The sequence below is a fragment of the Virgibacillus siamensis genome, assembly GCF_900162695.1.
Classification (GTDB): Bacteria; Bacillota; Bacilli; order Bacillales; family Amphibacillaceae; genus Lentibacillus; species Lentibacillus siamensis_A.
In genome coordinates, this window is sequence record NZ_FUIH01000007.1 from 516,841 (window position 1) to 574,511 (window position 57,671).

Sequence of the window (57,671 nt, forward strand, 5' to 3'; positions counted from 1 at the left end):
CCGCTTTCCGCCGGTTTGGATGTTGCAGCCCATGAGATGACACACGGAGTCACTACGCATACTGCCGGATTGCATTACCGTAATCAATCCGGTGCTTTGAATGAGTCGTTCTCTGATATATTCGGCGCACTGGTGGACAAAGAAGACTGGGAGGTCGGCGAGGAAATTATGGGGGATGAAGCAGTGGCATCAGGAAGAACATCTCTAAGAAGCCTTAGCAATCCAAACAAATATAAAGTTTCGGCAGACTATGTGCCATATGGAGACGGCAGCGGCACATATCCGTCCCATATGGATCAGTTTTATGATTTGCCGCTTGCATTGGATAACGGAGGCGTACACATCAACTCCTCCATTTTCAATCATGCTGCATATCTGATTGGAACGGAAATCGGAAAGGACAAGCTCGGTCAAATCTATTACCGTGCATTGGTACACTATTTAACTCCGACATCCAATTTTAGTGATGCCAGACGTGCAGTCGTGCAATCCGCCACTGACCTTTATGGCGCGAACAGCACCGAGGTACAAGCATGCATTGAAGGATTTGATGAAGTCGGAATTACAAAATAACCTCCTTTATGGGGCTGGGACATAACAAAACGTGTAATTCAAAAGACGAACGATTAGGGATTTAGCGTAGGAAATATACGGAGACTCCTGCGGGAGGAAAAGCCTAGGTGAGACCCCGCAGTGCGCAAGCACGAGGAGGCTCAGCAGCTGCCCGCGGAAAGCGAAGTATATTTCCGGAGCGGCTATACGCTTCATTTCCAATTAGTTGTTCGGAATTTTCTTTGGATAATGCGCTTTTGTCCCAGCCCTCTTTTTTTCCAAACAGAAATTGTAATTTTGGAAAAGGAATTATGAAATATTAGTAGAATATAAAGGTAGACCAATTGATTGCCTCTATTAAAATCCACTGAAAGGCGGTTGCGGTATAAATGTCCGGCAACTATCCTGAAATAGATGAAGTAATCAGCTTTATTCATCAGAATCTGTACGAGCCGATTTCACTTTCGGGGCTGGCTCGCGAGGCTGCTTACAGTCCATATCATTTCACCCGTATTTTTAAGGAGCGAACCGGGCTGACACCGCAGTATTATGTCGCTTCTGTCCGGTTGCAGAAGGCAAAAGACTTGCTGATCAATACTAATCTGAGTGTCCGTGATATTGGAATGGAGATTGGTCAGCAAAGTCTTGGAACTTTCACTACCCGTTTTACTAAGCGTGTCGGATTATCCCCGTCCCAATTCAGACATTCCAGGCAGCAGGCAGGGGAAGATTTTTTTGCATTGAAACAGCTCAATAAAAGCCGTTTGCTCCTTCATGATGTTCAGCGCAAGGTTGAAGTAAAAGGGATTATTCGAGGGGAAGCGCCGTTTGATGGTTTTGTCCTGATTGGTTTATTTCCGAAGCCGATTCCTGAAGGGATGCCGCTTTATGGTACGCTGCTGTTTTCGCTCGGGAATTTTTCCTTTTCCAATGTGAAGCCGGGAACTTACTATCTGATGGCGACCTCCGTCACATGGGATATGCAGCCCATTGACTTTTTGCTTCCACATCGGACATTAAGGTATAAAGCAAACGGTCCTCTGATTGTAAAGCCGAATCTGCCGGTTCCGTTTCTCGATATTACACTGCGGTCTCCACGACTTGATGACCCGCCGATTCTGATATCATTGCCGCGCCTGATGAACAACTTTTTACAACGGACAAATCAATAAAAATACAATAGAACAATGTATTTATCTTTTGATGATTGCGGAAGGACTGGACTCTTCATTCGTGGAGTGCAGTTTTTTTATGCAGTTATAAAAGTACATATTTGCTCCAATAAAACACACACTAATGGAATGACAATTTTTGAATGGGCGGGGGTGGTCTTGGATGAAGCATAAAAAGCCGAAGTCGTTGTTGGATATGGCAAAACGGCGGAAATCATTGAAATCGGATAGTGAATCTGTATCTAATAAAACAGGCCACACCCCGGCAATAGCAGACAAGGCAGGGGCCAGTACAAATTCGAAAAGCACCCCGAAGTCATCACAGAATGTGACTGGCACAGACCAGCTGGCTGAACAGCTTTCATCGAATGAACAAAAACTTCGTGACAGTTACAGTAATTGTTCCGATGCAATCTTTCGGCAGTTTTACATAGGAGGAGTCAGGGAAGCTTTACTTGTTTATATTGATGGTATGTCCAATACAAATGAAATCGATGACAGTGTTCTTTCACCACTTATGCAAACAACCGATAAAACAGATATCCAAGCGACTGAACTTATCCAACAACATGTTGCGGTTTCCAGTGTCAAAGAATTAAAAACAGTTACGGATTGTCTGAAAGAAATTTCTTCCGGTAATCCGGTTATCATCGTGGACAAGAGCAAAAAGGCATTTGCGCCGGCGCTTTCCAAATGGGACAAACGGGCAATTGATGAGCCGGAAGCTGAGCAGGTGATTAGAGGTCCCCGTGAAGGATTTATAGAAACGATTTCTGTTAATACCTCCTTGATCCGACGAAGAATTCGCAGTCCCAAATTGAAAATGAAATCATTGCAATTAGGCGAATATACGAAAACAACGCTGTTAATTTCGTATGTTGAAGGTCTCGTTGACAAAACATTAATCGAGGAAGTGGAAAACAGATTAAAAAGAATCGATATCGATGGGGTACTTGAAAGCGGTATTGTTGAAGAATTTATTGAGGATTACCCGTATTCACCATTCCCGCAGGTCCTTGTAACGGAACGGCCGGATGTGGTTTCCGCGAACCTTTTGGAAGGCCGTGTTGCTATTTTGGTGGATGGGACGCCGTTTGTCATAATTGTTCCGATAACACTTTATTCATTACTGCAGGCAAGTGAGGATTATTACAATCGTTTTATGATTAGTACAGCTATACGCTGGCTGCGCTATTTGTTTCTGGTTATATCGTTGCTGCTGCCATCCTTGTATGTCGCGATTCTGACCTATCACCAGGAGATGGTGCCTACGTCGCTGTTGATAAGTATGGCCGCATCACGGGAACAGGTGCCATTTCCTGCTTTGATTGAAGTGCTGATTATGGAAATTACATTTGAGGCACTTCGGGAGGCGGGCTTGCGGCTCCCGAAACAAGTTGGTTCCGCAGTCAGCATTGTTGGTGCACTTGTTATTGGTGATGCCGCTGTTTCGGCGGGGATTGTTTCGGCGCCAATGGTCATTGTTGTTGCAATTACAGGGATTGCTTCGTTTACGATTCCGAGGTATGCAGCATCCAGTTCCTTTCGTATGCTTCGGTTTCCGATGATATTACTCGCGGGGACATTCGGCCTGCTGGGGATCATGTTAGGCGTCATTCTAATTATCGTTCATCTGTCAACACTTCGTTCGTTTGGGGTGCCATATCTAAGTCCGATGGCTCCAATGAAGAAGCATGGCATGAAGGATGTCCTCGTTCGGGCACCTTGGTGGAAACTGGATAGACGGCCGCATTTTACCGGGGAATATAACGAATTTCGGCAGTCCCCGAATCAAAAGCCGGATCCGTCCCGCGGCGGTGAAAAATAAGCATAAAGCGAGTTGACACAAATGATTGAAAAGGGAAGAATCAGTGGCGTCCAGATGGCCATTCTAATGTATCCGGCAATAATGGCAACAGCAATTTTGCTTGTGCCTGCTATTTCCGGCAAGTTTGCTAGACATGATATGTGGATGTCTCCAATCTGGGCTTCGCTGGCAGGGTTTATGGCTGTTTATATTGCCTGCCAGCTGAATAAACGGTTTCCCGGGGAGACGGTTATCCAATATAGCGGCGAAATTATCGGACGGATTCCGGGAAAATTGATAGGGTTCATTATTTTATTTTTTTATTTACAAACAAATGGGGTCATAATCAGGGAATACAGCGAATTTGTAGTGGGAAATTTCTTGCCTACTACACCACAAATGATTGTAAATGCAAGTATTGTTTTAGTCTGTGGAATGGCTGTTCAGGGCGGAATTGAAGTTATGGCAAGAAGCGCACAAATTTTTGTCCCTGTAGTTGTAATACTATTTCTTTTCATCATTGTATTACTTATTCCAACATTGGAACCACGGAATATATTTCCCATAATGGAAAATGGGATCATGCCTTCTGTAATGGGGAGTATCGTACCGGGTGGCTGGTTTGCGGAATTTTTTCTGCTGGCATTTTTGCTGCCGCTTCTGGGAAAAGGGGAAAAACCGATGAAATGGGGCATGATTACTGTCCTTCTTGTTATGCTTACGCTAACAGTTGTCAATTTTATTTCATTGGCTTTATTCGGTAACCTGACCTCTACCTTTACCTATCCATTTATGAACGCTGTCCGCTACATAAGTATCGCTGAATTTCTGCAGCATCTCGAGTCAATTGTAATGGCAATTTGGGTAGCAGGTACATTTGTTAAAGTTTCCGTTTTCTACTATGCGATTGTGCTTGGGACAGCACAGTGGCTGGGTTTATCGGATTACCGGCCGATTGTTTTTCCAATCGGTTTTCTTCTTGTTATCATGAATATTTGGTCAGCAGAAAATTTACAGGAGCTTACGCATTTTATAAGTACCAGCTGGACGATTTATTCATTTTTCGTTCAGCTGCTGGTTCCTGTATTACTGTTAATAGTTGCCTGTATATGGAAAAAAAGAGCTAAAGGAGATGCAGGAAAATGAAGCAAATCTGTATTGCCTTTTTGTTGATTTTCTTGCTTTCCGGGTGCTGGGACCGGACCGAAGTCAATGATCTGGCTATTGTAGCCGGAACTGGTCTTGATAAAACCGAAGACGGTAATATTCTGCTTTCCGTACAAATTATCAATCCCAAGGCTAGTGGAAGCAGCACCGGCGGGAGCAGCGGCGGACAAACTTCCGGTAATTTGGCGACCGTAAGAGAGGCGGTTGGCAAAACAATTTTCGATGCAAAATCCAAACTGCAGGAACAAGTGCCCAGAAAGCTTTTCTGGGGCCATAATCGGGCTGTTATTATTGGTCCGAAAATGGCTGAGCAAGGTATTCGAAAACACATTGATTTTTTCGCACGGCATCCATTCCCAAGGCTGCGTGCATTTACATTTATGACCACTAATAATGTTACCGATGTTTTAAAGGTTATGCCTGCTCTGGAGCGGAGTTCTTCAGAGGTTATGCGTGAAATATCGAAAATTAAAGTTGGCATGAGTGTGACTACGAAGGACTTGCTCAATATGCTGCAAGGAAAAGCAACTTCCACAGCGTTGCCGATTGTGGAAGTTATCCCTGAACCACTTGGGACAGAGGGACTCCGCATAAGCGGTACTGCTATTTTTAACAATGCTAAAATGGTTGGTCAGATTGATGATAAATTGACCAGAGGGATTCTGTGGCTGCGGGATGCGGTTGATACCGCTTCCGTAACCATCCAGCCAAAAGGCGTAAAAGGCAATATTTCGTTTCATCTGCTCCGGTCCACAACAAAGCTAATTCCAAAGATAGAAAACGGCAAATGGAAAATAATTGCGCAGATTAAATCATTGGATGATGCCGTGGAAAATGAAACGAAGCTTGATTTAATGAATCCTGACATTGTAAATAAGCTGGAAAAGCAACTTGCACAAGCTATTGAAGAACGAATTCGGCTTGTACTTAAAAAAGTGCAAAAAGAGATGAAGGCCGATGTGTTCACTTTTTCTGACGCATTTCATCGTCATTACCCTAAAAAGTGGAAAAAAGTAGAGGGAAATTGGGAGGAGAAATTTCCGGAAGTCCAAGTGGTTATTCAATGCAACGTCGATATTAAGCGGCCAGGGCGATCCACAGCGCCGGAAGGAGTGCCGCCGGATGAGGTGATCGGCAAATGAAACTTGTGATTCTTTTTGGAATCATTGTAGTCACGGTTCTAGTGACACTCTATACGTGGCCCAAGATAGCCAAAGATCAGCACAAAGAAAAACGTTCTTATATTGTATTAATGCTGTGTGGGTTCGTTCTGTCCGTGCTTCTAATGTATTTCCCGAAATTGCCTGGGCCGACTGAACTGATTGACTGGATATTTGAACCGATGGCAAGGGTTTTGGAGTAGCAGGAAAAAAATTCATTTCTCCATCTGTCTCCTTATAGTATGCTATACAGGGGAGGATGAAAGTAATGACGACAAACTTATATTTTGTGCGACATGCACATTCGGTATATACACCTGATGAATACGGCCGGCCACTGTCGGAGCGGGGTTTTTCAGATGTATCGGCTGTAACCGGTTTACTGGAAAAAAAACAGATTGACTGTGTATTCGCCAGCCCGTATAAACGAGCAATCCAAACGGTTGAGGGAATCGCTGCCCGCCTTCAAAAAGAAATACGGATTGAACCTGCCTTCAGGGAACGCCGGGTAGCTGAAGTTCCTGTCAGCGATTTTTCGAGCGCTGTTGAAAAATTGTGGCGGAACCCGGAATTTCACTGGCAGGGCGGAGAATCCAACACACTCGCCCAAAAAAGGGGAGTTCGCGCTACACTTGACCTGTTGAACAAGCACAATGGTGAGAATGTTGTGATCGGTACACACGGTAACATCATGGTGTTAATCATGAACTATTTTAATGATCAATACGATTACGAGTTTTGGCAGAATCTTGCTATGCCGGATATTTATCAACTGACATTTTCCGGGACCAGACTTACAACAGTAAGAAGAATCTGGGAGTGAGCTGCCCTAACATTTAGCATTTATGCGCGGTTTTGCTTTAGATGTGCGCGATTTCCGTATTTTTTGCGCGAATTTGCAAGTATGCGCGGAAATGGGGTAGAAATTTATAAATTCTACCGCTCCCCTTACGACTCCAGCAAAATCCCTTCCACTCGCAACACCTGGCACGCTTTGTCCAGCTGTTCCTCTGTGTCTGCCTCAATCGCGTGCAGGTGCACGCCATCTGTGAGTCTGGATAATAACGACGCCTCCGTTTGTTTCAGTTTATGTAAAAATGCATCGACATCCATGCGGCTTTTGATCATCAGCGAGCCTGTTAAATCTCCATAAATCGGGTGTTCAACCATTACATTTTTAACCTTCACACCATGATCCACAAGTGTATTCAACTCAAGTGCGGTATCTTCCAGCCGGTGATTGACCACAATTGTGCGCGTGAATTTTGCTGTTTGTCCATTTTCGGTGAAATACACATAACCGCGTGCTGTTGCCACGATTGGCTCACCTTTTGCCTTCAAAAGGGAAACATCCTGTACAATCACTTGTCTGCTTACATTTGTTTTTTCTGCCAAAATTTTGCCGGATAATGGTTTTTCAGCATCCTTAAGCCATGTCAAAATCATATTTCTCCGCTCTTCACCAAGTATCTTATTCTCATCCGCCATTGGACGCACCTTCTTTCCACTTTATTCATTGTCTCTATTATAGCAAAACGCTGTGTTGATTCATAAAAAAGTTCTTGAATTGCTGTTACGAATATGTAACTATATATATGTGTGTAAAGACATATGTAAAAATATGTGCAGAAGAGGAGCATTTATATGATAAAAAAGAAATCGACCTTTGGCTGGGGTGTGCTGATTGCGGTGTTGATTTTATTGGCGTACCTCCTTCCATATACAATTCTTTCCGGTACAAAAGCTTGGTATGGCAGCTTTCTACTCTGGGGGATGATTGGGATTTTAATTATTTTGGCTAACATCATGGTCACGAAAAATTGGGGGGAGTAAGTTGACTACTAATCTGGTAATCTGGGGAATTATACTTTATATAGTATTGGCAGTATCCGTTGCACTGTTGTCAAGACGGGGCAATCGATCGGATATGTCCGGCTTTTTCCTTGGCGGACGTAATATGAATGGCATATTGTCAGCGCTCAGTTACAGCGCGACAACGTACAGCGCATTTATGATGGTTGGTCTGGCAGGACTCACGTATACCGGCGGTGTCGGTGCCCTCGGGTTTGAGATTGTTTACTTTACAGGTGTGTCACTTGTTGCGCTTTTCGGGCCGCGTTTTTGGATGGCCGGAAAAAAATATGGCTATGTGTCACCATCAGAAATGGTAGGCGGACGCTATGGAAGCAAAAAGGCAGCTGCTGCTATTTCACTTGTCAGTTGTCTGTTCCTGATTCCATACTGTGCTGTCCAGCTTGCCGGGGTGGGATATCTGTTACAGGGGATTACTGGTAATACGATCCCGTTTACGGTCGGGGTCGTCATTGCAACGGTGCTGGCGATCCTGTTTTCCTTTGCGGCGGGAATTCGCTCGGTCGTCTGGACGGATTCGCTGCAGGCCATCATTATGATTATTACATCAACAGTCGTCGTGCTGCTCGTCATTCAGGGACTCGGCGGTTTCGGGCAGTTCTTTGATAATCTGCAGGCAAACCATCCGGAATCACTCGCAGTGCCGGGAAACGGCTATTTCAGCTTTACCACGTTTCTCGGGCTGACACTTCCATGGTTCTTTTTCAGTCTGTCCAATCCACAGGTGAGTCAGCGGTTATTTATGCCTGCCTCATTGAAAGGGTTGCGGCAGATGCTGATTGGCTTCCTCGTTTTTGGATTTATTTATACGTTTGTGTCTGTATTGTGGGGATTTTCCGCATTGCAAATGTTTCCGGATTTGTCGACAGCAGATTTGGCAACACCAAAACTGCTTTCATCTGATCTTGTGCCGCCGGTGCTGGGTGTTATTGTGATGGTCGGGATTTTGGCTGCGGCAGTTTCCACAATTGATTCGATCATGCTGACATTGGCTTCGATGTTTGGGCGTGATGTATACGGCAATACGAAAAAACAGCCGGATGATGCACAGCAGCTAAAAGTGGCCAAGTTTGTAATTCCGGTCATCGCTGTGCTGGCGTTTGCCTTTGCGGAACTGCAGTTAAATCTGATAGCAGTGTTGTCTGTTGCTGCTTCATCGGGATTGATTGTTGTTGTCCCATCAATTGTTGGAACATTTTTCTGGCGGCGCGGGACTGCTGCAGGGGTAATTTCAAGTGTCACGATCGGTGCATTGCTCGTTCTTGCCATTGAATTTACCGGTATTAAACCATTGGGACTCGCTGCAGGTATTTGGGGACTGCTCGTATCAACAGCAATATTTATCGGCATCAGTCTTGTCACAAAAGCACCAACAGAACGAGCCGAAGCATTTATTCATATATTAAAAAAAGAAACAAACCAATCCAAAAAAGTATCCTAGATAAACAACAGCAAACTATTTTTTGACAAAATTCGGGTAGTGTCTGGCACAGCCCGAATTTTCTTTTTCGTAAAAATGATTGTTAACTATCATTTTAATTTTTATATTGACAGTAAAATGTCAGGGTGTTATAGTCTTTGTTGAAAGCGCTTTTCATTATGAATTAATAAATGTATTAACATCAGCAAGGAGATTACCTATGAATGTATTGGATAAGATTAGCAATAAGTTAATAGTTTCCTGTCAAGCATTGGAAGATGAACCGCTTCATAGCTCATTCATCATGGGGAAAATGGCTTTGGCGGCATACGAGGGTGGCGCTGCAGGTATTCGTGCAAATACTGTAAGGGACATCCAGGCTATCAAAAAAGAAGTTGATCTTCCCATTATCGGAATTGTTAAAAAGGATTTTCCGGGAAGCAATGTTTATATCACGCCGACATTACAGGAAGTGGATGCACTGTATCACGAAGGTGTTGATATTATTGCATTGGACGCGACGAAACAGGAACGCCCCAATGGACAAAGTTTTCAGGAATTCTTTTCCGAATTGAAGGAAAGGTATCCCAATCAACTGTTTATGGCCGATGTATCAACATTGGAAGAAGGGAAAATTGCGGAACAGGCGGGGGTGGACATTGTTGCTCCAACATTGGCGGGTTATACACCATACTCCAAAGGTACAGTTCCATTGCAAATCGCTGAAGAACTGGTTCGGAATCTAACAATCCCCGTGATTGCTGAAGGGAATTTTGATACACCGGAAAAAGCAAAAAGTGCCCTCCAGTCAGGAGTTCATGCAGTAGTTGTGGGGAGTGCCATAACGCGTCCTCAAATTATAACGAGAAAATTTGCAGCAGCTTTGGAAGAAACCAACTTATACGGAAAGGTGAGATAAACATGAAAGGTATTTATTCAGCATTGATGTGCTCATTTGATGAAAACGGACAGGTGAACGAAAAGGGTCTGCGTGAAATTGTACGATATAACATCGATGTGTCCGAAGTCGATGGGTTATATGTAAATGGAAGTACAGGGGAAAACTTTCTGATTTCCGCGGATCAGAAGAAACGGATTTTTGAAATTGTAAAAGATGAAGCAGGAGACAGTGTGAAGCTTATCGGGCAAATTGGTGCACTGAATATTGATGAAGCAGTCGATCTTGCGAAATTTGCAACCGATCTCAACTATGATGCCATTTCTGCGGTTACCCCGTTTTATTATAAATTTGACTTTGACGAAATAAAGGATTACTACAATACAATTTTAGAGAACGTGGATAATAATCTGATTATTTATTCCATTCCTGCGTTAACAGGGGTAAATATGAATCTGGAGCAATTCGGGGAGCTGTTTGAAAACGAAAAAGTGATTGGCGTTAAATTTACAGCACCTGACTTTTTCTTACTGGAAAGATTAAGACATGCATTTCCTGATAAATTAATTTATTCCGGTTTTGATGAAATGCTTCTTTCTGCATCTGTATTAAATATTGATGGAGCGATTGGAAGTACGTTTAATGTAAATGGTCAACGTGCGAAACAGATCTTTAATCTTGCCAAAACAGGACAAATTGAAGAGGCTAGGAAAATTCAAAAAGAAACAAACGACATGATTGCTGCAATTCTTAACAATGGCCTTTACCAGACAATTAAAGAGATGCTGAAAGTAAAAGGCGTTGAAGCAGGAATTTGCAGAAAGCCTATGAAATCCCTGGGGGAAAAAGGCATTGCAAAAGCGCAGCAAATTGCGGAACAATATATGAACTAAGCGAGAGGGGGATATAAAAATGGGAAGCTTTCAACTAATTGATTATATTATTTTATTTGCCTATCTGTTATTCATTCTGTATATCGGTATCGCAGTAGCAAAAAAAGAAATGAAAGGAAAGGAATTTTTTAAAGGTGACGGATCCATACCTTGGTGGGTCACTTCTGTAAGCCTTTTCGCAACGCTTTTAAGTCCGATTTCCTTTCTGTCACTTGCCGGAAACTCCTATTCGGATTCCTGGCAGCTGTGGGTGGCACAATTGGGATTGTTCATTGCAGTGCCAACCGCGATTTATTTTTTCCTGCCGGTATATCGGGACTTAAATCTTGATACAGCATACGAATACCTGGAAAAAAGATTTGGCAAAAGCCTCCGGGTTATTGCCAGTGTATTGTTTATTATTTATCAAATCGGCCGGATGTCGATTATTATGTATTTGCCATCCATCGCTTTATCTGCGGTAACTGGTATTCATTCGGTTTATATCATTCTGTTTATGGGTATTATCGCCACTGTTTATTCTGCTTTCGGCGGCATAAAATCCGTACTGTGGACAGACTTTATACAAGGCGTTGTATTAATTGGCGGTGGAGTTTTTGCATTAATTGTCTTAATATTCTCCATCCAGGGCGGCCTTCCTGAAGTTTTGGAAACCGGAATAGCAGACAATAAATTCTTTAGTGAAGAAGTTATTTTTGATCCAAATATCCTGAACGACAGTTTGTTTATTATTTTCCTGGGTGCGGGTCTGTCAACTGCCTTTTCTTATATTTCAAGTCAGGATATGGTACAGCGTTATTTAACAACTACTGATATTAAACAAATGAACAAAATGACAATTGGAAATGGTGTATTATCCCTTGGTACTGCCACATTGTTCTTCTTCATCGGAACATCGTTGTATGTGTTTTATAAACAGCAAATGGGCAGTGACATGCCAACCGGAAATTCTGATTTGATTTTTGCAAACTTCATCGTGGGTGAATTGCCTGCAGGTGTTTCCGGATTATTGATTGCAGCACTATTTGCGGCTGGCCAGTCAACATTGTCTACTGGATTAAACAGTGTAGCTACAAGCTGGACACTTGATATTCAAAAAATAATCACTCCTGGTCTGAGTGACAATGCAAGCACTCGTATTGCCAGAGTTGTTTCCTGGATTGTTGGTATCTTCTCGATTATTTTTGCAATTGTTCTTGTGTATACCGACATCAGCTCCGCATACGAATGGTTTAATGGATTGATGGGATTAATCCTGGGTATCATCGGCGGTACATTTACACTCGGAATAATGACACGAAGAGCGAATGCGAAAGGTGCACTGCTTGGATTTATTGCCACTACCATCGTTGCAATCTATGTTTCTTACTTTACAGATACAACACTATGGGCATATTCTGTTATAAACTTGATTGCATCGCTTGTATTCGGATATGTGTTCAGTCTCATCTTTTCAGGAAAAAGCAATGCTGAAGATGAAGATGAAGGATTAACTTTCTATGATATAGGATAAGGAATTACAGGTGGGGTTATAATTGGAAATCAGCAGGAAAATAAAATCAGAAGTATTGGTTGTCGGAAGCGGGCTTTCCGGTATTAAAGCAAGCAAGGAACTGGCAGCCATGAATCGTGAAATATTAATGGTAACGAAAACAAAATTGGCATCAGGTTCAAGTTTTTATCCACTAAAAGCATCATTGGGAACACAGGTTACAAAGGATAATGCAGATAAACAAGTATTTTTAAAGGATATAGAAGATCTTAGCTGTGGGATGCATCGAGAAGATTTGGCTGAAGTATATGTGGACAAAATACCTGATGGCGTGAAGGAATATGAAGATATCGGTGTTTTTCCCAAGAAATTGGAAGGTGAACGGAAGGCATGTTTTGCAAATAATGCAAGAGATATCTACTTGCTTAGTGACTGGGATCAAATCCGTGAAAATGTCAGAACAATTTTCAGTGCCTATGACAACTTGACACTGATGCAGAAAACCGTCGTTGTCTCCTTAATAAAACGTGATGAAAGAATTGTCGGGGCAATCCTGCTTGATGACGGAAATGAATTTGTCCTTGTAGAATGCAGCGCAGTCATTTTGGCTTCGGGCGGTTTTGGAAATATATATAAGCATAACCTCAATCCTGCAGATGTCGATGGATCGGGGCATATCCTGGCAATCGAAGCTGGTGCTAAATTGGTCAACATGGAATTTATTCAGTTTATTCCCGGGATTACTGCTCCCCGGTACAAAACGTTATTCGGGGAGCACACATTAATGTATTGCCGCGATATTGTCGATGATGATGGAAACAGTCTGCTGGATCCAATACTTCCTGACAGTTTATCCAAAAAAGCGTGTCTGGAAATTCGCAGTACACATGGACCGTTCACACACTCACTTGAATCGAAGTATTTTGATATCGCGATGATGAAAAATATTATTGCCTCCAACAATGAAAAAGGTTTTACGTTAATATTTGCCGATGAACTATATGAAAATAAAGAAGAATTTTATACCGTATATTTGGACTGGCTGAAAGGAAAGAATGTTCATCTGGTGGAAAATGAAGTGAAAATTGCCCCTTTTGCACATGCAAGCAATGGCGGGGTGTTTATCAATACGTTTGGGAGAACGGGTGTAAATGGCTTATATGCTATTGGTGAACTTTCATCCAATATTGAAGGTGCCAACCGGCTCGGCGGTAATTCAACAGGAGCGTGCATGGTATTCGGCAAACGCGCGGCAATTGATTGTGACCGCTATTTGCAGTCCGCACCAATGCAGGAACTTACTGTTAATGATGGCAACCTGCAATTGGAGCAAATACTGAAAGCCCATGATGGACGCGGAAATGAAGGAGAGCTATCTGCGAATGCCATTGTTGATAAAGTAAGGGAAATAATGTGGTATAAAGGTAATGTCGTCCGATCCGAACAGCAGTTGAAACAAGGGATCGATGAAATACAAAAATGTGCAAACATGTTTTCTTTTACAGAATTAGTACAGAACCAGCATACAAGAAAACTTGCCTTTAAAGCTGCAAATACTATTCAGTTGGCCCAGATGGTGCTGCGGGCAATGCTGGAACGAAGAGAAAGCCGCGGTGCGCATTATCGTGAAGATTACCCAGTCGAAAATCCGGAGTATCGTAAACGCTTATTTTTAACACAGAACGATAGAAAGACCGTGTCATTGGATTTTTGGGATCAATGATATGAAGGTGCAGAGAGAGAAAAACCGCAGCCATGGTTTTTCTCTTTTTACTGGAACGTTTGGAAAGGAGTAAAATACATGCAACTCGCTGTTTTTGATATCGGTGGCACTTCGATAAAATATGGTATAGTGAATGAAGAAGGGGAGTTTTTGCATACTGATTCCTTTGCTACGGAGGCACACCTTGGAGGTGAATCCGTCATAGGAAAAGTTGCAGATATAGCTAACATCTTGAAAAGACAATACACTATAGATGGGATTTCCATCAGTTCAGCCGGCCAAATTGACAGTGTAAGTGGAACTGTCGTATTCGCGACTGATAATATTCCCGGTTTGACTTCCTTGCCGATTGCGGAAATGGTCAGCAGCCATACAGGTTTGCCGGTGAAAGTGGAAAATGACGTTAATTGTACGGCGCTGGGTGAATATTGGCAGGGTGCTGCCGTTGGTACGGAAGACTTTTTGTGTGTAACGATTGGCACGGGTATTGGCGGTGCTTTATTCTTGGACGGAAAAATATACACCGGTCATAATTATTCGGCAGGAGAGATTGGACACATCAATCTTTATCCCAACGGAAAATCATGTACATGCGGAAACAATGGATGCTTTGAAAGATATGCATCCAGTTCAGCGTTGGAAGGACTGATTGGTACACGCTTGGGGTATCAGCTGGAATTAAAGAAGTTCTTTGATTTGCTATTAGCAGGGGATGAACCGTGCCGTGAAATTTTTGAACGCTGGATTGATGATTTGACGACGGGACTTCAATCACTCGTTCATATTTTCAACCCGGAATTAATCGTTATCGGCGGTGGAATTTCAGCCCAGGGGCAGTTCCTGTTACGCGCAATCAACACAGCTTTGATGAAAAAATTGATGCCGAATCACCGCAAGTCATTAACTGTCAAGCTTGCGGAAAACGATAATAAAGCAAATTTACTTGGGGCCGCGAAGCATTTTATGCGGTCAATGGAATGTTAGAAGAGGCTGGGACAAAAATGTTTTACCAAAGACAGACCTGAACAATTAATTAGAAAGTGGAGCGTATAGCCGCTCCGGAAATATACTTCGCTTTCCGCGGGCGGCTGGTGAGCCTCCTCGTGCTTACGCACTGCGGGGTCTCACCTATGCCTTTCCTCCCGCAGGAGTCTGCGTATATTTCCTCCGCTAATTTCCTTATTGTTGATAACTGCAAGAAAAGGGGGGATGTTTTGTATGGTGAAAAATCCGAAGAAAGTTATTAAACCATCCATTATCATGGAGCAAAACAAACAAAATTTTACAAAGTCCGAACACAAAATATATAACTACATTATTTCAAACACAGACAAAATCATTTATGATTCTTTAACGGAGATTTCAGAAGGCTGCAAGGTTGCAGAGGCTACGGTATTGCGTTTTTTTCGAAAGCTTGGTTTTAAAGGTTTTCAGGATTTTAAATTTTTATTTGCTCAGGAAGTGCCGGCTGCAGCTGACGCTGATCATGAAGCCACTTACATTGAGAAAATTAAAAACAGTATGGTGCGGGCTGTAGAGGATTCGTATGATATTATCGATGTTGAAGCATTGGATTCTGTAATAGGTGCGATTGAATCCTCCGAAGATGTGGTTATTTTTGGAGTGGGTTCTTCAGGAATAGCCGGGCAGGATATGCAAAATCGGTTAATGCGGATCGGCAAGAATGTCAGTATTGTAACAGACCCGCACAACCAGGTGATGCGTGCCTCATCAATGAATGAACATACAGTTGTGATCGCAATCAGTTTAACCGGAAGTACAAAGGATATCATCGATTCTGTAAAGATTGCCAAGGATAATGCCGCAACGGTAATTGTGCTGACCAATTATGTGAAATCACCATTGACGCAATTTGCCGATCAAGTGCTGCTTTCCTCATCAAAAGAAAGCCCCTTGAACAGCGGATCACTGGTCGCCAAAATCACCCAGCTCTTTTTGATTGATTTAATTTGTACCGGCCTGACACTAAGAAATTTCGAGGAAGCCGAAAAAATGAAAATGAAAATCGCAGAAAATACCGCAAGCAAACTATATTAAAAATATTATTCGACAAAATTCGGGTGGTGCCTGGCACCACCCGAATTTTCTATATATAAATTTTGTTGAAAAAGCAGGATTCTTGGGTGTTGGCGGCGTATTATAATATAACCGACTATAAAGGAGGTGCACAATTTGATAGTCAAGCCAATTGAGCCGCCGTTTCAGTTGAAGCAAACTGAGGCTCTCAGCAGGCGATTGCATTCCCATCATTTTAAAAAAGTGGATGTTGATGAAAGCGCCCGAAGATTACGGGCGGGTTATAATGGCGAAAAATCACTCGGTTTCCACTTAAGTCTTCTCCAGGATCATGCCTTTCACATTCTTCATAATATCCGGCTCCCCGATGAAAATGACTTTTTCCAGATAGACAATTTGATAAACTCACTTCAGCTGATTCTCATAAATGAAGTGAAGAATATTTTCCGGCACAGTCATCTATGATGAGTTTGGCCAGGCAATCCGCATCCGGGAAAATGGCAGGGAAGAGAACCCTGGCAACCATATTGAACAGGTAAACCTGCAGCATTTCAGATTACTTCGCTTACTGAGACAATATAACTTCCCCGCGATCCCAATCGAAAAACTTATCACTTACAGCAATCCAAGCACAATCATTAAAAATTTAACCAATAACAAAAGCATTTCGAATATGGTTATCCATAAAGAACAACTGCTGACGAAAATATCCGATTTGCGGAGAAGCATCGCTCGATATGTTTTCCAGAGCAGCAGCTCCAGCAACTGTCTGAATTGCTGGTTTCGCTGCATACGACGAAACGAGTCAACATTAAAAAAAGTTTCATGTGAACAGTGAGCATATTTTACGCGGTGTTTTTTGTCCGGAATGTAGTGCGCTGCCGATGATTTATGCGAATGCCAACTGGAGCTGCGCGGCATGCGGCGTAACGTCAAAAGCGGCATATCTAAAGGCGCTTGAGGACTTATTCCTGCTGTTTGGAGAGGAGGTCAGTAATAAGCAGGTAAGGGAGTTTTTGCAATTAAATGATAGGAATATGATATATCGTTTGATGAAAAAGGCTGGATATAATCTTCGGGGAACGAATAAGGGGGCCAGATACTTTGTTAGATTTTGAGGTGAAGGATTAAAACGAGCATATACAGAAGCAAAACGGATGGAGCTCATTATTCGGTATCTCACAAAAAGCTGCAATTTTATACTATAATAGAAAGATAGACTTGTACGGGAAAGGGGAATTTTTCATGAGGTTATTTCATACGGCAGACTGGCATCTCGGTAAGCTTGTGCAAGGTGTTTACATGACCGATGATCAGCGCTATGTATTGGACCAGTTTAATCAAGCTGTTAAGGAAGAAAAGCCGGATGCAGTGATTGTTGCCGGGGACTTGTATGATCGGGCAGTGCCCCCGACGGAAGCAGTGCATCTGCTGGATGAGGTGCTGGAGACGATTGTGCTCAAACTGAATACACCGGTGCTTGCTGTTGCAGGGAATCATGACAGTCCGAGCCGTTTGAACTTCGGCAGCCGGATTATGAAGGAGAACGGCTTTCATATTGTCGGCAATTATACAGCTGATGCGGACCCGGTGATTCTGAACGATGAACATGGGCCAGTGCATTTTCATCTGGTGCCATATTGTGATCCGAGTGTTGTCCGAACGACATTGGATAATCCGGATATCCGGTCTCACAACGATGCGGCACGAAAAACGATTGAAAACATCCAGAAATCAATGGACCCGAATGCACGTCATGTGTATATCGGACATGCTTTTGTAACACCTTTTGGCGAAGAGGAAGAAAACACGAGTGATTCAGAGCGGCCGCTGTCAATCGGCGGAGCGGAATATGTGGATGCGCATCTTTTTGAACCTTTTCATTATACAGCGCTTGGTCATTTGCATCAGGCACACCACGTGCTGAACGGAACCATTCGTTATTCCGGCTCCCTCTTAAAATATTCGATATCAGAAGCGCATCACAAGAAAGGGTTCCATATTGTGGAATTGGATAAGGACGGAAACACAACGGTGGATAAACGTACCCTTAATCCACGACGTGATATTCGGCGTGTTGAGGATACATTGGAAAATATTTTGACATACCCGGTCAGTGATGATTATGTATTTGTGCGGCTGCTGGACGAGACACCTGTGCTGTCACCTATGGAGCGGATACGATCGGTTTATCCGAATGCCATGCATGTGGAACGCGGAAATATCATGTTTTCGCCGGATCAGCCGGAATCTGCAGACAGAAAGAGCCGTACTGAAATGAGCGATCTTGATCTATTCAATGCATTTTATAAAGAAGTAAAAGGGCATGAGGCATCATCGGAAACGGAAGCGATTTTTAAAGAAGTGCTGGAGGAACGATTAAAAGAAGAACGCGAATCAACTCCGGCAAAAGAAATGGTAGAGAACTAGCCGAAAAGGGGGAAAATAATGAAACCAATAAAATTGACGATGACCGCATTTGGACCATACAAACGGACGGAAACAATTGATTTTACAGCACTTAATCCGAATAACCTGTTTGTCGTTTCCGGAAATACCGGCGCGGGAAAGACAACAATTTTCGATGGGATTTGTTTTGCCTTATATGGAAGTGCAAGTGGAACAGACCGGGAAGATAACCGAATGCTCCGCAGCGATTTTGCGGCAGACGACACCCACACTTCCATTGAGCTTGAGTTTGAAATAAATGGCAGACATTATCGGATTCTCCGGCAGCTCGGTCATGTGAAAAAAGGCAACAAGTCTAAAACCGGGGAACGCTATGAGTTTTATGAAATAGTGGATGGCCGGGAAGTTCCTTGTGTTGATCGGCAAATGGTATCCGAGGTTAATAAAAAAGTGGAGGAAATTATCGGACTGACGCAGGATCAGTTCAAGCAGATTGTCATGCTGCCACAGGGGGAATTCCGAAAACTACTGACATCACAAACCGAAAACAAGGAAGCGATTTTACGCCGGCTTTTCAAAACGGAAAGCTATAATGAGATTAATCAGCTGCTGCGCGATCGGAAAAACCGTGTCGATCAGGGATTTAAACAAGCACATCAAACCCGTGAGCATTTTGTGCAAAGCATACATACGGCACTCCCCGGCCGTGAAGATTCGGAACTTTTTCAAGTGCTTGAAGGGGAATATTATAACATCAATCAGGTCGTTGCCGCATTGGAAACCGAATCAGCCTATTACACGCAAAAAACAGCGACTGATAAACAGGCTTATCAGGATGCATATCAAAAACATGACAATAAGCAGACTGAATTGCATCAAGCAAAGTCGCTAAATGAACAGTTTTCTGATTTGGATAAAAAACAAGCTGAACTGGAGAAACTTCATAATCAGGTTCCAATCTATAAGGAAAGAGAACAGCAGTTGGAAGAGGCGGAGCGTGCAAGTCATCTGGAAGTATATGAAAAGCAGCTTGCAGACTGGAGGCTGGATGAAAAGCAGAAGATGGAAGCATTGCAGCAGGCTGATGCAATGGCAAAATCGGCTAAAGAAAAACGAAGCCGGGCTGAGGAGAAGTTCGAGAAAGAAGATGCCCGTAAAGCAGAGCGGGAAGAAACGGGATGTCAGCTTGATCGAATGCAGGGATTTTTACAGCCGGTGAAAGAACTGGATGAGCGGAAAAATAAATTGGACCAACTGGCACAGCAAGGAAAAAAAGCAGGATCCGATTTGGAAAAAGTGCAGACGGATTTGCAGCGAAAAATAGCTTCAGTGGAAAAATACGATCAAAAAATTATCGACATGGATGAAGCAGTCAGCGGTCTGGCTGAAAAGCAGCAACAGCGTTCAGATTTGCGGGAAAAATACAGGGTCGTGGATGCTTATTTGAAGATGGATCAAAAAAATACTGCCTTGAAACAAGAGGCTGCTGAACAGGAAAAGATTTTTCAGTCCGCACAAAAGGTTTATACCGAAAAAGAAAATGCCTGGCTGAATAATCAGGCTGTTGTACTGGCTGGTCACCTGCACAACGGGGAGGCGTGTCCTGTCTGCGGAAGTACTGAACATCCAGGTAAAGCAGCGGCTCATGGGGAAATGGTCACGCGTGATGAACTCAATTTATTGAAAAAGGATTTGGATGAAAAAGAACGGCAGTACCGGGAAACGGCAGCCGATTTGAAAGCAAACGGCGGGCAGCTGACAGAAATACAAGCGGAATTAACAACACATGAAATACAGCCGGAACATACGCCGGCACGCAAAGATGAATTTTTGGAAAAAGGAAAAAAGCTGACACATGAAGTGGAATTACTCGAGAAACAGCGCGATGAATTGAAGAAGCTGAAAGAAGATTTAAAGCAAGCAAAAGCAGCGCAAAAACAGCTTGAATCACAGAAAGAACAGCTGGAAAATAATTATCGCGAACTTCAATCCAATTATCGGGAAGATGCCGCCGTGTACAAAGAACAGATTCGGAATATCCCGGAAGAAGTGCAAACGCTCGCGGCACTTGAAAAAGAAATTAATCGAATAAAACAACTAAAAATGGAGCTTGAAAAAGCCTGGGAAGATGCGCAAAAAGAGCTTCAGCAGGCAAAAGAAGCTGAAGCCAAGGCAACAGCAGATTTAACGAATGCACATAGACAGCTGGACGAAACAAAGGAAAAATGCATGAAAGCAGGACAGCAGTTTACAGAAGCATTAACCGACGCATCGTTTGACTCTGAGCAAGCGTATCACCAGGCTAAAATGCCGCAGATAGAGCGGCAGGAGTGGAAAGAAGCAATTCAACGCTTTCATGAAAATCTGACGGCGAAAAAACAACAGGTGGATGATTTATCGAATACATTGAAAGATAAAGAGCGGGTTGATTTGTCGAATCTGCAAACACAGCTTCAGGAGTACAAGATTGCCTATGAGCAAGCATATGAAACATGGAAAAACTCCGAAAAGTATAGGGACCAGGCATCGACAATTAGACAAAACATCACAGAAGCGCACGAACAGGTGGCTGAACGTGAAAAAGAACTCGCCGCCATTACTGATTTATATGATGTACTGCGCGGCCAAAACAGCCGGAAAATTTCGTTCGAGCGCTATTTGCAGATTGAATATTTGGAACGGATTATCGACGCTGCCAACAGCCGCCTGAAACGTCTGTCCAACGGTCAATTTCACCTGATGCGGAGCGACCGGCAGGAGTCCCATGGCAGACAAAGCGGCCTTGCTCTCGATGTTTATGACGCATACACCGGACAGACACGCGATGTTAAAACATTATCCGGCGGTGAAAAATTCAACGCATCGCTGTGTTTGGCACTCGGCATGTCCGACGTCATACAAAGCTTCCAGGGCAACATTTCCATCGATACAATGTTTATTGATGAAGGATTTGGCACCTTAGACGAGGAATCATTGAACAAAGCAATCGACACATTGATTGATCTGCAGCAATCCGGTCGCATGATCGGTGTCATCTCTCATGTCCAGGAACTGAAAACGATGTTCCCGGCTGTTCTTGAAGTGAAGAAAACGAAAGAAGGCCACAGCAGCGCAAATTTTGTGGTGAAATAGTTCATATAAGGAGGGAGCTTGATGCTAATGGCCGGAGTGGGCGGTTTTCATGTTATTGATATGATTTTTCAGCTTGCTTTTTTTGTTCTGGTATTTGCCATAGCAGGCGGGATCATTGCTTTTATCTTCAATAGAAATAAGCGCATCAAGCGAATAGAACAGAAATTTGATGCATTATCTGATCGCGAAAATAATGGAAACTAGGGACTTTATGTGGAAATATAGCAAAGGATTTCCAATTTTATAGAAAAGTACCCTCAAAAACTGAACTTGTCTCCGAAGGCTATGTGTGGACGTTATCACAAAGGAGACCAGCTTAAAGCTACAGTTATGAATATTTTATCCGATAAAATGCTGATAGAAGCCTTCTATCAGGCAAAAGAACTTAAACTAGATAAGGACTTCATTCGGTTAATTGAAGATGAATTAAGAAAACGATCCATTATGGTCGATAAGTAATAATTCATCCTAACTTTTGGAAGGTAACATACCAGGGAGATGAAATGCCTGCATGACCTATGCTATTGCCCAGAGATTCGCTTATATCCGCGTAAAAAATTCCAATGGCGGTATAGGTGCAAGCGTACATCCAGTCCCTGGTTCGATGCCGAAAACGGGAGAGCACTATACATGCCATCCGCATCGTGTGTTTTCCCGGCAATACATATAAACCACACCTCCTAGCCAGACTAGAGTATGGAGGTGTTTTAAATGAGCGATAAAGAGAAAAAGAAACGTAATGTCAGCGATGAACAGGCTGTCAGGAAGGATTTAACAAGGCATTATGATCATGAATTTGCTAATGAGCCGCTGACTGAAACAGAACGGGCTAATAACAAGAAAACAAAAAAACGACAGTAAACCTGGAAGGGGAGTGGATAGTCCATTCCCTTTTTCAATAAGGGCGGATGGAAATGAATGTAAGAATTAAATGTACATACAGCACGCCGAAAGGAACAGAGGCAGTTTTTTATTCTGAAGAGATGCAGGCAAAAAAAGCTTTATTGCTGGCGGAAGACCTGGAGAAAACCGGCCGCATGAAAAACGTGCTGTTTATCGATCATACTGATTATCACTGGAATATGAAAGAAATCAGAAAGCAGCTGGAGGAAATTCAGACCGAACCACACGAAGTTTCCGTCTTTTTCGATGGAGGGTTTGATTTGAAGACAAAAAAATCCGGTCTCGGCTGTGCCATTTATTACGAACAGAACGGCAAGGCTTACCGGCTCCGCAAAAACGCAATCGTGGATGAATTACAGTCGAACAATGAAGCAGAGTATGCAGCATTGCATTTGGGACTGCAGGAGATTGAAAATCTCGGAGTTCACCGTATGATAGTTACGTTTGCCGGTGATTCCCGTGTTGTAATCCATCAGCTGGACGGGGAATGGCCATGCTATGAAGCGGAACTCTCAAGCTGGGCAGACCGGATTGAGGAGAAGATGAAGCGGCTGGGAATTGACCCGGAATATGAAATTGTCCCACGGAAACAAAACCGGGAAGCGGACCAACTGGCAACACAGGCACTGAAAGGTGTGGAGATCGAAAGTGTCGTGGAGCGGCTTTAATAACGGTTTTATTAGAATTTTATTTAAAATGGACAGAGTCTGGGATTCATGCAGACTATTATGATCCAGTGGAATAATGTACTGTATCCGGAATGACTCCGGGTGTAGTTCTTTTATGGAAAAGAAATCAACCTTCACAACATGTTATCGACTGTGACCACACCGGAATCAACCTTCCACGTGAGTTATCAACCATCATGCCCTTGGAATCAACCTTCAAGCTGGAATTATCAACCTTCATTGAGGAAGAATCAACTTTCACAACGTGTTATCGACTGTCACCACACCGGAATCAACCTTCCATGTGAGTTATCAACCATCATGCCCTTGGAATCAACCTTCCACGTGAGTTATCAACCTTCCATCTCAATAAAAGACGCCTTACCCCTCATTTAAATACGGCCGGATGGAGTCAATGGTTTGCTGCAGGTTTTCGGACTGTTGGGCGTACATTTTCTTGGCTTCGGGATTATCTGTCTGTAACGAATATGTTTCCAGATCCGCTTGCACTTTTTTCAGGGAAGCAGCGAGGAGCGGCTTTTGCTTAATCTTATGCTGCTTTAGATCATCGTTATATAAATCTGCATAGACATTGCCGCTGGAGTCAATTTGTGCCAAAAACACATCCTCATAATCTGTCGCACCTTGCTTCTGAATTTCACCCTTCAGCCATTCGCTGGAATAACCGAGTGATTGCAGACTCTTATCCATAAGTTTCCCATCCATGACGACAATTGCAGGGCCATGTTCTTTGTTCACAGTGATACCGAGCTGGCTGGGGGTTAGGGGCTGCTGCTCCGATTTTTTCAAAACACTTAGTTGCCCGTTCGTTTCGATGACAGCCATTTCTACATCCGTCACTTTGAATACATTTTTTTCCCGCAAAAACAGCATCAGTTCATCTATACTGACTTTACTCTTCTTCAGGTTATTTTCCAGAATTTTCCCATCCTCAATTAAGACAGTCGGTTTCCCATCCGTCAATTTTCGAAATTTTAACGATCTCAGTCCAAAAAAGGAGAGCAATACCGGGAAAAGACCCATGATGATCAGACCGACAAGACCATTGGAAATTTTTATATTTTGGTCAATTGCCATTGAAGCGGCAATTGATCCGATCGTGATTCCTACACAGTAATCAAAAAAGGTCAGCTGGGAAAGTTGTTTTTTTCCCATAATCCGTGCCATAACCATTAACAAAAGAAATGCTAAAACCGACCGGATAATAGTTAATAAAAATTCAGGCATGATGTTCCTCCATTCTTCTGATTCACATGAAATTCTTTTTTTATTATTGGACAAGATAAGGAAAAACATGTAGGAGGGTTGTATTTTGAAAAAAATGATTGTGGTTTTCCTTGGCGTATGCATGATACTGTTGACGGGGTGTCAATCTGAAAAGGCATTTTTTCATGAAATGCAGGACATTAACAAAACAGTGGAACAGAAAGACTGGGATCAGGCAAAAGCAAATGTGAAAAAACTGAGTCAACTGTATAAAAAAGAGAAATGGAAACTTCAGCTGCTGGGGGACGAGGCGGAATATGAAGGTATTAATGTTGAACTGCAAGTGCTGAAAGAATCCGTGCAGGCTAAAGACAAAACACAGACAAAAGTCTCGCTCGGAACGATACGCGGTCATTTAAAGGATATATATTCATTTTAATTGGCATTCATTTTATTGAAAAAAACGGGGATGTTATTAATAAAGGAGGTGTAAGTAATGGCTGAAGCAATTGAACGAAACGACCCGAATGCATGGGCACAGTGGGTTGGATGGATTGGAATAATTGTTGGAATTGCTGCGTTTTTCATTTCGTCATTCTGGATAGGAGCAGCTGCCATTATCCTTGGTATTATCGCACTGTGCGGTAAATCAATTACGCTTGGATGGTGGGGGATTGGTATTGGTGCCGCCGCCATCATTATTCAATGGTTTTTGTAACATGAAGTTAGATACGGAAAAGGGAGTGTTCCATTAATTTGGTACAGTCCCTTTTCTGTTTTGAAAAAACCTTCTTTGATGTAATCATATTGCCTCCCGTGTATCCGCCATTCAGGAATTTAAATAAACTTTTTTATTTTTTCTGTTGCATTTTTATTCATTATATTGCATAATAATACACAACATAATTTTCGAAGGGGAGATTCCGATGGCTAAAGATAAAATTGTACTCGCATACTCCGGAGGGCTTGATACCTCAGTCGCGGTGAAATGGCTGCAGGATAAATATAATTTTGATGTCATTGCGGTTGCACTTGATGTTGGGGAAGGTAAGGATCTCGATTTCGTTCAGAAAAAAGCACTTGAGGTCGGTGCACTGAAATCATATGTGGTGGATGCAAAGGCGCTTTTTTCCGAAGAATATGTTTTGCCGGCATTGCAGGCAAACTTATTGTACGAAGGAAAATATCCGCTTATTTCAGCATTGTCGCGTCCACTCATTGCAAAAATTCTGACTGACATTGCTGAAAAAGAGGGCGCTGTGGCGGTTGCGCACGGCTGTACCGGAAAAGGAAACGACCAGGTTAGATTTGATGTGGCATTCACTGCATTGAACCCGAATTTGCAGATTGTTGCACCAGTCCGTGAATGGGCAATGTCCCGTGGTGAGGAAATTGCTTATGCGGAAGAACACGGGATTCCGATTCCAATTCAGCAGGATAATCCATTCAGCATTGACCAAAACCTGTGGGGACGCAGCAATGAATGCGGGGTGCTGGAAGATCCATGGGCAGAGGCACCGGAAGAAGCGTATGATCTAACGACAAATCCTGTTGATGCACCAAACGAACCGCAAACTGTAGCAATTACCTTCAAGCAGGGAAAGCCGGTTGCACTTAATGGCGAAGAACTGCCGCTCGAGGAATTGATTTTATCATTAAATGAAATTGCCGGAAAACATGGCGTTGGACGTATCGACCATGTGGAAAATCGTCTTGTTGGAATCAAATCCCGTGAAATATACGAAGCACCGGCAGCATTGACATTAATTGCAGCGCATCAGGAATTGGAGGCTTTGACACTGCCGAGAGAGGTTGCACAGTTCAAGCCGACAATCGAGCAAAAATTTAACCAGAGCGTTTATGACGGTCTGTGGTATTCACCGCTGACGGACAGTCTTAAAGCTTTTATCAGTGAAACGCAAAAACATGTGTCCGGGACAGTCAAAGTAAAACTGTACAAAGGGCATGCACAAGTGGTTGGCCGTACTTCCGCAAATTCACTGTATGATTTTGATCTGGCAACTTACGATAAGGAAGATGCCTTTGATCATAAGGCCGCGCTTGGATTTATCAAGTTGTGGGGACTGCCGACGCAAGTTCATTCCGCGGTTAACAAGCAGGAAGAAACGAAAGATGATTCCACGGAAAAAATCAAATTCGATGTAAAGGAAGCAATTAAACAGTGAAACTATGGGGAGGGCGTTTTACAAAACCAACCAATCAATTAGTGGACGAATACACAGCATCAATTAGGTTTGACCGGAAACTGGCACAGTATGATATCCAGGGAAGTCTGGCACATGTGGCGATGCTCGCGGAAACCGGGATTCTTTCCGAAAAAGATGCAGCAGAAATCACAGACGGACTCCATACTGTTTCTGAAAAAATCAAAAACGGTGAAGCCGAACTGACCGAAGAAAATGAAGATATTCATATGAACGTGGAAAAACTGCTGATTGAAGCAGTTGGTCCAGTTGGCGGAAAACTGCACACCGGCAGGAGCAGGAACGATCAGGTAGCATTGGATATGCGTCTTTATTTACGGGAGATGCTCGTGGAAATCGGTCAACTGCTGCTTGACGTTCAACAATCACTTTACAAGCAGGCGGAGCGGAACATGGATACGATTTTACCGGGGTACACGCATTTGCAGCGGGCACAGCCGGTCCTGTTTGCCCATCATATGATGGCTTATGTGTTCATGTTTCAACGGGATATCGAACGAATCACTGACAGTTGGAAGCGTGTGAACCAGTCACCGCTTGGTGCAGGAGCGCTTGCCGGTACGACATTCCCGATTGATCGGGAACTGACTGCGGAAAAACTGCACTTTGACGGAATTTGTGAAAACAGCCTGGATGCAGTGAGTGACCGTGATTTTGTCGTTGAATTTTTATCTGACGCATCGCTAATTGGCGCGCATCTGTCCAGATTGTGCGAGGAGCTTGTCCAGTGGTCCAGCGCCGAATTCAATTTTGTCGAGCTGGATGATGCCTTTTGCACCGGAAGCAGCATGATGCCCCAAAAGAAAAACCCCGATGTTGCAGAACTTGTCCGGGGCAAAACCGGCCGCGTATACGGCAATCTGATCGGCATGCTGACCACGTTGAAAGGACTCCCGCTCGCATATAACAAAGATATGCAGGAGGACAAAGAAGGTATGTTTGATTCAGCCGAAACGCTGAAAGGGGCACTGGCATTGTTCGCTCCGATGATTGAGACAATGCATGTGAAGAAGGAAAGGATGTACAGCTCTGTCCGGAACGATTTTTCCAATGCGACGGACCTGGCAGACTACCTTGTCACAAAAGGAATGCCGTTTCGCGAATCACACGCGGTTGTCGGAAATATCGTACTGCACTGCATTAACAACGGCACCTATTTGCTCGATTTATCATTAGAGGAATTGCAATCATTTTCGAATCTTATTACAGATGATATTTTTGAAAAACTTGCCCCAAAAACGGTAGTCAATGCACGTGATGTGGCAGGCGGGACAGCCCAAAACCGGGTACAGGCACAGTTGGATAAGGCAGCGAATCTTTTTGAGGAAACGGCTGTCTGGATCGAGGAACATGAGCAAAAAATCGCCTTGAAATATTGAAGAGGAGCGTGACGCGAACATGATGGTAAATATGAAACAATCCAGCCCCCCCGTTGAATTATCGGGAAAAGATTTTTTAACATTAACTGACTACTCATACAGTGAACTGTCCTATTTAATTGAGCTTGCCCATGATTTAAAGAAGAAACAGAAATCCGGTGAGGTTTTCCATCCGCTTCAAGGAAAAACACTCGGCATGATATTTGAAAAATCCTCGACCAGGACCCGCGTGTCATTTGAAACAGGGATTTATCAATTGGGCGGTATGGGAACTTTCCTAAGCACAAACGATCTCCAACTGGGCAGGGGTGAACGGGTCGCTGATACAGCAAAAGTTCTTTCCGGCTACCTGGATGGCATCATGATCCGCACGTATTCACAGGCGATGGTAAAGGAATTGGCCGCTAATGCAAGCATTCCAGTTATTAACGGGCTGACTGACGTCTACCACCCTTGTCAGGTGCTTGCTGATTTGCAGACGATCGAAGAAGTCAAAGGCGGATTGAAAGGTGTGAAATTGGCATTCATTGGCGACGGTAACAACATGGCCAACTCACTTGTTCTTGGCGCAGCCATTATGGGCATGCACATCAGCGTTGCCGCACCGGAGGGATACCTGCCGGATACAGCCATTACGAAAAAAGCTGCCAAAATTGCTGCTGCTTCCGGCGCGAAAATTGAAATCACAACAGATCCGCTGCACGCTGCTGAAAAAGCGGATATCATCTATACCGATGTATGGGCCAGCATGGGGCAGGAAAACGAATCGACAGCGCGTGAACAGGCTTTTAAAGATTTTCAGGTAAACAACGAGCTGCTTGCATTGGCTAAAGAAGATGTCACTTTCTTGCACTGTCTTCCCGCACATCGCGGTGAAGAGGTTAGCGCAGACGTGATTGACGGCAAGCATTCCGTTGTGTTCCAGCAGGCTGAAAATCGCCTTCATGTCCAAAAGGCGCTAATGACTGCGTTGATGGGCTAGGTTGTTTTAGCCAAGATTTCAAAACAGATATGTTTTTTTCAGAATTAGTCATGATATTTTTTCATTCCGGCACACCAAAAGTCAGCCGCACCTTATTTAAGGGCGGCTGACTTTTTAATATGATCAAAAATAAGTTCAAATTTAACTTATTTTCAGATAAAATAGAGTTAATGTTAAAAACATAACAATATATCTTGGTTCAAACATTTAAATGGATATATTCCTCATGACCTGACACCCTCAAAAAACTTCCATTAATGTGACAGACCCATTCGGATACGTTTGGTGGGTTGCACCACAACTAAAAGATGTACCGCTTGGTCAGGTCGAAGTATAACAAAATTAAAGGGAGATGTGTCGTAAATGATTCATGCTCAAGAAGTATTGTTGGACCAGTTGCTCGCCAACGCTAATGATCCCAGCTGGTATACCTCCTTTCAGGAATCAGTGGATGGCGTTGAGGAAGAGGATGCATTTTGGAAACCGGACGAGAAAAGTCACAGTATCGCAGAAATTGTACAGCATCTTATTTATTGGAATGATGTATGGCAAAACAGATATGTGGCAGGGGATGTGCATGCAGTTCCATCCGTAAAGGACAATGCAAATACGTTTCATACTTCGGAAAACACCGGTTTTTTGGAGCTGAAAGAAAGGTTACTTGAAATATTGTTACATTGGCAAAATCTGCTGACAATAGAGAAACTTGAATCGAACGTTAAAAACTTTCCGGTTCAAACGGAATGGTGGGGCATCATTGCAAACGCTGCTACACATAATGCTTATCATATCGGACAGATAACCTATATCCGAAAAATGAAAAAAGCATGAGAAGGAGGAGCAAAAATGGATGCGGCCCAACGGGAAAATAGCAAAAGACATTTTCATATGATTATTGGTAATATTGGATTTTTGCTGATTGGGCTTGGTGTGATTAGAGTAATGGAATTATTGGACGACAGGTTGGTACAGGGATTATTATTGTTTGGATTTCTGGGCCTGGTCACTTACCTGCGTTTTTTGGAAGAAAAAATTGTCCCCAAAAAAGAAGTTATTTTAAGCTGCATCGTTTCTATTACTATATTTATAGTTTTATCAATCATTATATTAATTTAGATTAACCGCCATAAACCGGCTGATGGAAAGTTTGACAGTATACTTAGCAGTGCGGGGAATGTAGTTTGTACTTATGAAAAAACACTATTTTGGTCCGGGGGAAACGCCAATGAACAACACACCGTTATCAACACGGTTTCAAAATTTCGCTCAACTTGAATGCAAAGAATCAAGTGATCTGTATGAATTTTTATCGATTAAAATTGCAGTGGATGATGAATTGCTTGCTTTATGTGCTGAAACTGCGGTTGGCCAGCCGGTGCCTAATTTATTGTTCGGATCTGTGCATTACCTATTGTTAAAGGGCGAAGATCATCCATTAAAAGCATACTATCCAAGCATCATTGATCATCCCAGAAAGATTGATAACGAAACGTTTAGCTGTTTTAAGGATTTTTGTGCCCAATATAGCGATGCGATTGTTTTTTTGCTGAAAAATAAGCTGGTACAAACGAACGAGGTCAGACGCTGTGCATACCTGTACCCGATATTTGCTTACATCTATCGTAAAGCAGAAAAACCATTATCGCTGATTGAAATTGGAACGAGTGCAGGACTGCAGCTGCTGTGGGACAAGTATTTCTATTCGTACGGTACGGATGAAATAGCCGGAGATAAGTATTCGGATGTACATATCACTTCAGAAATCAGAGGAGTAAACATGCCGAAAATTCCGCCTGTCAGCCCTCCCGTTGCGTCAAAAACAGGGCTGGATCTGCACGTCAGTGATCTTCGCAATCCGGAAGATTATTTGTGGTTGAAGGCCTTAATTTGGCCGGAGCACAGAGAACGTCTACAGTTATTTGAACAAGCTGCAGAATGCTTTAAGAATAATCCGGTGGAACTTATTGAAGGGGATGGGGTTGAATTGCTGCCGAATGTGGTGGAATCACTTCCAAAAGATACAGTCATCTGCATCTTCCATACACATGTTGCCAATCAGTTGCCGAATGCCGTTAAGCAAGACTTAATGGAAAAAGTAAAAAAACTTGGGAGCAGCCGGGATGTTTTTCACCTTTACAATAACATGTGGGATCGGCAGCTCCACCTTGATTCATTTATCGATGGTGTGGAAAATACACAAATAATCGGTGAGACAGATGGACATGGCAGGTGGTTTGAATGGAATGTAATGTGAACAGAAGAAAAGGTGAACTGCAAAATTATTATGCTGTTTTTTTGAAGGAGGAACCGAACAATGAAAACAAGTTTATTACATGTTCGCATCAATGTGCAAAATCTGGAACGCGCTGTGAAGTGGTATGAAGATGTTCTGGGGTACAAAGTTGCTGCTTCATGGCCGCCGGAGAAACCAAATTATGTACACTTTGAAGCGGGAAGAGGGGCCATGTTCGGGTTGATGGAACATAAGAATTTTCCTTCTCCAGGCCGTTTTAATTTCTATGTTAACGATGTGGATGAACTGTGGGAAAAATTAAAAGGTAAAGTGGAAATTTTGGAAGAACTGTTTTCCACACCTTATGGAAGCAGGAAGTTTACCATTCTTGATATTGACGGAAATGAACTGGGATTTGTGCAGGATAATTTATAAAGGAAATTTCGCATCGGATTAATCGATTTAAAAGGAGCATCAGCATGGGATATGTGGAAGAATTACGTGAGTTGGTCGGTCAACGGCCAGTACTGTTTGTCGGAGCGGTTGTGATTATTGCAGATGACAGCGGCCGGTTATTGCTGCAACAGAGGCGGCATCCGTACGGCAGTTGGGGACTTTCCGGCGGATTGATGGAATTGGGGGAATCTACTGAAGAGGCAGCGAAACGGGAAGTTTTTGAGGAAACAGGTCTGAAGGTATGGGACTTGAACCTGATGAATGTATATTCTGGAGCAAAAAACTTTGTCAAAGCTGCAAACGGGGATGAATTTTACGTTGTCACTATTGCTTATTATACAAACTCATTCAAAGGGAAGCTGAATGTTGATCCGGCTGAATCGATAACGGTTGATTTCTTTTCGCCGGATGCATTACCGAAAAATATCGTGAAAGGACACCGTGAAATACTGGATGAATTTTTGACAATGAAGGATGTATGAAACGCTTCGTAATTTATTAGGGAAAAAGACATCCGTGGTGCAGTTGAAAAGGCACGGGAAATAAAGTCTGAAGTCCCATTTGAACCAACAGGCGCTTTTCACGACATAAAGCGCCTGTTTTCCTTAAAAATTAAGTTCCCCACTTGAGTGTAATTTTCATTCCGCAGCAGTTGCCGCCTTGGCTCACTGCCGGGGATTGCAGGTGAAAGTTAACGCCTGTTGGGGTGTAGCGGGTTTTAACCGGAACATACAAGCCTTCAATCGAATAAACGAGACGATCAACTTCTGTCTGATTGCCGACCTGTGCAGCCGTCATAATTTTGCTGGAATATTCACTGAGACTTAATTGTTCCAATAAAATACCGCCCTGATGCATTAATACCTGAAATTCTTTTACAGATTGTGCCAGGATGGTTGTATCAACAGGAGGATATTCATTTGCCAGCCGGTTGTAAGCTGGCGGCGGTATTTGGAAATAAGGAAATGCCGGATGGTTCCAATGCCGATAGCACATAATTGGCCCCCTTTAGTTTTGACTTACTCCTACAGCTTATGGCGGAATGCCCGGACAGCGTTACAATGGCAAAATAAAAAGCCGTGGTGCTGATACCCGGCTTAACAAATTCATTCCATATTAATAAACGGCTCCGGAAATTCAAGTTCACCCTTAACCCGTTTCACATGCATGTCTTTACCGTTCAGCCATTCCCGAAAATCAAAAATGACCGGTTTTCGGTCCGGACCGATTACAAACCACGCTTTCAGTTCTTTGGGAAAATACACAGATGTGTGGATGGTACCTGCCGCTGCATCGTATTTTTTGGAAAAAACACCGTATTTCATACTATTCATCACACGAAATGCTTCATACGGATTCGTTGTAAATTGCTGCCGGTTCCGGATTCTTTGTTCCCGCTCACGTGTTTCCTCCTGTCTGTAACGGTTTTCTTCATCAAGCAAATGGAAATGGTTCGTGCACACATTCGATTTCCGTACTGCAACTTGTCTTGGCGAAGCTTCGATGACATACGATTCGCCGGACTGATCCAAAAGTACATAGCTGAACGAGTGCCGGTGCGGGATTTCTTTTAACAGCGAAATGGCTTCACCCACATTCGCGCACGTTTCCAATATCAAGCGTCCAATCATATTACATAAAAACCCGTCTCCTGATTTTTTGCTGTGCGTGAAATTATATCCCATCACAAGACCTTTCTCATTCATACCATCAATCCGTCCGGTGATTTGCATGGACGGACCGATCACAGCATATCCATGATCTGTCGGTTCATACAACAGATAGCGTCCTTCATAGCCTTTCGGGTGGCTGTCGTAATTGCGTACCATGTAATCCGAATCTGTAAAAATCGAGCAACCGCTCCGGACAAATTCCAGATAATAACCGCCGAACAGACGAAAAGCTTTGTCCATTTTCATGTTCAGTGCATCCGCAAGCCCGCGGATTTCATCGAGGATAGCAGGGGCAATCGCTGCCATAATACGTTTATAGTTTTCAGGGTCGATAATAAAGTGCCGATCTTTTTTCGGGCCCCACTGTTTTTCACGATTCTGTAAAATAGGGGAGGCCTTTAAATGGTTACCCTGCGTATAACCGAAGTCATAGTGGGTCCCGCGAAATTGGTAAACGTCACTGTAGAACGGTTCCATCGCACAAATTCCTCTCTGGCATTTACTATTCACAGTGTACTTGATGTGAAGGTGAATGCAAATTTTAAACACTAGCAAAGCAGGAATTTTTTTATGGGTAATATTGAAATAATTCGTATTTATGTATACAATTATTTTTAGGATGATATTGCAAAAATATTTATAGTTTTGTAAATATTATCCATAAAAATTTTACAGGAGGATTGATTTATGCGAAATGGGAAATCATTTTTTATCTTGTTTACGTTACTGCTTGTTATTGGTTTAGTGCTCGCAGCATGCAGCAATGACAGCGGCGGTTCAGATGCAGGCGATGACAGCGGGGACAAAACAGGCAAACAAAACAAGGAACTTGCTTCCAAACAGGTGCTGAATTTTGTTTCAAGTTCGGACTTGCCGAATATCGACCCGTCAACAGCTACTGATGTGACATCATTCGGTGTTATAAATAGGACGCACGTCGGGTTAATTTCAATTGAAAAAAAGAAAGCGATTCCAGATATGGCGGAAGCAATGCCTGAAGTGAATAAGGATAAGACAGTTTACACGTTCAAAATTCGCGATGATGCAAAATGGTCGAATGGTGATCCGGTAACAGCAAGTGATTTTGTATTTTCATGGAGAAGAGTATTGAAGCCGGAAACTGCTTCACAATATGCGTACATCATGGATGCTGCGAATATTAAGAATGCGGTCGAAATTATGGATAAACAGAGTGACCTTTATGGAAAAGTTGAAAAGCTGGGGGTAAAAGCACTTGATGACAAAACATTGCAGGTGACACTTGAAGAGCCGACTCCTTTTTTTATCAGTCTGATGTCATTTGTAACGTTTGCGCCGCTTAATGAAGATTTTGTAAAAGAGCAGGGCAATAAGTTCGCCAAAGAACCGAAAAATATGCTTTCCAATGGTCCATACATATTATCAGGCTGGAAGCACGGATCAAGCTGGACATTGACAAAGAACGACAAGTACTGGAATGCAGAGAAAGTAAACATTACGGAAGCAAACTATAAAGTTGTAAAATCACAGAATACGCAGCTGAACCTGTATAAATCCGATGATATCCAAATGGATGGTCTTTCGGCAGAACAGGTCAATGCATACAAAGATAAGCCGGAATTTCATTCAATCCCCGGAAACGGAATTTTCTGGTGGAAATTGAATGTCAAAACCGTACCGGAATTTAAAAATGAAAAAATACGTAAAGCAATGTCGATGGTCATCAACCGTGAAAATGCGGTAAAAGTCCTATTGAATAACGGTTCCATCGCTGCACAATATGCCGTTCCAAAAGATTTCGCAACCGGACCGGATGGAAAGGACTTTCGTGAAGGGGTGGAAGATTACTTGCCAGGCGGTGTGGAAGAGGCAAAAAAACTATGGCAGGAAGCAAAGAAAGAAGAGGGCATCGATACACTTGAACTGGAGTATTTAACAACAGACAGTGACGTTGCCGGTGAACTTGCCGAGTATTTTGCCAATCAGCTCGAAAAATTGGAAGGCATGAAAGTCACTATCAAAAAGCTCCCATGGAATGCTTATCTCGAAACAGATACTAACGGTAATTATGATATTGGAGCCGGTGCAGGATGGTTCCCGGATTACAAGGATCCAATGACATTCCTCGGCTACTGGTACAGTGACAATCCGAACAATACGACCGGCATGGAAATCGATGATTATGACAAATTAATTGAAAAAGCACGCAGTCTCGGTGCAAAGCCGAAAGAACGCTGGAAAGTACTGAAAGAAGCAGAAAAAGTATTGATTGAAAACGCCTATGCGATTCCAACTTATCAAAGCGGAAGCGCCACACTCGTCAAATCATATGTGGAAGATATCGTATTCCAGAACTATGGATACTCCACCTACTATCGCGAGGCAAAAATTTATCAGCATTAATCTGTAATGAAAGGATCCATTTTGATGCAACTGTCAAAATGGATCCTTCTTTGATTACTGGAAATCAACCTTCCCGTTGTGTTTATCAACCTTCATTCGGAAGGAATCAACCTTCAAAGGGAATTTATCAACCAAAATTGGCCCGGAATCGACCTTCCTCTCAATGTTATCAACCTTCGACAACCGGGAATCAACCTTCAAATATATTCCAATAGATTAGAGAAAATGTGACTGTACTGTGGCAGGATAGAAATGAGTACTAATATTCCATTGCATTATGGTATAATACTGGATACATGAAAATATTTTTGAATTCAGTTATTTGTTTTCCTGGACAGGAGAACATTTTTTTAAAAGTTTTGGAGGGGTAATGATTGACAGTTGCGTTAGCAATTCTTGTCTTATTGATTGTTTTAAACGGGTTTTTTGCAGCATCGGAAATTGCTTTGGTTTCGCTGAATGAAAGTAAAGTGGAACGGCAGGCTGAAAGTGGTGATAATAAGGCTAAAAAGGTTTATGATCTGATAACTGAACCAAGCCGCTTCCTGTCGACCATTCAAATAGGTATCACATTGGCAGGATTTCTGGCAAGTGCATTTGCAGCTGATTTCTTTGCTGATCCGATTGCACAAGGGCTGCAGGATATGGGGGTTCCACTTTCACCTTCCATACTTCAAACAATTGCAGTCATCGGTACAACCATTGTTCTTTCGTATTTTACACTCGTATTCGGTGAGTTGGTTCCAAAACAGCTTGCTCTGCAGAAGTCTGAACCGATTGCAAATTTTGCGGCAACACCGCTGACATGGTTATTCAAAACTTGTTTGCCTTTAGTTAAGTTCCTTAGCTTTTCAACGAACACAACAGTAAAGTTATTTGGAGTTGACCCGAATGCCGAGAACGAGGAGGCAACGGAAGAAGATATTCGATTGATGGTCGATGATGGCGGAAAAAGAGGTACAATCCAACAAGCTGAAAAATTAATGATAAACAACATTTTTGAGTTTAATGATAAAACAGTATCAGATATTATCACACACCGAACTGAAGTGTCAGCACTTGCCGTGGATGCAACGTTACGGGAAACAGTCCAGTTGGTAAATTCGGAAAGGTACACAAGATTTCCGGTGTATGAAGGTGATATGGACCATGTTATCGGACTTCTGCATTCAAAAGATTTGATTCAATTTTTGGATTCGGAGGATAAAAGTACGTTTTACCTGAAAGATATTATCCGGAATCCTTATTTCGTTGTGGAAACGCAAAATCTGGATGTTATTTTCAGAGAGATGCAGCAAAACAATATGCATATTGCCATCGTCCTTGATGAATACGGAGGTACAGAAGGACTAATCACAATTGAGGATATTATCGAAGAAATTGTTGGAGACATTTTCAGTGAACATGTTGGACTTGAAATCATGAAGGAAGAAGAGGAAATCAAGCAAGTCGGCGAAAATAAGTTCGCCATACTGGGCACGATTCATTTACATGAAGTGGAAGATTCATTGGATATGGAACTTCCCACCAGTGATTTTGATACGTTGAGCGGATTTCTGATCGGCAAGCTCGGTTACTTCCCTCAAGCAGGGGAGCAGCCGAAGATTCACTATGGCAATGTTATTTTTGAGGTAAATGAAATAACACCAAAACGAATTGAACGGGTTACGGCAACAATTGTTGAACAAACCGATGACGATATAAAAAGTGAATAATGATAAAAGTCAGCCTTGCGAAGGGGCTGACTTTTTAATTATCTAGCTACGTTCAGCTCCAGCGCTTTTGATTCTAGCCTGAATGGTGATGCTCATATTGGGAATATTAAACTTGTTAAATGAACTAATAAAGGAGCGAATTTGCGTTGGGACAAGTTAAATTAGCAGTTATTTACTACAGTTCAACCGGAACAAACTATCAATTGGCGCAGTGGGCTAAGGAAGAAGCGGAGCAGATGGGAGCAGAGGTGAAGCTTGTTAAAGTAGCGGAATTGGCACCGGAAGCAGCGATTGCCGGTAACCCTGCATGGAAAGCACACGTTGATGAGACGAAAGATGTTTCGGAAGCGACTACCGATGATCTTTTGTGGGCAGATGCATTCATCTTCAGTATGCCAACCCGTTTTGGCAACCTGCCTTCACAAATGAAGCAGTTTCTTGATACAACCGGAGGAATTTGGGCACAGGGCAAACTAATGAATAAGGTGGTCAGCGGAATGTCCTCCGCGCAAAATCCGCACGGCGGACAGGAACAGACTGTTCTGGCTCTATACACAACGATGATGCACTGGGGAGCAATTATAGCCGCACCAGGCTATACGGATCCATCACTGTTTGCTGCAGGCGGGAATCCATACGGCACAAGTGTAACCGTTGATCAGGACGGCAATATGGCCGAAGATGTTCAGGCTGCAGTGAAACATCAGGCAAAACGTACCCTGCAAGTTGCTGAATGGGTAAAGAACGGAAATCAATAGTAAAGTAAGGAGCTGACCAGGCCACGGTCAGCTCCTTTTAAAACTTTTCTTATAATGCACAAGCAGTTCGTCTTAGTGCTGCCCTTTAGTTCTTGCCAGTTTTTCCCGATTTTTAGTTCCCGGCGGTTGCTCCAGCCAGTTATTTTTAATCATGATATCGGCTCCGCTTTTAGCAAGTGCACTTACTTCCAAAGATAAACGTTCGTAATTGAGTGCTAAGTCTGTTCGTTGACTGGCTGCCATTGCAGTGGCATAGTTTCCTATTCCGGCAGCAGTTAATAGTGAAATATGAAACATCATCAGTTTATCTGAAAAGGTTTTGGTTGTGGAATCACTAACTGCAACATCGGGTACGTGAGGGGCCTGTATATCATCCTTTAAAAGTTTATCGACAAATGTTTTAATGTGTCTTTTCGATGTTTTTTTACCGCGAAGCATGAATTCCTGCACTTCTTTTGCAGGTGATGTTTGTGCAAAGGCAAGGCACATTTTTACACCTATTGAATTAGTTGTGATGTTCATATATAAATATGAAATTTCAACTGCATTCAAAGGTCGTTTGCTGCTAAACGGGTTCAAGCCGCTCATATATTTTTTACTGTCCACATAGTCTGTTTCTTTAGGGGTTTCGATGTAAGGCGGTCGCGCATTCACCCCTTTTCGGAGTGCAATTTTAAGTGACTTCCTATAAAGGTTATTCGTTTCATGTAACGCGTGTGAAAAGTACGTGCATATATCTTCTCTGTAACTCAATGAAACCATTCCGCTGTATGAAAGCATTCCTACATTTGACATGTGATTCACATATGTTAAGCAAAATATGTCAGTAAACAGCCATGGAGCATTAATATTCACATCTTTTTCGTTAAAGCCGTTCGGAATGCTGTAATGTTCATCCTCAAAAATGGCTGTTAATTTTTCAAGATGACCGCAAGAAATATCGTAAGCATCTTGTACCGCCGGTTTTATGTCACCATCCTGAATATGCTGCAGCATGTATCCCAATACACATTTTGCCATACTATCATTCATATACGCTGTCCAGAGTGCGGCAATTTCCGACGACGTTAAATGAATCCTTTCTTCGCTCATGAAGTTCCCTCCAAGTTGACTAAGTTATATGTATTATGCACAATGGCTGTAATTTTTATGAAAATTACTATACTGGAGGGAACTGCTGGCTACTAATTGGAAGTATTGTCAATCTGAGAAATGAATCTCTGTTCCATAACCTTTCTGAAACTTATTGAAATTGCTGCAGCCGCATGAAAAACTTTTTTGCAAAAGCGTAAAAAACTTTTTCTGAAGGTGCCAGACTTTTTTCTTTCGGTTTAATTATGCCTACTGATCTTTTGACTTCAGGAATATCGATGGGAATTTTAACAGTCATCTTTGGAGTGGACTCGTGGAAGGTGCTTTCCGGCAATAAGGTTACCCCAATACCCGCGGCGACCAGCCCCTTGATAGCGTCCAGATCTTCTCCTTCTGATGAAATGTGTGGAGCAAATCCCGCCTGTTTGCATGCTTCTGAAAGGATTTCCTCCAAGACAAAACCTTTGGGAAAACTGACAAACTCATCTTTTTTCAGGTCGCTGAGATGCAGACTGCGCCTTTCTGCCATCGGATGGGAGATAGGCAGAAGCGCCAGGATGTTTTCGGTGAATAAAATGTCACCCTCAATTTCAGGTTCGTTCCGGGGGACAGGCCCAAGAAATGCTACATCAATATCACTGTTCTTTACGGATTCGATTAGGAAATTATACGACCCCTGACGTAAATGGAACCGCACATCCGGATACTCCGCCTTAAAAGCGGATATAACACTTGGCATCAGGTGATTTGATAAACTTGTCGGAAAACCAATTTTAATTGTTCCTTGTTCAGGATCCAAATATTCATCGATTTGCTTTTTCGCATTTTCAATGGCCTTCAAGGCAATCTCTGTATGTGTATAAAATATTCTTCCTATTTGTGTCAATTTGACATTTCTGCCTTCCCGCTCAAATAAAGAAACCCCAAGTTCTCCTTCCAAGTTCGCAATCTGTCTGCTGACTGCAGATTGTGCAACGTGCAAGTGAACTGCTGCTTCTGATACATGCTCTCGTTTGGCCACTTCCATAAAATAACGTAATTGACGCAGTTCCATAATAGTCACCTTCTTTAATTATCTCAAAAACAGATCAATCCTATCTAAATTATATAGTCTTTAGAATGATTTGGAAACTGTATAATTCGACCTGCAGGAAATGGTAAAAATTACCTCACCTAAAAATTCCGATTATGTGACAGACAGCAGCTTTTAGTGTAAGCTATAACTATAATGCTGAATAATCTGAAAGAGTTGTATAAAGAAAAAGAAAAGATATTCACTAGGGGGATGTAAGAAAAATGGTAGCAGAAAAAAAGACATATGATGATAAACAGATCAGGATTGACCCAACGCTGCACCGTGAACTGAAGATTCTCGCACTGCAGAAAGATGAGTCTCTGAAAAAAGTTGCTGACGATGCCATTGCGATGTATTTGAGATATGAAAAAAACCATTCACAATAATGGCGCTGTAAACATAATAAACTGAAAAAAATCAATAAAACCACCCGCTTGCAAAGTTCACAATTTCGGGTGGTTTTTTGATGAATACAATTAAGTTTGTTTCCGGTTGATATACGTCCTGACTGCAGGCGGTTCATATGAAATAAACTTGTCGAGCAGCGCAGTCGGCGATTTATCGACCAACGCCATTTCACGGAATTGTTCTTGTAAAAATTCTTCATCGGCCATATGATGAATAAGCTTAATCAGCGGGTCATAATAATGGTTAATGTTTAGAAGGCCACAAGGTTTCTGATGCATTCCAAGCTGGGCCCAGGTAAGTACTTCAATAAATTCTTCGAGTGTTCCAGTTCCGCCGGGCAAAGCCATAAAGCCGTCCGCAAGTTCAGCCATTTTCGCTTTTCGTTCATGCATTGATCCGACAACCTGCAGTTCTGTTAAATGCTGGTGCGAGATTTCTTTTTCCACAAGCATTTTGGGAATAATTCCGATTACTTTGCCGCCATTTTTCAAAACAGTATCCGCTACTACTCCCATTATGCCAATGCTTGATCCGCCGTATACAAGCGTAATGTTCCTGTTGGCAAGCTCCTGTCCGAGCAGTACAGCACCGTTTTTGTATACGTTTGATGCTCCGCTGCTTGAACCACAAAATACAGCTATATGTTTCATCGTAACCACCATCCAGTTTGAAAAATAGGTTGTCTTCATTATACCGGTTAATCGAACAGTCTGCACAATGTTCTCTATGGACGTTTTCACAAAAACAAAATAAAATGTGAATCCATTCAAAAAGCTGTCAAGCAAAAATAAAGTTACTGCGCAAAAAGATGTATACCCTCATTGAAATTGGGATTTTTTTCTAGTTTCTCATTCTAAAGTCTGCTACTATAGGTATATAGATATAGTAAGTTCCTTTTTAGGGCTGTGCAAGTTATTGCATAGCCTTACACGTATAATACTACATAGACGGTAACACTGCTGTATTCGAATTCCGAAATTTCCCGGGGAATAATAACGTTGGGAGTGTTGATGATGCCGTATTTGAAACGTAAAAATGTATCGATTCACTATGAAAAACTTTGGTCGGAAAATTCATATGCGGGGGAGACGATTATCCTAGTGCATGGGTTAGGGCCGGATATGAACAGTTGGCGGTTTATTCTTCCTGGTTTTCTGCAGCATTATCATGTTTTTTTATATGACATTCGCGGGTTTGGGGAAAGCGAGGCGGGCGATGAGCCGCTGACACTTGATCTGCTGGCTGATGATCTGGACTTTCTCATTCGGGAATTTAATATCGGTCCGTATCACCTGATAACTCAAGGTGTTTCCGGTTTTGTCGGGGTAAAGCATGCAGGAAGGCAACATGAAGGAAATCTTCGGACCCTGACATTGATGACGGCCCCGGTATATTTCCCGAAAAAGCTTGGTAATAAAATTATTCAACAGCGAAGAGACTGGGTAGAAGAAGCTGGCTCATTATATCCGCTGGCAAAATCAATTATCACACAGAATTGTTATCCGCTCACCGAAGAAAAGGCGTCCATTCTGTTTCAAGCATATGCAAAAGTCACCCCGGACGTTTATTTTCAGTTATTCGTGAATCACTTTGAGGACAATGCAGCGGAGCAATTAGGAAAGGTAAATGTTCCGACGCTTTTGCTTTCAGGCGCAGAAGATGACGTTTACCCGCCGGAATTGTTTGCCGCCAGCACCCACTTGTACCCGGATGCAAGGCATTTCATTGTGCCGAATGCCGCATTTATGATGCAGATGGATCAGCCGAAGCTCGTGTCCGCTTGGGTACACCAATTCATTGAAAAAGCAACCGATAAACGGACACATCCGGACAACACGTACCGTAGAACACTGAATAGTGAAATTTACAGGGAAATCAATGATATGCACGTCAGCGATGCACCTATCAACTTGCATGTAAACATCATGAACGGGTTCAGCGTGTTGCTCAACGAAAAGCGAATTGACGGTCAGTGGGGCAAACGAAAGGCAAAGCAGCTGCTCGTCTATCTTGCCTTGAAACAGTCGGCAACACGCGATGAATTGTGCGATACATTCTGGCCGGATACCGATTTGAAAGGTGCGAAAAATAGTCTGCGCGTTGCATTGCACCATCTCAAAAAAACACTCGAGACAACAACAAACAGAGCTGTTTTAAGCGGGGATAAAGAGTATATATATTTACGCGGTGATATACATTCCGATCTGCATCAGTATATGGAAAAAATCAAGCATGCACACGAAATGGAAAACGATGTCGCCAGGGCAGCATCTTATGAGCAACTGCTCCGGAATGCAATGGATAACCCTATTCCGGGATTATATGATGAGTGGTTTATGGAACTGCGCGACCACCTGGAAAACGAACAAGGCACGATGGCGCTGTTCCTTGCCGACTTTTATGAAAAAACGAATGACCGCACTGCCTGTATGAACTATATGAGAATGGCGGTGCGCTATTATCAGTATGATGTGCATCTGCAGGATCGGCTGGCAGCACTGGAAGAAAGGCTTCGGAGCGGGTGATGACTTTTTGGAAAAATGTTCATTTCCATCCGGTAATGAATCGGTAATGCGGGATATGGTAGCTTCATAATAGACTAATCCTACTATTGCGTATGCCGCAAAACATGATCGGAAAAGGCAAATACAACGTAATCGCAGGACTACATGCCGGGTCCTCAAATAGAGACATGATTACATCGGAACTGCCTGCGGTACACATGTATCAGAAGGAGGAGCGTATGATGGAATGGCACGGGAAACTGGATGATGAGTGGATCATCCTGATCAAGGCAGCAAGGGAAATGGGATTGAGCGTTGATGAAATACGAAAGTTTTTACAGGGGGACACTCAATTAGAAAAAATGGCGAAACCATGCCATCCTAATCATGGCTGAACCTGGTAACGGGGGGAATCGTATCGATATGATACGGTTTTTTTGTTTGCACTTGGATATAGCTTGTACCGCTATCCTTTGGTAAGCTGGAATTAGAATAGTGGGGAGGAAAATAATATGAATTCTGAAAAGAAATGTCACAACTGCGGTGGAGATGCATTTACAGAGGCGATGGATTACATCAATCTCCGGCCGGCAGACAAGAAAATGGCAGTAGGAACGGAAAAAGTGTATACGATTTGCCTGGATTGCGGAGAAGTTGTATCGATAAAAGTGAAAGACCCGAGTAAGCTGCGGGACTGAATACATAAAGAGGGGGAAAAAGAGCGTGGGCAAGAAATCAGCTGTTTGGATTGTTTTAGGGTTGCTGTTCATCGCAGGTATCCTGGATATCAAATACCGGGGATTATTTTTCCGGATGCTGCCATGCCGAATACAGCACAAATTAACGGAAGTGTTTCAGCATGAAGACTGCCGCTGCAGTTGCGGTCATTCACAAAAATAAGTTACAGAACGGATGAAAAGTACTGGGTTCCATCGAGGTTGAATCCGGTATTTTTTACTGTATGAAAAGACCGCTTTGATGCAGAATAACATATAATGCAACATCAAATGGAGGGTTATGAATGCCGGACAAACGAAAGAACCGGATCGACAAAAAGGACAGCAGTAAGATTGCAGAACACAACTATGACTCATCGTATTATCAAGGGAAAGACCAGTTTGAAAAGGGACTTGCCGAGACTCATGAACAAGTGTCAGATGACTATAAAGAAGGAACCATCGATCAGAAATCGGATTGAAAACGAGAGGCCGGGACAAAAGTGTATTATCAAAAGAAAAAGTCGAACAAACAAATTAGAAAATGCTGCGTATAGCCGCTCCGGAAATATACTTCGCTTTCACTTTCGAGCATAAGTGCGACATCTGCTCAAGCAAGCTTTCGCAGTGTCTTCTTTACCGCGGGCAGCTGCTGAGCCTCCTCGTGCTTACGCACTGCGGGGTCTCACCTAGGCTTTTCCTCCCGCCGGAGTCTCCGTATATTTCCTACGCTAATTTTCTAATTGTTCGTCTTTTGAATTACACTTTTTTGATGTGTCCCAGCCTCTTTACATAAGTTTGGAGGATGACACATGCCGGAACTGCCAGAGATGGAAACATACAAATTACTGCTAACCCAAAAAATTGGCGGGAAAACAATTACCGGTGTAACCATTAACCGGGATAAATCAATCAACGTAAAACCGGAAGTCTTTCAACAGCACGTCCAAAATCAGAAGGTGACATCGATTGAACGGCGGGCCAAGTACATACTGTTTCATCTGAACAGCGGTTCAACCTTATTGCTGCATCTTATGCTCGGCGGCTGGATGTTTTATGGAACTGCCGATGAAAAGCCGGATCACACCGTGCAAGTGCAGTTATCCTTTGGTGATGATCACCTCTATTTTATCGGACTGCGCTTAGGGTATCTGCATTTGGTGTCAGCGGAAGCACTTCAGGAGGAGTTGAATGATTTGGGTCCGGAACCATTGGATGTAAACTTCTCCCTGAATGACTTTCAAGCTTTAGTCAAAGGAAGACGAGGCAAACTGAAAACAACGCTAATTGACCAGGATTTTCTATCCGGAATCGGCAACCGATATTCTGATGAAATCGCCTGGCATGCCCGGCTTTTGCCAACACGGACAATGGACGAACTTTCCTCTGACGAACAGTTGCAGTTATATCAATCGATTCGCTTCATCCTTCAACAGGCCATTACCTATGGCGGAGCAGCCGATGAACCGTTTTTCCAGGAAGATACGAAAACTGGGGGATACATCGGGAACGAATATGTTTACAACCGGGAAGGTGAAGCATGCAAACGATGTGGCGCAGAAATCAGGAAAGATGAAATTTCATCCCGTAAATCATTTTATTGTACACAATGTCAGCAGTAGGTGAAGATGTAATGAAATTTGGCAGTCATGTATCAATACGAGAAGGATATTCGGGCGCAGCAAAACAGGCAGCAGCGATGAATGCCTCCGCCTTTCAATACTTTCCCAAAAACCCGCGAAGTCTGTCTGTAAAAAACTTCAGCAAGGATGATGCGCTGGCATGTAAAGCGTTTTGTGCGGAAAAAAATCTTGAATCTATTGCCCACACACCATATCCCACAACATTAACTCCAAAAACCGATAAGAAAAGAGAAGACGTTATCCTGTCACTCCACAATGATATGGAAATTGCCGCTGCATGCGGGTCAATCGGTGTCGTTGTCCACTTCGGCAAGCAAATCAGTGATGATCCGCTTGCAAGTTACCGATTAATGATTGACATGCTTGACGAGGTACTCCGTGATTGGGAAGGGAACTGCAAAATATTACTGGAAAACACCGGAGGAAAACCCGGGTCAACTGGAACAACACTGGAAGAACTTGTCCAAGTTCGCCACTTATCGGAGCACTCTGAAAAAATAGGCTTCTGCCTGGATACCTGTCATGCTTTCGCAAGCGGACTGTGGAACGGTAAAAACTGGGATGAGGTGTTGAAAAACGGAATCGAACTGGGCTATTTTAAAGAATTGAAAGCAATCCATTTAAACAATTCCAAATATCAAACCGGTTCCGGAAAAGACAGGCATGCCAATATTTTTGATCATGGTTATATTGCAACGGAACAATTTGATGAGCTGATGCAAACACCGGAATTAAGGAATGTACCGTTTGTTTTGGAGACGCCGAAAGAGACAGTTTCGCGTAAGGAAGAGATAAAGATGCTGCAAAAGCGGTGGGGATAGTGAGAAACGCAAACCGACCAAAAATGCAGTCGGTCGGTTCGGTGTCTAACTGGGAATTCCTGATAGGATGGTGAAATTTCCCGATAGAAGTACAATTTCCATGATAGATTCCAATCAATTGCAAGCGCAAACAATCTGAGTTTAAATGAAAAATATACACGTAATGACGCAGCCAATCTATGAATATATTTATTGTACCTGGTCTTGTTTGGAGGCTGATCGCAAGCTTCCTCCAAAATTGGAAAAGCTGTGTCGACAGTGATGGAAATCAAATTAAGGCAATTGTTGGATGGGGGTGAAGTAACGCTTGCTTAAGGCCCTGGTTAATTGGGAAAGCCGCGGAAAATATAGATGATCCGGGTAATATTCCAAAATGTTGATTGAACAGAGAAAAAAGTGGGCCAATTTTTTTAATTACATCTAAAAGAGGTGAAAATCATGGATGGATTTGGATTAATTATTTTAATTGCTGCAGGTGTGGCATTCATTATATATGCCACTGCCAAATTAAAGCTGCATCCGTTTTTGTCATTAATCATTTCGGCATTTGGTATTGGGATTTTCGCGGGACTTCCGCTCACATCTGTTGTAGAGGCCATTAATAATGGCTTCGGCGGTTTAATGGGCGGCATTGGATTAGTGATTGTTTTCGGTACGATTATCGGAGTGATTTTGGAAAAGTCGGGTGCGGCATTGCGCATGGCGGAAGTGATTTTACGGATTGTCGGTGAAAAACGGCCGCAAATGGCGATGAGTATTATCGGAGCAATCGTCAGTATTCCAGTATTTTGTGACTCCGGGTATATTATTCTATCTTCTTTGCAAAAGGCGCTGGCAAAACGGGCGAAGGTAACCATTGCATCGATGGCGATTGCGCTTTCAACCGGCCTATTCGCCACGCATACACTGGTTCCGCCAACACCCGGACCCATTGCTGCAGCGGGTAATATCGGTGCAGAAGATTTCCTTGGTACCATCATTTTAATCGGTATTGTCGTTTCTATTCCCGCTATAATTGCCGGATATTTATGGGCCATGCGGGTAGGAACGAAAATCAAGATCGAAGGGGAAGATGAGGAACTTGCATATGATTATGAAACGATTTTAAATGAATTCGGTGAAATGCCGTCGACGGCTAAGGCTTTTGCTCCCATTGTGATTCCGATACTATTAATCGGCTTTGGCTCTGTGATTACATTCGCGGGATGGAGCGGCACATTATTTGATATATTTCTATTCCTGGGTTCACCGGTCGTTGCATTATTAATCGGTGTGCTGTTTGCTTTTCTGTTGCTTCCGAGGTATAACGAAGAAACGCTTACGGAATGGATAGGTGTTGCGATTAAAGAATCTGCACCGATTTTACTGATTACAGGAGCGGGCGGTGCTTTCGGTTCTGTAATTAAAGCCACCCCTGTCGCAGATTTTATCGAGCAATTTGGAAACAATGCATTATTTACCGGGGCGTTGTTTGTATTTATTCCATTCCTCATTGCAGCTGCATTAAAAACAGCACAAGGTTCATCAACCGCAGCTTTGGTTATTACATCATCATTAATCGGACCGCTTTTAATGGAACTCGGTATTTCCGGTGCAGTGCCGCTTGCCCTGGTAGTAATGGCCATCGGTGCCGGTGCAATGGTAGTATCCCATGTGAATGACAGCTATTTCTGGGTAGTAAAGGAGTTTAGTGGATTGTCGGTAACCCAGGCATACAAAGCCCAGACGGCAGGTACGCTCTTGCAGGGCATCGTGTCTATAATTGTGACATTTATTTTGTGGATGCTTTTGGTATAGAAGCCAAACGGAAATATGATATTTTTTATGCAAGACAGGAAAACACAGTCCTTCGGTAAGCAATACGAGCTTTCGCGGACATATGTTGCTGATTATTCATTACGTTGAGGATAATCAGCTTTTTTTTGGATTAAAAAAATCGGTTTATAAATTTTAAAATCGGGGAAATAAAAAAATGCTGCAGGGAGAAGTCTTATTAGGGAGGCCATTTGATAAGGGTTCAGCATTATTATTTTACAACAACATATAGAAAGGAATGATGTTCAAAATGGAATGGTTGGATGTAGCATTACCAATTATTAAGAGTATTGTGCTTGCCATTGTTGTCCTGCTTGTCGGGTTATTTGTAGTCAAATTAATAACCAATGTAGTCAGGAACAGAATTGAAAAGTCAAAACTGGACAGCACGTTAAAACCTTTTTTGGTGTCAGTAACGAGTGCAATTCTTAAAATCTTATTAATTCTGTCTGTCATTAAGATCTTGGGTGTGGATATCACATCATTTGTAGCAATCATTGCTGCGGCAGGATTTGCGATTGGGCTGGCCTTTCAAGGGTCACTTGCCAATTTTGCAGGAGGTATTCTGTTATTAACTTTACGTCCCTTTAGAGTCGATGACTACATAGAGGGCGCCGGTTACAGCGGGACTGTAGGAGCCATTCATATTCTTTATTCGGAATTAATAACTCCTGATAATAAAGTGATTTATATTCCAAATGGTCAATTATCAAACGCAGGAATTGTAAATTACTCCGTCAAGGATACCAGAAGGCTGGATATGAATTTCGGAACAAAGTATGAGGCAGATACGGACAAAGTACTCAACACATTACATGATATTGTGGAAAAACACTCCCTTACCCTGCAGGATCCGGAGCCATTTGTCCGAATCACCGATCACGGAGAAAGCGCTGTGGTGTACACCATCCGAGTTTGGGTTAATGCAGAGGATTATTGGACAGTAAACTTTGATATTTTAGAAGAAGTGAAAAAGCGGTTTGCTGAAGAAGAAATTTCCTTTCCTTATCCGCAAATGGACGTTCAGGTTAATCAATAGATTTACCAAAAAATGCGGGAAACTCCCGCATTTTTTGATGTTCAATAATTTGCGGCCATAAGGCACCTTTGTGGGAAATTTTTATTTCATTTTTAGTCGGTTCTGCGATGATAAGGGCATCCAATTGATCGGCATATCCTTTTTCAGTCAACTGGCTGGAACCCACGGCACCTGCTTCTTCACCGACTGTAGCCAGAAGGGTGATTTCACCGCTTTTGGGAAAGCCTTCTTCTTTCAATGAAACCATGGCCATCGCACAGGCGACAAGACCGCTTTTCATATCGCAAGCCCCTCGTCCATAAATTTTTCCATCCTCTTCCTCAGCACCAAAGGGGTCATGTTCCCACTCGATATCTCCTGGAGGCACCACATCCATATGACCTGTCAGTCCCAGTACTGGTCCGTCCTGTTCACCTTTTAATCGAGCAATCAGGTTTGACCGGTTTTCGTCATATTCAACTAGTTCCGTCTCAATACTATGTTTCTCGAAAAGTTCCTTTAGCTTTTTTGCGACTTCTGTTTCATTTCCGGGCGGGTTAACACTTTTAATTTGAATAATCTCTTTCAAAAATGATTTCGCATGCTCCTGATCCATCTTATCACCTCGAACTGAATTTGCCCTTTAGTTTGTGTCATAAATCAGCAACTATTCCCCATGCCGGTAGCTGTGACCACTAATAGTTGAGCGATTTAACGTAACAATGATAAGCTGTTAATAATTAAAAACGAAAAGGGAAGAAAAGCTTTGTTGATTTGGGATGTACTAAACGTTGTCGGTACCATTGCATTTGCAATTAGTGGTGCGCTTATTGCGACAGAAGAGGATTATGATATTTTAGGTGTTTATGTGTTAGGGTTTGTGACGGCCTTCGGAGGCAGTACAATCCGTAACTTACTGATTGGTATACCGATTGAAAACATATGGACACAGGGTGATTTATTCGTTGTTGTCTTTTTGGTGATAACGGTTGTTTTTCTATTACCGAATGCCTGGGTTCAATATTGGAATAAATGGGGAATTTTTTTTGATGCAATAGGACTTGCTTCATTTGCCATTCAAGGTTCCTTAAGCGCCGTTCAGGTTGGTGCGCCATTAAGCGCAATACTGGTTGCAGCGACCTTGACTGGTTCAGGCGGTGGTATGGTAAGGGATGTTCTCGCAGGACGCAAGCCGATGATTTTCCGCGCGGATATTTACGCACTATGGGCAACATTGGCAGGTTTAATGATTGGTCTTGAATTAGTCAGCGGGCTCTGGCAGACAAGTGCACTTTTTGTCGCTATTGTTACTTTAAGGATGTGTTCGGTGCGGTTTAAATGGGGACTGCCCCGCCACCCATTGTGGTAAGGATGGTTATCATTCTTACTGCAATGGCCACCGGGTCACTGCTTACTTTCTAACTAGGAATATTGGTTTTCTGGTCGCGTGAACACTTCAGCCGATTTTGTGATTACCTCAGCCGAAGCCTTCAAAACAACAGGATCCAGCGAATTACAATGGATGAAAAGTGAAAAAACCTTGTAAAACGTTTTCATTTATTTTATACTTTCCCTAAACCGATTTACTAAACCGGTTTACTAAAAGAATATAGGAGTATGCAGATGAAAAATATCACAATGGCTGATGTAGCAAAATATGCAGGCGTTTCAAAAAGTACTGTTTCTCAATTTTTAAATAAGCGCTTCGATTATATGGGGAAGGACACAAAAAATAAGATCGAAAAAGCAATTGAGGAATTGGGTTACAGTCCGAATATAGTAGCAAGAAGTTTAAAGCAAAAATCCACAAAGACAATTGGTGTCATAGTAGCGAATATTCTTCATGTATTTTCCACGCAGGTCATTCGGGCTATTGAAGATTATTGCAACGAATCTGATTTTCAAATTATTGTCTGCAATGCAGATGATGATCCAGTGAAAGAAAAGCGTTACATCGATATGTTACGTGCTAAGCAGGTAGATGGGATTATTGCTTTTCCTACAGGAGGGAATGTCGATCTGTATGCGAAATTACTAAATGCCAAATTTCCTGTTGTATTTATGGATCGAATTCTTAAAGAAGTACAAATTCCAACCATTATGACGGATAACGTGAAGGCGTCATCACTTGCAGTTGAACAATTAGTAGAGAGAGGGTACAAAAAAATTGCGATGATTTCTCCTCCGGCCAATACATGTGTAACTCCCAGGTTAGAAAGAATCGATGGGTATAAACAGGCATTGGAAAAAAACGGGATTTCATTTAACCCAAATTTTTTAGTAAGCAGTGAATTAACGGAGCTGGGTAATAAAATACACGACATGTTTACAAAAACCACCCAGCCTGAAGCAATCGTGGCCTCGAATGATCGGGTTTTATTGGAAGTTTTGGCGTATACGAAGAAACATCACCTTGATATTCCAAAAGATATCGCATTAATAGGCATTGATGATGTTTCGTTTGCAAGCATTTACAACCCTGCACTAACTACAATTGCACAGCCGGCATTTCAGATGGGGAAAAAGGCTGCAGAATTATTGTTAGGTTTAATTAGGGATAACAGCAATGAGGAGGATTTTGGGATATACAGGTTTGAACCGAAGCTGATCACACGGGAATCTTGTTAATAAATAGGGAGGAAGTATACATGAAAAATATTACACAATCGGTTGTTAAAGAGGTAACAGAAGTGCTGGGACATGTGGATTCTGATCAAGCAGTTCAGGCGGCAAAAGAACTTCAACATGCACAGCGAATTTTTATAACCGGGACTGGGCGTTCAGGAGCAGTTGGAAAAATGTTTGCAATACGGCTCATGCATATGGGATTTCATGTATTTGTCGTTGGGGAGTCGATAACTCCCAGTATTCAATCAGATGATCTGCTGCTTATCATTTCAGGATCCGGAAGTACGACAACTTTAAAACAATACGCGAAGCAAGCAAAGGAAATCGATGCAAGAACTGTCTTACTTACAACGAATGAAGCATCACCGATCGGCAAGCTTAGTGACTGCACGTTACGCATACCGGCCGCGACTAAAAATCGACTTGATTCGGAGCCGGAAACGATTCAACCGCTGGGAAGTCAATTTGACCAATCTGCACACTTGCTTTTGGATGCAATTGCTGTTTATCTCTTGAAACAACGACCGAAACATCATGACAGTCCGAACTTAGTCCAACAGCATGCAAACTTGGAATAGTAAAGGGGGCGATAGGATGACACCAATGGAATTGATAATGGAACAGAAGGTAGTGGCCGTTATTCGCGGTGCGGATAAACGATCGATTGCACCTATATTGGAAGCGTTATCTTCAGGTGGAATAAACGTGGTGGAGATTACCGCAGAGACCCCAAATGTGCGGGGTGTAATAGAAACAGCGGTAAAACAGATGGGGAAGGAAATGTGTATCGGAGCTGGTACGGTTTTGGATCCGGAGACTGCAAAGGACATGTTGATGGCTGGCGCTGAATTTATAGTTTCACCTGTCTTAAATACAAAAACGCTGGCATTAACAAACCGTTACAATGTATTGAATATTCCCGGTGTAATGACACCAACAGAAATTTTGACTGCATATGAACATGGAGCAAAAATGGTAAAGATTTTTCCTGCCAATACATTTGGACCGCATTACATTAAAAATATATTAGGGCCTCTCCCATATGTAAAGGCGATGGTAACTGGAGGCATAACAATCGAAAATATGAATGACTACCTTGCTAAAGGGGCCGAAGCAGTTGGCATTGGCAGCAGTTTGGTGAATGCAAAGGCACTGGAAACCAATGAAGACTTTAAACAGTTAACAGCTAAAGCGAAAAGCTTTGTTGCAAAACTGGATGAACGGTAGAATCATTTGGCAAAAAGAGAGGGGAGTTCATCATTATGCGTAAAATTAAATGCGCTTTCATTTTGATTTTGATAGCAGCTGCAGGAATTCTGGCATCTTGCTCGGATCAGGTTGATGCTGATGGAGATGGAAAGATAAAAATAATAGCGGCACATAATCAAACATCACCTGATAGTCCGTATCAAGCGGGATTATTAAAATTTAAAAAGGTTGCGGAAAGGGAATCAAATGGCACAATCGAAGTCGAAGTTCATGCCGGTACACTTGGTACGGAAGAATCAGAGCTGGTGGAAAAGCTTCAATTGGGAGCGGTTGATGTGGTTGTAGCTTCACCGGGGTTTATGACACAAACGGGAATCGAGGAGATTGGATTTTTCTCCACTCCCTATTTATTTGAAGACTATGAGCATTGGTTAAAAGTTGTTGATGGAAAAGTCGGCGAAAAGATGGCCGGGATTTTGAATGAAGAGTCGAATAATTCATTCAAGTTATTAGGCTATTGGTCAGCAGGGGTCAGGCATTTCTATGGAAAGAAACCATTGAAATCAATTGATGATTTAAAAGGTATGACGATACGTACCCAGACATCGGGTGTGGTCGCAGAATTCTGGGAACAAACAGGAGCGGTTCCGACATCTGTCGCTTGGGGGGAGCTTTACCAGGCATTACAGCAGGATGTGGTTGACTCAGCAGAAAACGCGTATCCATTCTTTGTCCAACAGGCCCATCATACGACACCTAACGGCAAATATATTACGGAGACGGGGCATGACTATACGACAAGGTTTCTGTTAATAAACGGTGAAAAGTTCGATAAATATTCGGAAGAGCATCAGCAAATTATTTTAAAGGCTGCAAAAGCATCCGTTGAGACGGAGCGGAAGGTAACACAAAAACAGGAAGTGAAGTATAAAAAACAGGCAATTAAAGAAGGAGCAGTAGTCAATGAAATCAACCGGGAACCGTTTATTGAATTAGCGAAACCAATCCAGGATAAATTTGCGAAAGAAATTGGTGTTATGGACATGCTGGAAAGAATAAGAGAATTAAAATAATTTGGGAGGGGTAATCGGTGAAACGTTTTGTACAAGCCCTTGAAAAGGTACAAATCACAGTCGGAGTGGTATTCTTATCGATCTTCTTTTTGGTAATCATGCTGCAAATTGTAACGAGACATTTGGGGATTTCAATAATATGGACGACAGAAGTTGCAAAGTATGCTTTTATTTGGTCGATATTTATGGGAGCAGCAGTAATGGTGAATCGCCGTGAGCATTTTAATTTTGACTTTCTGTTAAAAAAATTAAAAGATAAAAAAAGAGTCTCATTATCTATTTTTAATGATTTCATATTAATAGTCTTTAATATTATCATATTTCTTCTGGGATTACGCGTTGTAAATGAATTCTGGAATTATACGTGGGTTTCCATCCCGGAATTGAAGATGGGGTATATATGGGTGTCCATTCCAATTATGGCTGGAACAATGGTGATTTATTCACTGTCGCATTTGATGGATCATTTCCATGCATTAAGGTCAAAGGAGGTACATGAATAATGGGGTTCTTATTAATTGGACTGTTCATCGTTCTCATGCTTATCGGAGTACCGATTGCCTTTGTAATTGCAATCGTTGCATTGATTGGTATCTTTGATATTCCATATACTCCTGAGGCAACTGTCCCAATGAAAATGTTAAATGGGCTGGATTCTTTTGTGCTGCTGGCGGTACCGTTATTCATTTTGGCAGCAAATTTAATGAATTCAGGGAAAATTTCCGAGAAGCTAATTAATCTTTCGCTGGCAATAGTCGGACCAATTCGCGGCGGATTGGCACATGCGAATGTATTGGTATCTATGATGTTTGCAGGGGTTTCGGGTGCATCACAGGCTGACACAGCAGGAGTGGGAAAGATTCTGATTCCAAGCATGCAAAAGAATGGATATGACAAAGAAACTTCAGTAGGCATTACAGCGGCATCATCAACAATCGGTGTTGTCATTCCCCCAAGTATACCGATGATTATCTTTGCCGGTCTAACAAACGCTTCCATAGGTGCATTGTTTCTTGGCGGAATTATACCAGGCATATTAATCGGATTAGGGATGATGATTTTTGTTTATTTTGTTGCACTGAAACGAAATTACCCGAGAGCAGCAAGGGTGGAGGTTAAAAAGTTTGCCCGGCTATTTGGACAAGCTATTCCCGCTTTGTTTACACCAATCATTATTATTGGTGGCATTATTTCCGGATTTTTCACAGCAACCGAAGCTGCCGCAGTAGCATCATTATATACGCTGCTTGTATGTATGTTTTACTACAAAACATTAAAACTAAAAGATTTGCCCAAGATATTAATGGACACACTGGCATTAAGCTCACTTTCTTTATTTGCACTGGCAGCTGCAAGTGCGCTGGGCGAATTGATGAGTTATTATCAATTGGGAACGATTGCGCAGGACTTCTTTACGAATAATGTTGGTCAAAAATGGTTATTCCTTGTCATTATTATCGGTTTCTTCCTTTTTGTCGGAACATTTATGGATGCCATTCCAGCGATGATTCTGTTCGTCCCTGTTATTTTACCGGCAGCATTGGAATTCGGAATTGATCCCGTACATCTGGGCTTGATTGTTGTGATTACACTGGCGGTTGGGCTAATTACACCACCGTATGGATTATGTTTATTACTTGCAGCGAAAATTGGAAATATGTCAATAGAAAGATCATTTGTTGCCGTAATTCCATATATAGCAATTATTTTGGTTGTATTGCTGTTTATCGCATTTCTGCCGGATATCGCATTTTCCATACCGAAACTAATAAATCCAAATTTGTTTTAATTGATTGAAAGGGTGATGATGATGGCAGTCATCGACAATGATAAACAACTCGCTGCTGAGACGGCAACTCAATATATTAAAAATGGTATGACGGTTGGTTTGGGCTCCGGTTCCACAGTTGATTGGATGCTGCAAAAGCTTGGGGTATTCGTAAAAGATGGACTCGATATAAAAGGAATACCCACTTCCGTAAAAACAGAATCATTGGCTAAGAAGTACGGGATTCCTTTAACCGACTTTTCCAAAACTACAACTGTCGATATAGCAATTGATGGTGCAGACGAAATAGATGACCAATTGAATTTGCTGAAAGGCGGCGGGGGATCTCTTGTGCGTGAGAAAATCGTTGATGCAATGGCCAAAAAACTAATTATTATTGCAGATCAGTCAAAAATGGTACACCAACTGGGCAGTTTCCCGCTGCCAGTAGAAGTTGTACCATTTGGCTGGGAAGTTACGAAAAAACATATCGCGGAATATGGCGCTGTACCAAAACTGCGAAAAGACGAAAATCGTATTTTCGTTTCGGATAATGGAAACTATATTTTGGATTGTGACTTTGAAAGAATTGAAGATCCCAAAGGTTTGCATGAAAAATTGAAGTCATTAACAGGGGTTGTGGAAACTGGTTTATTTATCGGGATGACAAATGAGGCGATTGTTGGAAGAAACGGAACAATAGAAATCATAAAAGCTAATAAATAGGATGATTGGTGGTATTGGCGTGAATGATGTAATTACAATCGGGGAAGCAATGATTACGTTTAATCCTGGATCAACAGGACCAATGAAATTTGTTAATACATTCGAAAAAAGAATAGGTGGTGCTGAGTTGAATCTGGCAATCGGCTGTGCCAGGTTAGGTCTAAAAGCCGGTTGGATCAGCAGGCTGGGAGATGATGAATTTGGAAAATATATTAAAACGTTTGTCCGCGGAGAAGGAATTGACGTGTCTGAGGTAAAACTTGTCCATGGTTATCCAACCTCACTCAATTTTAAAGAAATCATGGAAGATGGCTCTGGACGAACTTTTTATTACAGGGATAAGTCGCCGTTGTTAAGTATGGGAGCAGACGATTTGGATGAAGGATATTTTCAGCAAGCGAAGATTTTGCATATAACCGGAGTCTTTGCAGCAGTTGATGCGAAAAACGTTGAAATACTGAAACGGGCAATTACATTAGCGAAAAAACACGGTTTAAAAATTTCTTTTGATCCAAATATCCGTTTGCGTTTGTGGAGTAAAGAAAAAGCGAAACAAGTACTGTCTGAATTTCTGCCGCATGTTGATATTCTGCTTGCCGGACAGGAGGAAATGGATATCATAATGGGCGAAAAAGATCCTATACGCATTATTGAAAAAGCAAAAGACTTAGGTATTTCATACGTGGCAGTTAAACAAGGGGCCAATGGTGCTGTTGGTTATCATGATGGAAAAGTTGTCGAAGCTGCCTCTGTCAAGGCTTCAAAGGTTGCAGATACTGTTGGTGCCGGAGATGGGTTTAATGCAGGTATACTATATGGAATATTGCACAACTGGGCATT

63 protein-coding genes (2 of these 63 only partly in view) are annotated in these 57,671 nt (G+C 42.4%); 54 read left to right on the forward strand and 9 right to left on the reverse strand.

Annotation, left to right across the window (positions count from 1 at the left end; translation table 11 throughout):
• From B1K71_RS06270 to B1K71_RS06305, 7 genes are all read left to right on the forward strand, one after another.
• A protein-coding gene (locus B1K71_RS06270) for a M4 family metallopeptidase (RefSeq protein WP_077325175.1) crosses the window boundary here: on the forward strand, positions 1-573 show its final stretch. The gene continues 1,095 nt to the left of window position 1, outside the view; only the last 573 of its 1,668 coding nucleotides appear in the window; its start codon lies beyond the left edge, outside the window; the stop codon is at positions 571-573.
• A 368-nt stretch (positions 574-941) separates the two neighbouring features.
• Positions 942-1,724, forward strand: coding sequence for a helix-turn-helix domain-containing protein (locus B1K71_RS06280; protein WP_077325179.1), 783 nt, complete (start codon positions 942-944; stop codon positions 1,722-1,724).
• Positions 1,725-1,887: 163 nt separating this feature from the next.
• Positions 1,888-3,552: a spore germination protein gene (locus B1K71_RS06285; RefSeq protein WP_245799186.1), complete on the forward strand. Its 1,665-nt coding sequence runs from the start codon at positions 1,888-1,890 to the stop codon at positions 3,550-3,552.
• A gap of 21 nt (positions 3,553-3,573) precedes the next feature.
• Positions 3,574-4,677: a GerAB/ArcD/ProY family transporter gene (locus B1K71_RS06290; RefSeq protein ID WP_175631846.1), complete on the forward strand. Its 1,104-nt coding sequence runs from the start codon at positions 3,574-3,576 to the stop codon at positions 4,675-4,677.
• The gene (locus B1K71_RS06295; protein ID WP_077325181.1) at positions 4,674-5,840 is read left to right on the forward strand and encodes a Ger(x)C family spore germination protein; all 1,167 of its coding nucleotides are present in this window, start codon (positions 4,674-4,676) and stop codon (positions 5,838-5,840) included. The genes B1K71_RS06290 and B1K71_RS06295 overlap by 4 nt, the downstream gene beginning before the upstream one ends.
• Positions 5,837-6,061, forward strand: coding sequence for a hypothetical protein (locus B1K71_RS06300; protein WP_077325183.1), 225 nt, complete (start codon positions 5,837-5,839; stop codon positions 6,059-6,061). Before B1K71_RS06295 ends, B1K71_RS06300 begins: the two co-directional genes overlap by 4 nt.
• 65 nt (positions 6,062-6,126) lie before the next feature.
• Positions 6,127-6,681 (forward strand): histidine phosphatase family protein, encoded by a 555-nt coding sequence (locus B1K71_RS06305; RefSeq protein ID WP_077325185.1) that lies wholly within the window; start codon positions 6,127-6,129, stop codon positions 6,679-6,681.
• Positions 6,682-6,806: 125 nt separating this feature from the next.
• Here B1K71_RS06305 and B1K71_RS06310 read toward each other — a convergent pair whose 3' ends face one another.
• Positions 6,807-7,346, reverse strand: a complete 540-nt coding sequence (locus B1K71_RS06310; protein ID WP_077325187.1) for a transcription repressor NadR — start codon at positions 7,344-7,346, stop codon at positions 6,807-6,809.
• Between the two features lie 156 nt (positions 7,347-7,502).
• Here B1K71_RS06310 and B1K71_RS06315 point away from each other — a divergent pair, with 156 nt between their 5' ends.
• The 9 genes from B1K71_RS06315 (at position 7,503) to B1K71_RS06355 (ending at position 16,658) form a co-directional block, all read left to right on the forward strand.
• Positions 7,503-7,691 (forward strand): hypothetical protein, encoded by a 189-nt coding sequence (locus B1K71_RS06315; protein ID WP_077325189.1) that lies wholly within the window; start codon positions 7,503-7,505, stop codon positions 7,689-7,691.
• A 1-nt stretch (position 7,692) separates the two neighbouring features.
• Positions 7,693-9,171, forward strand: coding sequence for a sodium:solute symporter family protein (locus B1K71_RS06320; protein WP_077325191.1), 1,479 nt, complete (start codon positions 7,693-7,695; stop codon positions 9,169-9,171).
• A gap of 199 nt (positions 9,172-9,370) precedes the next feature.
• A complete protein-coding gene (locus tag B1K71_RS06325; protein WP_077325193.1) occupies positions 9,371-10,069 on the forward strand; it encodes an N-acetylmannosamine-6-phosphate 2-epimerase in 699 nt (232 codons plus the stop codon).
• A 2-nt stretch (positions 10,070-10,071) separates the two neighbouring features.
• Complete coding sequence (locus tag B1K71_RS06330; RefSeq protein WP_077325195.1) at positions 10,072-10,941, forward strand: N-acetylneuraminate lyase; 870 nt, start codon at positions 10,072-10,074, stop codon at positions 10,939-10,941.
• Positions 10,942-10,960: 19 nt separating this feature from the next.
• Positions 10,961-12,454, forward strand: coding sequence for a sodium:solute symporter (locus B1K71_RS06335; RefSeq protein ID WP_077325197.1), 1,494 nt, complete (start codon positions 10,961-10,963; stop codon positions 12,452-12,454).
• A 22-nt stretch (positions 12,455-12,476) separates the two neighbouring features.
• On the forward strand, positions 12,477-14,156 hold the full coding sequence (locus B1K71_RS06340; RefSeq protein ID WP_077325199.1) for an FAD-binding protein: 1,680 nt from the start codon (positions 12,477-12,479) through the stop codon (positions 14,154-14,156).
• Positions 14,157-14,234: 78 nt separating this feature from the next.
• Entirely contained in the window at positions 14,235-15,140 is a 906-nt protein-coding gene (locus tag B1K71_RS06345; RefSeq protein WP_077325201.1) for an ROK family protein, read from the forward strand.
• Between the two features lie 234 nt (positions 15,141-15,374).
• Positions 15,375-16,214, forward strand: a complete 840-nt coding sequence (locus tag B1K71_RS06350) for a MurR/RpiR family transcriptional regulator (protein WP_175631847.1) — start codon at positions 15,375-15,377, stop codon at positions 16,212-16,214.
• A 135-nt stretch (positions 16,215-16,349) separates the two neighbouring features.
• Positions 16,350-16,658 carry a nuclease-related domain-containing protein gene (locus B1K71_RS06355; protein WP_175631848.1) on the forward strand — a complete coding sequence of 103 codons (309 nt, stop codon included), beginning with the start codon at positions 16,350-16,352 and terminating at the stop codon, positions 16,656-16,658.
• A 150-nt stretch (positions 16,659-16,808) separates the two neighbouring features.
• Here B1K71_RS06355 and B1K71_RS06360 read toward each other — a convergent pair whose 3' ends face one another.
• On the reverse strand, positions 16,809-17,138 hold the full coding sequence (locus B1K71_RS06360) for a hypothetical protein (RefSeq protein WP_077325205.1): 330 nt from the start codon (positions 17,136-17,138) through the stop codon (positions 16,809-16,811).
• A gap of 300 nt (positions 17,139-17,438) precedes the next feature.
• Between B1K71_RS06360 and B1K71_RS06365 the strand changes: the two genes are divergently transcribed.
• The 6 genes from B1K71_RS06365 to B1K71_RS06390 all read left to right on the forward strand — a co-directional run bounded on the left by B1K71_RS06365 (position 17,439) and on the right by B1K71_RS06390 (position 23,305).
• Entirely contained in the window at positions 17,439-18,623 is a 1,185-nt protein-coding gene (locus tag B1K71_RS06365) for an exonuclease SbcCD subunit D (protein WP_077325207.1), read from the forward strand.
• A gap of 18 nt (positions 18,624-18,641) precedes the next feature.
• Positions 18,642-21,734 (forward strand): AAA family ATPase, encoded by a 3,093-nt coding sequence (locus B1K71_RS06370; protein WP_077325209.1) that lies wholly within the window; start codon positions 18,642-18,644, stop codon positions 21,732-21,734.
• Between the two features lie 21 nt (positions 21,735-21,755).
• Complete coding sequence (locus tag B1K71_RS06375) at positions 21,756-21,938, forward strand: hypothetical protein (protein ID WP_077325211.1); 183 nt, start codon at positions 21,756-21,758, stop codon at positions 21,936-21,938.
• 81 nt (positions 21,939-22,019) lie between these two features.
• The gene (locus B1K71_RS06380) at positions 22,020-22,193 is read left to right on the forward strand and encodes a sporulation histidine kinase inhibitor Sda (protein WP_428848857.1); all 174 of its coding nucleotides are present in this window, start codon (positions 22,020-22,022) and stop codon (positions 22,191-22,193) included.
• A 252-nt stretch (positions 22,194-22,445) separates the two neighbouring features.
• Positions 22,446-22,595 (forward strand): small acid-soluble spore protein O, encoded by a 150-nt coding sequence (sspO, locus tag B1K71_RS06385; protein WP_077325215.1) that lies wholly within the window; start codon positions 22,446-22,448, stop codon positions 22,593-22,595.
• 53 nt (positions 22,596-22,648) lie between these two features.
• The gene (locus tag B1K71_RS06390) at positions 22,649-23,305 is read left to right on the forward strand and encodes a reverse transcriptase-like protein (RefSeq protein ID WP_077330075.1); all 657 of its coding nucleotides are present in this window, start codon (positions 22,649-22,651) and stop codon (positions 23,303-23,305) included.
• A 381-nt stretch (positions 23,306-23,686) separates the two neighbouring features.
• Here B1K71_RS06390 and B1K71_RS06395 read toward each other — a convergent pair whose 3' ends face one another.
• Complete coding sequence (locus B1K71_RS06395; protein ID WP_077325217.1) at positions 23,687-24,553, reverse strand: DUF421 domain-containing protein; 867 nt, start codon at positions 24,551-24,553, stop codon at positions 23,687-23,689.
• 94 nt (positions 24,554-24,647) lie between these two features.
• Here B1K71_RS06395 and B1K71_RS06400 point away from each other — a divergent pair, with 94 nt between their 5' ends.
• The 10 genes from B1K71_RS06400 (at position 24,648) to B1K71_RS06445 (ending at position 32,289) form a co-directional block, all read left to right on the forward strand.
• Positions 24,648-24,971: a DUF4363 family protein gene (locus tag B1K71_RS06400; protein WP_245799369.1), complete on the forward strand. Its 324-nt coding sequence runs from the start codon at positions 24,648-24,650 to the stop codon at positions 24,969-24,971.
• Positions 24,972-25,028: 57 nt separating this feature from the next.
• Positions 25,029-25,250, forward strand: coding sequence for a hypothetical protein (locus tag B1K71_RS06405; protein WP_077325221.1), 222 nt, complete (start codon positions 25,029-25,031; stop codon positions 25,248-25,250).
• A gap of 208 nt (positions 25,251-25,458) precedes the next feature.
• The gene (locus tag B1K71_RS06410; RefSeq protein ID WP_077325223.1) at positions 25,459-26,718 is read left to right on the forward strand and encodes an argininosuccinate synthase; all 1,260 of its coding nucleotides are present in this window, start codon (positions 25,459-25,461) and stop codon (positions 26,716-26,718) included.
• On the forward strand, positions 26,715-28,136 hold the full coding sequence (argH, locus tag B1K71_RS06415) for an argininosuccinate lyase (RefSeq protein ID WP_077325225.1): 1,422 nt from the start codon (positions 26,715-26,717) through the stop codon (positions 28,134-28,136). The genes B1K71_RS06410 and argH overlap by 4 nt, the downstream gene beginning before the upstream one ends.
• Before the next feature lie 19 nt (positions 28,137-28,155).
• On the forward strand, positions 28,156-29,118 hold the full coding sequence (gene argF, locus B1K71_RS06420; protein WP_077325227.1) for an ornithine carbamoyltransferase: 963 nt from the start codon (positions 28,156-28,158) through the stop codon (positions 29,116-29,118).
• A gap of 363 nt (positions 29,119-29,481) precedes the next feature.
• Positions 29,482-29,949 (forward strand): DinB family protein, encoded by a 468-nt coding sequence (locus B1K71_RS06425; RefSeq protein WP_077325229.1) that lies wholly within the window; start codon positions 29,482-29,484, stop codon positions 29,947-29,949.
• Positions 29,950-29,964: 15 nt separating this feature from the next.
• A complete protein-coding gene (locus B1K71_RS06430; RefSeq protein WP_077325231.1) occupies positions 29,965-30,234 on the forward strand; it encodes a hypothetical protein in 270 nt (89 codons plus the stop codon).
• A 109-nt stretch (positions 30,235-30,343) separates the two neighbouring features.
• On the forward strand, positions 30,344-31,372 hold the full coding sequence (locus B1K71_RS06435; RefSeq protein WP_077325233.1) for a DUF2332 domain-containing protein: 1,029 nt from the start codon (positions 30,344-30,346) through the stop codon (positions 31,370-31,372).
• A 60-nt stretch (positions 31,373-31,432) separates the two neighbouring features.
• Positions 31,433-31,786: a VOC family protein gene (locus B1K71_RS06440; protein ID WP_077325234.1), complete on the forward strand. Its 354-nt coding sequence runs from the start codon at positions 31,433-31,435 to the stop codon at positions 31,784-31,786.
• Between the two features lie 44 nt (positions 31,787-31,830).
• Positions 31,831-32,289, forward strand: coding sequence for an NUDIX hydrolase (locus B1K71_RS06445; protein WP_077325236.1), 459 nt, complete (start codon positions 31,831-31,833; stop codon positions 32,287-32,289).
• Between the two features lie 130 nt (positions 32,290-32,419).
• Here the strand turns inward: B1K71_RS06445 and B1K71_RS06450 are convergent, their stop codons facing one another.
• The gene (locus B1K71_RS06450; protein ID WP_077325238.1) at positions 32,420-32,803 is read right to left on the reverse strand and encodes a hypothetical protein; all 384 of its coding nucleotides are present in this window, start codon (positions 32,801-32,803) and stop codon (positions 32,420-32,422) included.
• Between the two features lie 110 nt (positions 32,804-32,913).
• On the reverse strand, positions 32,914-33,957 hold the full coding sequence (locus tag B1K71_RS06455; protein WP_077325240.1) for a C45 family autoproteolytic acyltransferase/hydolase: 1,044 nt from the start codon (positions 33,955-33,957) through the stop codon (positions 32,914-32,916).
• 210 nt (positions 33,958-34,167) lie between these two features.
• On the opposite strand from B1K71_RS06455, the gene B1K71_RS06460 reads away from it, so the two are divergent.
• The 3 genes from B1K71_RS06460 to wrbA all read left to right on the forward strand — a co-directional run bounded on the left by B1K71_RS06460 (position 34,168) and on the right by wrbA (position 38,335).
• Positions 34,168-35,862 (forward strand): peptide ABC transporter substrate-binding protein, encoded by a 1,695-nt coding sequence (locus B1K71_RS06460; protein WP_077325242.1) that lies wholly within the window; start codon positions 34,168-34,170, stop codon positions 35,860-35,862.
• Positions 35,863-36,236: 374 nt separating this feature from the next.
• Positions 36,237-37,577, forward strand: a complete 1,341-nt coding sequence (locus tag B1K71_RS06465) for a hemolysin family protein (RefSeq protein WP_077325244.1) — start codon at positions 36,237-36,239, stop codon at positions 37,575-37,577.
• Positions 37,578-37,723: 146 nt separating this feature from the next.
• Positions 37,724-38,335 (forward strand): NAD(P)H:quinone oxidoreductase, encoded by a 612-nt coding sequence (gene wrbA, locus B1K71_RS06470; RefSeq protein WP_077325246.1) that lies wholly within the window; start codon positions 37,724-37,726, stop codon positions 38,333-38,335.
• A 72-nt stretch (positions 38,336-38,407) separates the two neighbouring features.
• Here wrbA and B1K71_RS06475 read toward each other — a convergent pair whose 3' ends face one another.
• Positions 38,408-39,427: a DUF3231 family protein gene (locus B1K71_RS06475; RefSeq protein ID WP_077325248.1), complete on the reverse strand. Its 1,020-nt coding sequence runs from the start codon at positions 39,425-39,427 to the stop codon at positions 38,408-38,410.
• A gap of 151 nt (positions 39,428-39,578) precedes the next feature.
• Complete coding sequence (locus B1K71_RS06480; protein WP_077325250.1) at positions 39,579-40,481, reverse strand: LysR family transcriptional regulator; 903 nt, start codon at positions 40,479-40,481, stop codon at positions 39,579-39,581.
• 242 nt (positions 40,482-40,723) lie between these two features.
• Here B1K71_RS06480 and B1K71_RS19845 point away from each other — a divergent pair, with 242 nt between their 5' ends.
• Entirely contained in the window at positions 40,724-40,888 is a 165-nt protein-coding gene (locus B1K71_RS19845; protein WP_175631849.1) for a hypothetical protein, read from the forward strand.
• A gap of 90 nt (positions 40,889-40,978) precedes the next feature.
• Here B1K71_RS19845 and B1K71_RS06485 read toward each other — a convergent pair whose 3' ends face one another.
• A complete protein-coding gene (locus tag B1K71_RS06485; RefSeq protein WP_077330077.1) occupies positions 40,979-41,560 on the reverse strand; it encodes an LOG family protein in 582 nt (193 codons plus the stop codon).
• Between the two features lie 363 nt (positions 41,561-41,923).
• On the opposite strand from B1K71_RS06485, the gene B1K71_RS06490 reads away from it, so the two are divergent.
• From B1K71_RS06490 to B1K71_RS06525, 9 genes are all read left to right on the forward strand, one after another.
• Positions 41,924-43,435, forward strand: a complete 1,512-nt coding sequence (locus B1K71_RS06490) for an alpha/beta hydrolase (RefSeq protein ID WP_175631850.1) — start codon at positions 41,924-41,926, stop codon at positions 43,433-43,435.
• Positions 43,436-43,656: 221 nt separating this feature from the next.
• A complete protein-coding gene (locus tag B1K71_RS19625) occupies positions 43,657-43,809 on the forward strand; it encodes an anti-repressor SinI family protein (protein WP_139343307.1) in 153 nt (50 codons plus the stop codon).
• 117 nt (positions 43,810-43,926) lie between these two features.
• Positions 43,927-44,112, forward strand: a complete 186-nt coding sequence (locus tag B1K71_RS06500) for a hypothetical protein (RefSeq protein WP_077325256.1) — start codon at positions 43,927-43,929, stop codon at positions 44,110-44,112.
• Positions 44,113-44,137: 25 nt separating this feature from the next.
• Positions 44,138-44,314, forward strand: a complete 177-nt coding sequence (locus B1K71_RS19850) for a hypothetical protein (RefSeq protein WP_175631851.1) — start codon at positions 44,138-44,140, stop codon at positions 44,312-44,314.
• A gap of 121 nt (positions 44,315-44,435) precedes the next feature.
• Positions 44,436-44,612 carry a YozQ family protein gene (locus B1K71_RS06505; RefSeq protein WP_077325258.1) on the forward strand — a complete coding sequence of 59 codons (177 nt, stop codon included), beginning with the start codon at positions 44,436-44,438 and terminating at the stop codon, positions 44,610-44,612.
• A gap of 330 nt (positions 44,613-44,942) precedes the next feature.
• A complete protein-coding gene (gene mutM / locus B1K71_RS06510) occupies positions 44,943-45,752 on the forward strand; it encodes a bifunctional DNA-formamidopyrimidine glycosylase/DNA-(apurinic or apyrimidinic site) lyase (RefSeq protein WP_077325260.1) in 810 nt (269 codons plus the stop codon).
• An 11-nt stretch (positions 45,753-45,763) separates the two neighbouring features.
• Positions 45,764-46,594, forward strand: coding sequence for a deoxyribonuclease IV (locus B1K71_RS06515; protein WP_139343308.1), 831 nt, complete (start codon positions 45,764-45,766; stop codon positions 46,592-46,594).
• A gap of 438 nt (positions 46,595-47,032) precedes the next feature.
• Complete coding sequence (locus B1K71_RS06520; protein WP_077325264.1) at positions 47,033-48,391, forward strand: GntP family permease; 1,359 nt, start codon at positions 47,033-47,035, stop codon at positions 48,389-48,391.
• Between the two features lie 268 nt (positions 48,392-48,659).
• Positions 48,660-49,448: a mechanosensitive ion channel family protein gene (locus tag B1K71_RS06525; protein WP_077325266.1), complete on the forward strand. Its 789-nt coding sequence runs from the start codon at positions 48,660-48,662 to the stop codon at positions 49,446-49,448.
• On the opposite strand, the gene B1K71_RS06530 is transcribed toward B1K71_RS06525, so the two are convergent.
• The gene (locus B1K71_RS06530) at positions 49,438-50,043 is read right to left on the reverse strand and encodes a M20/M25/M40 family metallo-hydrolase (RefSeq protein WP_077325268.1); all 606 of its coding nucleotides are present in this window, start codon (positions 50,041-50,043) and stop codon (positions 49,438-49,440) included. The genes B1K71_RS06525 and B1K71_RS06530 overlap by 11 nt on opposite strands.
• Before the next feature lie 153 nt (positions 50,044-50,196).
• Here B1K71_RS06530 and B1K71_RS06535 point away from each other — a divergent pair, with 153 nt between their 5' ends.
• From B1K71_RS06535 to B1K71_RS06575, 9 genes are all read left to right on the forward strand, one after another.
• Positions 50,197-50,796 (forward strand): trimeric intracellular cation channel family protein, encoded by a 600-nt coding sequence (locus B1K71_RS06535; protein ID WP_077330079.1) that lies wholly within the window; start codon positions 50,197-50,199, stop codon positions 50,794-50,796.
• 254 nt (positions 50,797-51,050) lie between these two features.
• Positions 51,051-52,055: a LacI family DNA-binding transcriptional regulator gene (locus B1K71_RS06540; RefSeq protein ID WP_077325270.1), complete on the forward strand. Its 1,005-nt coding sequence runs from the start codon at positions 51,051-51,053 to the stop codon at positions 52,053-52,055.
• Between the two features lie 20 nt (positions 52,056-52,075).
• Positions 52,076-52,633 carry a 6-phospho-3-hexuloisomerase gene (hxlB, locus tag B1K71_RS06545; protein WP_077325272.1) on the forward strand — a complete coding sequence of 186 codons (558 nt, stop codon included), beginning with the start codon at positions 52,076-52,078 and terminating at the stop codon, positions 52,631-52,633.
• Positions 52,634-52,649: 16 nt separating this feature from the next.
• On the forward strand, positions 52,650-53,282 hold the full coding sequence (locus tag B1K71_RS06550) for a bifunctional 4-hydroxy-2-oxoglutarate aldolase/2-dehydro-3-deoxy-phosphogluconate aldolase (protein WP_077325273.1): 633 nt from the start codon (positions 52,650-52,652) through the stop codon (positions 53,280-53,282).
• Between the two features lie 35 nt (positions 53,283-53,317).
• Positions 53,318-54,337: a TRAP transporter substrate-binding protein gene (locus B1K71_RS06555; protein ID WP_077325275.1), complete on the forward strand. Its 1,020-nt coding sequence runs from the start codon at positions 53,318-53,320 to the stop codon at positions 54,335-54,337.
• A 17-nt stretch (positions 54,338-54,354) separates the two neighbouring features.
• Positions 54,355-54,840, forward strand: a complete 486-nt coding sequence (locus B1K71_RS06560) for a TRAP transporter small permease (protein WP_077325277.1) — start codon at positions 54,355-54,357, stop codon at positions 54,838-54,840.
• Positions 54,840-56,126 (forward strand): TRAP transporter large permease, encoded by a 1,287-nt coding sequence (locus B1K71_RS06565; RefSeq protein ID WP_077325279.1) that lies wholly within the window; start codon positions 54,840-54,842, stop codon positions 56,124-56,126. The genes B1K71_RS06560 and B1K71_RS06565 overlap by 1 nt, the downstream gene beginning before the upstream one ends.
• A gap of 21 nt (positions 56,127-56,147) precedes the next feature.
• Complete coding sequence (rpiA, locus tag B1K71_RS06570) at positions 56,148-56,831, forward strand: ribose-5-phosphate isomerase RpiA (protein WP_077325281.1); 684 nt, start codon at positions 56,148-56,150, stop codon at positions 56,829-56,831.
• 19 nt (positions 56,832-56,850) lie between these two features.
• Positions 56,851-57,671, forward strand: the 5' portion of a protein-coding gene (locus B1K71_RS06575; protein WP_077325283.1) for a sugar kinase. The gene runs 130 nt beyond the window's last position; 821 of the gene's 951 nt are visible here — the first part of the coding sequence; it begins with the start codon at positions 56,851-56,853; its stop codon lies off the right edge, out of view.

Bases quoted from the DNA above. Each gene is read 5' to 3' on its own strand.
- sspO (WP_077325215.1), top strand. From the start codon at position 22,446: ATGAGCGATAAAGAGAAAAAGAAACGTAATGTCAGCGATGAACAGGCT.
- B1K71_RS06370 (WP_077325209.1), top strand. From the start codon at position 18,642: ATGAAACCAATAAAATTGACGATGACCGCATTTGGACCATACAAACGG.
- B1K71_RS06290 (WP_175631846.1), top strand. From the start codon at position 3,574: ATGATTGAAAAGGGAAGAATCAGTGGCGTCCAGATGGCCATTCTAATG.
- B1K71_RS06480 (WP_077325250.1), bottom strand. From the start codon at position 40,481: ATGGAACTGCGTCAATTACGTTATTTTATGGAAGTGGCCAAACGAGAG.
- B1K71_RS06555 (WP_077325275.1), top strand. From the start codon at position 53,318: ATGCGTAAAATTAAATGCGCTTTCATTTTGATTTTGATAGCAGCTGCA.
- B1K71_RS06360 (WP_077325205.1), bottom strand. From the start codon at position 17,138: ATGCCGCTTTTGACGTTACGCCGCATGCCGCGCAGCTCCAGTTGGCAT.
- B1K71_RS06310 (WP_077325187.1), bottom strand. From the start codon at position 7,346: ATGGCGGATGAGAATAAGATACTTGGTGAAGAGCGGAGAAATATGATT.
- B1K71_RS06435 (WP_077325233.1), top strand. From the start codon at position 30,344: ATGAACAACACACCGTTATCAACACGGTTTCAAAATTTCGCTCAACTT.
- B1K71_RS06405 (WP_077325221.1), top strand. From the start codon at position 25,029: ATGGCTGAAGCAATTGAACGAAACGACCCGAATGCATGGGCACAGTGG.
- mutM (WP_077325260.1), top strand. From the start codon at position 44,943: ATGCCGGAACTGCCAGAGATGGAAACATACAAATTACTGCTAACCCAA.
- B1K71_RS06350 (WP_175631847.1), top strand. From the start codon at position 15,375: ATGGTGAAAAATCCGAAGAAAGTTATTAAACCATCCATTATCATGGAG.
- B1K71_RS06460 (WP_077325242.1), top strand. From the start codon at position 34,168: ATGCGAAATGGGAAATCATTTTTTATCTTGTTTACGTTACTGCTTGTT.
- B1K71_RS06450 (WP_077325238.1), bottom strand. From the start codon at position 32,803: ATGTGCTATCGGCATTGGAACCATCCGGCATTTCCTTATTTCCAAATA.
- B1K71_RS06530 (WP_077325268.1), bottom strand. From the start codon at position 50,043: ATGGATCAGGAGCATGCGAAATCATTTTTGAAAGAGATTATTCAAATT.
- B1K71_RS06395 (WP_077325217.1), bottom strand. From the start codon at position 24,553: ATGCCTGAATTTTTATTAACTATTATCCGGTCGGTTTTAGCATTTCTT.
- B1K71_RS06410 (WP_077325223.1), top strand. From the start codon at position 25,459: ATGGCTAAAGATAAAATTGTACTCGCATACTCCGGAGGGCTTGATACC.
- B1K71_RS06325 (WP_077325193.1), top strand. From the start codon at position 9,371: ATGAATGTATTGGATAAGATTAGCAATAAGTTAATAGTTTCCTGTCAA.
- B1K71_RS06525 (WP_077325266.1), top strand. From the start codon at position 48,660: ATGGAATGGTTGGATGTAGCATTACCAATTATTAAGAGTATTGTGCTT.
- B1K71_RS06425 (WP_077325229.1), top strand. From the start codon at position 29,482: ATGATTCATGCTCAAGAAGTATTGTTGGACCAGTTGCTCGCCAACGCT.
- rpiA (WP_077325281.1), top strand. From the start codon at position 56,148: ATGGCAGTCATCGACAATGATAAACAACTCGCTGCTGAGACGGCAACT.
- B1K71_RS06345 (WP_077325201.1), top strand. From the start codon at position 14,235: ATGCAACTCGCTGTTTTTGATATCGGTGGCACTTCGATAAAATATGGT.
- B1K71_RS06295 (WP_077325181.1), top strand. From the start codon at position 4,674: ATGAAGCAAATCTGTATTGCCTTTTTGTTGATTTTCTTGCTTTCCGGG.
- B1K71_RS06390 (WP_077330075.1), top strand. From the start codon at position 22,649: ATGAATGTAAGAATTAAATGTACATACAGCACGCCGAAAGGAACAGAG.
- B1K71_RS06380 (WP_428848857.1), top strand. From the start codon at position 22,020: ATGTGTGGACGTTATCACAAAGGAGACCAGCTTAAAGCTACAGTTATG.
- B1K71_RS06375 (WP_077325211.1), top strand. From the start codon at position 21,756: ATGCTAATGGCCGGAGTGGGCGGTTTTCATGTTATTGATATGATTTTT.
- B1K71_RS06285 (WP_245799186.1), top strand. From the start codon at position 1,888: ATGAAGCATAAAAAGCCGAAGTCGTTGTTGGATATGGCAAAACGGCGG.
- B1K71_RS06305 (WP_077325185.1), top strand. From the start codon at position 6,127: ATGACGACAAACTTATATTTTGTGCGACATGCACATTCGGTATATACA.
- B1K71_RS06540 (WP_077325270.1), top strand. From the start codon at position 51,051: ATGAAAAATATCACAATGGCTGATGTAGCAAAATATGCAGGCGTTTCA.
- B1K71_RS06475 (WP_077325248.1), bottom strand. From the start codon at position 39,427: ATGAGCGAAGAAAGGATTCATTTAACGTCGTCGGAAATTGCCGCACTC.
- B1K71_RS06445 (WP_077325236.1), top strand. From the start codon at position 31,831: ATGGGATATGTGGAAGAATTACGTGAGTTGGTCGGTCAACGGCCAGTA.
- B1K71_RS06520 (WP_077325264.1), top strand. From the start codon at position 47,033: ATGGATGGATTTGGATTAATTATTTTAATTGCTGCAGGTGTGGCATTC.
- B1K71_RS06515 (WP_139343308.1), top strand. From the start codon at position 45,764: ATGAAATTTGGCAGTCATGTATCAATACGAGAAGGATATTCGGGCGCA.
- B1K71_RS06565 (WP_077325279.1), top strand. From the start codon at position 54,840: ATGGGGTTCTTATTAATTGGACTGTTCATCGTTCTCATGCTTATCGGA.
- B1K71_RS06335 (WP_077325197.1), top strand. From the start codon at position 10,961: ATGGGAAGCTTTCAACTAATTGATTATATTATTTTATTTGCCTATCTG.
- B1K71_RS19625 (WP_139343307.1), top strand. From the start codon at position 43,657: ATGGAATGGCACGGGAAACTGGATGATGAGTGGATCATCCTGATCAAG.
- B1K71_RS06505 (WP_077325258.1), top strand. From the start codon at position 44,436: ATGCCGGACAAACGAAAGAACCGGATCGACAAAAAGGACAGCAGTAAG.
- B1K71_RS06550 (WP_077325273.1), top strand. From the start codon at position 52,650: ATGACACCAATGGAATTGATAATGGAACAGAAGGTAGTGGCCGTTATT.
- B1K71_RS06440 (WP_077325234.1), top strand. From the start codon at position 31,433: ATGAAAACAAGTTTATTACATGTTCGCATCAATGTGCAAAATCTGGAA.
- B1K71_RS06330 (WP_077325195.1), top strand. From the start codon at position 10,072: ATGAAAGGTATTTATTCAGCATTGATGTGCTCATTTGATGAAAACGGA.
- B1K71_RS06280 (WP_077325179.1), top strand. From the start codon at position 942: ATGTCCGGCAACTATCCTGAAATAGATGAAGTAATCAGCTTTATTCAT.
- B1K71_RS06485 (WP_077330077.1), bottom strand. From the start codon at position 41,560: ATGAAACATATAGCTGTATTTTGTGGTTCAAGCAGCGGAGCATCAAAC.
- B1K71_RS06365 (WP_077325207.1), top strand. From the start codon at position 17,439: ATGAGGTTATTTCATACGGCAGACTGGCATCTCGGTAAGCTTGTGCAA.
- B1K71_RS06315 (WP_077325189.1), top strand. From the start codon at position 7,503: ATGATAAAAAAGAAATCGACCTTTGGCTGGGGTGTGCTGATTGCGGTG.
- B1K71_RS06430 (WP_077325231.1), top strand. From the start codon at position 29,965: ATGGATGCGGCCCAACGGGAAAATAGCAAAAGACATTTTCATATGATT.
- B1K71_RS06500 (WP_077325256.1), top strand. From the start codon at position 43,927: ATGAATTCTGAAAAGAAATGTCACAACTGCGGTGGAGATGCATTTACA.
- argF (WP_077325227.1), top strand. From the start codon at position 28,156: ATGATGGTAAATATGAAACAATCCAGCCCCCCCGTTGAATTATCGGGA.
- hxlB (WP_077325272.1), top strand. From the start codon at position 52,076: ATGAAAAATATTACACAATCGGTTGTTAAAGAGGTAACAGAAGTGCTG.
- B1K71_RS06300 (WP_077325183.1), top strand. From the start codon at position 5,837: ATGAAACTTGTGATTCTTTTTGGAATCATTGTAGTCACGGTTCTAGTG.
- B1K71_RS19845 (WP_175631849.1), top strand. From the start codon at position 40,724: ATGGTAGCAGAAAAAAAGACATATGATGATAAACAGATCAGGATTGAC.
- B1K71_RS06455 (WP_077325240.1), bottom strand. From the start codon at position 33,957: ATGGAACCGTTCTACAGTGACGTTTACCAATTTCGCGGGACCCACTAT.
- B1K71_RS06490 (WP_175631850.1), top strand. From the start codon at position 41,924: ATGCCGTATTTGAAACGTAAAAATGTATCGATTCACTATGAAAAACTT.
- B1K71_RS06400 (WP_245799369.1), top strand. From the start codon at position 24,648: ATGATTGTGGTTTTCCTTGGCGTATGCATGATACTGTTGACGGGGTGT.